The organism is Anaerotruncus sp. AF02-27 (genome assembly GCF_003465835.1).
Taxonomy (GTDB): Bacteria; Bacillota; Clostridia; order Oscillospirales; family Ruminococcaceae; genus Anaerotruncus; species Anaerotruncus rubiinfantis.
The window spans coordinates 1-40,741 of the sequence record NZ_QSBX01000027.1 but is presented as its reverse complement, the minus strand read 5'-3'; the positions used below and the strand labels follow the sequence as shown (position 1 = coordinate 40,741).

Here is a 40,741-nt window from a genome sequence, read left to right as displayed (position 1 = left end):
CGCCGCTGCCGGCGCGACCAAGGTCAACGCCCCAATGCCTGGCAACATCCTCGATGTGAAGGTCAAAGAAGGCGACACCGTTGAGGCAAACCAGCTGCTGCTGGTCCTCGAGGCGATGAAGATGGAGAATGAGATCTTTGCACCTGTCGGCGGCACTGTCGTGAGCGTGCATGTAAAGAAGGGTGACGCAGTCAATTCCAACGATCTGTTAGTCTCCATCGGTTAAGAGGAGGGAAACATCAATGGCTCAAAAGGTTAAAATTTGTGAAACCATCCTGCGCGACGCGCATCAGTCCCTGATCGCGACCCGTATGCGCCTGGATGAGATGCTCCCCATCCTTCCGGCGATGGATGAGGTCGGCTTCTATTCCTGCGAATGCTGGGGCGGCGCGACCTTCGACAGCTGCATCCGCTTTTTGGATGAAGATCCCTGGGAGCGTCTGCGCGTGATCCGCAAGAACATGCCCAACACCAAGCTGCAGATGCTGTTCCGCGGCCAGAATATGCTGGGTTACCGTCATTACGCCGACGACACGGTCGAATATTTCGTCCAGAAGTCGGTCGATAACGGCATCGACATCATCCGCATCTTCGACGCGCTCAACGATATCCGCAATCTCGAAACCGCGATCAAGGCCACGAAGAAGAGCGGCGCCCATATGCAGGCGGCGATCTCCTACACCCTGAGCCCGGTTCACAACATCGAGTATTTCGTCAACTATGCAAAGCAGCTTGAGGACGCGGGCGCGGACTCGATCTGCATCAAGGATATGGCGGCTCTGATCACCCCCTACGCGGCTTCCGAGCTGGTCACCGAACTCAAAAAGGCGGTCAAGATCCCGATCGACCTGCACACCCATTACACCTCGGGACTTGCTTCGATGGCGGAAATCAAAGCGATCGAAGCGGGCGTCGACATCATCGACACCGCAATGAGCCCCTTGGCGATGGGCACTTCGCATCCGGCAACCGAGTCGATGGTCGCCGCGCTGCAGGGCACTCCGTATGACACCGGTCTTGATCTCAAGAAACTGGATATCGTGCGCGCGCATTTTGCGAAACTGCGTGAGAAGTACCTCGCCAGCGGTCTGCTTGACCCGAAGGTCATGGGCGTCGACGCGAACACCCTGATCTATCAGGTACCCGGCGGCATGCTTTCGAACCTTGTTTCCCAGCTCAAACAGGCTGGCAAAGAGGATCAGTTTGAAGATGTGCTTCGCGAAATTCCGGGCGTCCGCAAGGATTCCGGCTATCCGCCGCTGGTCACCCCGACCTCCCAGATCGTCGGCACCCAGGCGGTGTTCAACGTCATCATGGGCGAGCGCTACAAGATGGTCACCAAAGAGTTCCGCGCACTGGTCAAGGGCGAATACGGAAAGACCCCGGCTCCGATTTCCGATGAGTTCCGTAAGAAGATCCTCGGTGATGAAGCGCCGATCGACTGCCGTCCGGCTGATCTCATCCCGCCTGAGCTGGAGAAACTGCGCGCCGAATTCCCGGCCGAGTACCTCGAGCAGGACGAGGATGTCCTCACCATGGCGATGTTCCCACAGGTGGCTCCGAAGTTCTTCGAGTCCCGCAAGAACAAAAAGTACGGCGTGGACGGTCATGCCGACAAGGACAGCAAGGTACATCCCGCATAAAAATGCGATGAAAGGGCCTGTTGCGGTATAACGCAACAGGCCCTTCTTGTTTGCTGGGCGGGGGTCCGCTTTCTCTATCCTGCCAACCTTTAGAACAGCCGGCGGAGTTTTCTGCGCCGCAGGTCCTGAAAGAGGGGAACTCATGAGGGAAGGCCATCGACCGTTTCTCCGTGATGCGCAGCGAGCCCGCACATTCAGTCCCTGACGATCAGGCCGAGCAGTTTTGCGAGATCGGCCGCCTGCGGAGAGGTGACGATGGCTCCTTTGAGTTCCTCGCCCGCGAGCACCAGCCCGTCGATTTCGCTTTTGGTGAAGTCGACGCCCCGAAGCGGCGTTTTGAAGAAATTTGCGCCTGACAGCACGGACTGTGAAAGCTCCAGCGCGGAAATCTTACATTCGGAAAAGCTGCAGAACCGCAGGTCGCTTTCCGCAAAACGGGCCTGCTTGATCTTCGCGCGGTCGAAATTGGCATAGCGGAAATTTACGCCGTCGAGGATAATTTCGAGAAGGCTCGCGTTCTGAATATTTGCCCCCACCGCCTTGCAGCCGGTGAAGGTACAGCGTTTGAAATAACAGTCCTCGAAGTCGCTGTTTGAAAGATCGCAGGAACAAAATTCCACATCGATGAAATCGCATTTGCGAAATGAGCAGCCGGTCAGCCGGCAGTTTTCAAAGGAAACGCCGTGGAAGCTTACTGGATCGGCAGTTTCGCCGGAAATTACAAGCGCCTTAAAAATCCGTGCTTTCACATCCTCGCCGTCCGCATAGGCGGCCGCGCAGAGGGCAAATAGTTCGGAAGTTTCTTCGCGCGCGGCGGGCAGCTGCGGCGGTGTGATTTTCATGCAGACCCCTCCAATCGTAGTACAGCGGAAATTGTAGCACGAACCGCGCGTTCTGGCAAGTGGAGGAAAGGCCGGCAAAGCCGCGGATGCAAATTGACAAAACGGCCGGTTTGGAGTAAAATAACAAGATATAGAAGTATCGCCCGGTGTATATCCCCGGGCAGAAAAACGAGGGGCTGTAACACGGATGATCAAGAGCATGACAGGCTACGGACGTGCCCAACAGACGCTGGACGGACGGGATATCACAGTGGAGGTCAAATCGGTTAACCACCGTTTTTTTGAGTTCTCCGCCCGGGTGCCGCGCGCATACGGATATCTGGAAGAAAAGCTGAAAAGCTATCTGCAGGGGCAGATTTCACGCGGCAAGGTGGAGGTCGGCGTTGCCATCCAAACAGTGGAGGGCGGCAATGTCGATGTGGAAATCAATACCGAGCTGGCCGGCGCTTATGTCAAAGCCCTGCGCGGGCTGGGCGAGCAGTTCTCCCTGACTGACGACCTTTCACTTTCCACTGTTTCCCATTTTTCGGATATTTTTACCGTGCGCAAACCCCTTGAGGACGAGGAAGCTGTCTGGGCGGCGGTCAGGCCGGTTGCGGACGCGGCGGCGGCCCGGTTTGTCGCCATGCGCGCCGCCGAAGGCGAGCGGCTGAAAAACGACCTGCTGGACCGGCTTGAAAGCATCGAACAGCAGGTGGCGCTTGTTGTGGAGCAGTCCCCGCGGACGGTGGAAGCCTACCGCGAACGGCTTACTGCGAAGATCCATGAAGTGCTTGCCGACCGCCAGATCGACGAAAGCCGGATCATCACCGAGGCCGCGATCTTTGCCGACCGTGTTGCGGTGGATGAGGAGACGGTGCGCCTGACAAGCCATATCGCCCAGTTCCGGGAGATCCTGACCCATGAGGAGCCGATCGGCCGGAAGCTGGATTTCCTTGTGCAGGAGATGAACCGCGAAGCCAACACCATCGGTTCCAAGGCGCAGGATGTCGCAATCGCGCAGGTGGTTGTCGACATCAAGAGCAATATCGAAAAAATCCGTGAACAGATCCAGAACATCGAATAAAGGGAGGCAGCAAGCGTGAAACTGATCAACATTGGCTTCGGCAACATGGTGTGTGCGAACCGCCTAGTTGCGATCGTGAGCCCGGAATCGGCCCCTATCAAACGCATCATACAGGACGCGCGCGACCGCGGAACGCTGGTGGACGCCACCTATGGCCGCCGTACCCGCGCGGTGATCATCACCGATTCGGACCATGTGATCCTGTCGGCCGTCCAGCCGGAGACGGTTGCGAACCGCCTGGTGGATGAGGATGACGAGGAAGATGAGGATGAGTAACCGCGGGATGCTGATTGTCTATTCCGGGCCATCCGGCGTGGGCAAGGGGACGCTGCTGGCCCCGTACCTGAAAAGCCATCCTGACGCGGCGCTTTCGGTTTCGGTGACGACGCGCGCGCCGCGCCCGGGGGAGACCGATGGGGTGGAATACAGCTTTATCACACGGGAACGGTTCGAGCAGCTCATCAAAAGCGATGGCCTGCTCGAATATGCCGAATACAGTGGGAACTACTACGGGACCCCGCGCGCGGCGGTGGAGGAAAAGATTGCCGCGGGCAGGGACGTCGTTTTGGAGATCGAGGTACAGGGCGCCATGAAGATCAAAAAGAGCTTCCCGGACGCCGCCTTTATCTTTATCCTGCCGCCCTCCTATGCGGAACTCAAGCGGCGGCTGCAGGGCCGCGGGACCGAACCGCCGCAGGTGGTCGCGCGCAGGCTCGCGGCGGCCCGCCGGGAACTTTCATACGCGGGGGAATACGAATACGCGATTGTCAACGACAGTCTGGAAACCGCGGGTGCGCAGCTTGCGGCTGTGATTGAAGCGTCCCGCTGCCGGACCAAATACATGAAGGATTTCATTAAGCAGATAAGTGAGGTAGAAGAAGTATGAGCATGCTCAGACCATCGATGGCTTCCATTATAAAACCGGGTGAGAATTATTACAGTTTTGTGGTGGCTGTTGCGAAACGTGCCCGTGACATCGCGGAGGAGGACGAGGAGATTCATTCCCTCACCGAAGAGAAACCGGTCAAACGGGCGGTCGAAGAATTTGCCAACGGCAAATGCAAGCTGGGCAGCTCGGTCTGCCATGACCTGATATAAGCCTTTTGCAAAGCAGCCCTGTTTTTCGCAGGGCTTGTTTTGTTTTCTGCGCGTGGATTTTGAAATGGGGGATTTTACAATGAGGCGGACCTGTTTTGGGGGGATTGTGCTGTTGACGGTCCTGCTGCTATTTGGCTGTGAAAGCCGCACGGCGGGAGGTTCGTCCGTACAGATGTCTGTGCCCGAAGCCATTTCACAGGCGGCGCCGGAGGAAGCCGAAGCGAAGGATTCCGAGCAGGAGGAGAGCGGCGCACAGCTGAATTTGTGGTATGCGGGAAATCCATATGGCAGCCAGTGCGGGTGGGAACCGGATGGACAGGCCGTGCAGATTGTCTGCGGCAACACGATGTACCGGGTCGATCTGCAAAACCGGAAAATCAGTTCTGCGCAATGTGGCGGACCCGTGGGGCCGCAGGAGGAAGTTTTCCTCTGGCCGGGTGAAAAATACATTCTGCGCACAGGAACGCTCTCGCGCATTGCGCGCCCGGATGGGCCGGACGGCGCGTGGAAGCTGACCAATGCGCAGCTTTATAGCCTGGACGGGAAGCTGGAGCGGGAATTTCACGAACTCACGCCGGAACAGGCCCAGAATGTCAACGACGTCTATGAGGACTTCTATTCGCTTGAAGTTTACTGGCTCGGGCCGGATACCTTCGCCGTGAATACCGGCGCACTGCTTGCGCTCTGTGATGCCGAAACTGGGAAACTCACAATGGTGGAGGATTTCCGCCTGCTCAAGCGGGCGGGCTATTCAGTCGGGAATTCCGGCTCCTATGGGATCAGCGAATGTCAGGCGCAGGACGGTACGCTCTACTACCGGGCTTCGACTGTCGAAGAGGTCGGGTCCCAGGACACCAGCATCAACACTTCCGCTCTGTTTATGCTCACGGCGTCCGGCGAACGCCGGCAGGTTTTCGAAAAAAACCATTTCTACCGCTTCGAGCCGTTCGGCGATCGGATGCTGCTCTATCGTGACTGGAACAGCGGTTCTGCGCAGAACCCTGACGATTCCGAATGGGGAACCCAGGTCTGGCTTGCAGACCCCGAAACGGGCGAACAGACCGAATTGGTACGGCATAACGAGCTCAAGGTGGACTATCCAACCGACGGCAGCCACTACGATTATACAAGCTGGGTGACCGAGAACGAGATGCTTTTGCCAACCTTTCACCGATACGATCTCGAAAGCGGAAAAGAAACCACTTTCACGCCGGGCGATTACGACGATCGCCGCTGGGACAATTACGACGGCAACTTTGGACTGCGGACCACCAGTCTGACGAAGGACGGCCGGGTGCGGTTCCTCTATACGGTGGAATGGGTTGAACAGGACGCGGACGGCGGCTACTGGACGGGCGAATGCTGGAGCTACACCGACGGCGATGCGCAGCCGGTCAAGCTCGATGTCCCATGGATTGACTGGCAGTGCATCCGCGCGATCAATCCGCAGGGTACCCACGGGCTGTTCGAGACGGAAGTGGAAAACAACTGGTGGAATTACCGGGTGATGCCGCTCGACAGCATTACATGAGGAAACGAATGATGAAACGTGCACTGTGCTGTATTTTGATGTTTGCGCTGCTTTTCAGCGGCTGTGGCGCGAAGCCGGAGGAATCCGCGAAGACGGTGACCAGAGAGCCGTTTGACCTTGCGGATGCGGAAAAGATCCTTTCCGAAACCGAGGAATGCGTCGTCGGCCTGGTGCAGGCGGGCGGGGGCAGCCGAAAAACGAGCCTGCGCCGTTTCGAAAAGTGCTACGGCGGCCAGACGGCGGACAGCGCGCAGGAAAACCTATGGCGGGAGATCTGGCGGGTATTCTTTGACAGCGACGCGGACGGAACCGCTGAAACCTTGCAGATTGTGTCGTCCGGATTCTTTTTCCCGACCGTCTACCACGAGGGAATCGAAGTGGCCGAAGCGGATGTGGAGACCGTTTCCTATGAAAAGCCGGAGGACCGGTGGATGGACAGTGAATTTCTGAGAATTCTGGAACGGTACACCGGAGACGATCCGCTGCTCGAAGGCTTCTGGCGCAGAAGTTTTTACCGAAAGGCGCAGGACTCTTGGGTGTTCGACCATCTGGAAGGTCAGATAAATATTGGCGCGGACGGGCTCAATTTCCAGTACCTTCCCTACAAGGAGCGCTATTTTTCCGCGCCGCGGGAGCTTGGGTTCCCATACACCGTCGGACGAGGAAAGGCCACGCTCATCGACGGGAGCGTGGTGGAGATCGCGCTCGAGATGATTGACGGCGTCTATTACGATGTGCGTTCGCCGGGATTTGTTCCTTCGGCGTTTACGTTTAAAACAAACTATGAGGGGACTTATCAGATCCGCTCCACCAAGGGCCCGCTCACCTTTACCTGCCCAATTTTGGCGGACGGGGATGATGCGAACCCGTCTTGGCGCAGGCTCAATTTCCCCGCTGAATTTGAGCTGCTGGTGGAGGATTTTAACGGCGACGGCAACCCGGATTTCACCATCGGACAGCCGGCCTCCAGCAGCATTTGGAGCTACCTGCTCTTTTCGGTGATGGAGGACGGGCAGGTGGAGCAGGCGGACTGCGGAGAAGGGATCTTCGCTTCGGCGGACGGTGCATTTTCGATTCCGCTGGAGATGACTGGTCCAGAGGAATTTACCGTATCCTATTACCACAACGACGAGGCAGCATATCTGCCGGTGCGTTACAGCTGGGCCGGCAATGTGGTCCGAACAAAAACCGAATGACAGGAGGAAACAGGATGTTTGAAGGAAAAACGATCCTGCTCGGCGTGACCGGAGGGATCGCGGCCTATAAAGCGGCGCAGCTGGCGAGCGACCTTTCAAAGACCGCGGCGGATGTGCATGTGATCATGACAAAGAACGCCACCGCGTTTGTCTCGCCGCTCACCTTTGAAACGCTCACGAATAATCGGGTGTCAGTCGATACCTTCGACCGCAATTTCGAATATAATGTCGAACATGTCGCGCTGGCCAAAAAGGCGGACGTGTTTCTGGTCGCGCCCGCGACGGCCAACTTCATCGCCAAGATGGCGGCGGGCATCGCGGACGACATGCTCTCCACCACCATTTTGGCGGCATCCTGCCCGAAGATTGTCGCGCCTGCCATGAATACCGGCATGTACGATAACCCCATCACCCAACGGAACTTACAGACGCTGCTCGCTTTCGGCGTGGATATCGTCGCCCCGGGCAGCGGGCATCTCGCCTGTGGGGATGTGGGGCGCGGCAGACTGCCGGACCCGGCGGTGCTCTTTGAAGCGGTGCGTCGGGCGCTTACGCCGCAGGATCTGCTCGGCGTGCGGGTGCTTGTCACGGCCGGGCCGACCCGGGAGGCGGTTGACCCGGTGCGGTTCCTCTCGAACCACTCGACCGGCAGGATGGGCTATGCGGTCGCGGCGGCGGCGCGGCGGCGCGGCGCCGAAGTCACACTGGTATCCGGCCCGGTTTCGCTCACGCCGCCCGACGGTGTGGATGTGGTGCCGGTTGTGAGCGCCGCCGAGATGTTCGAAGCCGTAAAGGATGCTTGCGAAGAGGCGGATATCATCATCAAGTGTGCGGCGGTGGCCGATTACCGTCCGGTGAACGCCGCAACGGAAAAAATCAAAAAATCTGAGGGAGGCATGGAGATACCCCTTGAGCGTACGCAGGATATCCTTGCGTGGCTTGGGGAGCATCGCCGCCCCGGACAGGTGCTCTGCGGCTTTTCGATGGAGACGAAGGATCTCATCGAGCATAGCCGTCAGAAGCTGGAGCGCAAAAACGCCGACATGATCGTGGCGAACAGCCTGCGGGAAACGGGCGCGGGCTTTGGGACCGAGACGAATCTGGTGACCATCCTGACGCGCGAAAATACGGAACGCCTGCCGCTGATGGAAAAGGAAATGGTCGCGGACGCGCTGCTCGACCGGCTGCTTGCGATTTACCGGGGATAGCGGGTTTGCCGGCGGGGCCGAAGGCCCGGCCCCGGGCGCATAGCCCGGCGCGGCGGCTGCCGCGGGCAAACCCGCCGTTTGCACGGGGTGTGAAGTGATCGAAAGGAGGGACCGGGATGCCGCTCACCGCGAATGTTGTGGTGGAGAACGCTACGCTGCAATTTGATAAGCCATATAGCTACCTGGTTCCGGAAAAAATGCCGGTGCGGCCCGGCTGTCGAGTGGTCGTGCCGTTTGGCGCGGGCAACCGGACCCGGTTCGGTCTGGTGCTCGAACTCATCGAGCGGGAAAATACCGCGCGGCTTAAAAAGATCGCGTCGCTTATCGATGAAAAACCGCTTTTATCATCTGAAATGGTGCTGCTGGCGCGCTATCTGCGCGACACGACCTTCTGCGGCTATTTTGACGCGGTGCGCGCGCTGCTGCCGCCCGGCATCGGCGTGGCGCTCAAATATACCTATGAGCTGGCGAAGGACGCGTCCATCTCGGAGGACGCGCCGCAGGATGAACGGCAGGTCTTTGATTATCTGTCAGGCCGCGGCAGGCCGGTGCGGGAGGAAACCCTCTGCGCCGCGCTTGGAATCGCGCCGGAAGCGCCTGCGCTGCGTGCGCTCTGCGAGCGGGAGATTGTACTCAAATCGCAGGAGGTCCGGCAGCGCATTCTCGATGAAAAACTGGTGATGGCCCGGCTTGCGGACGGGATCGGGGAACTTTCGGATGTAACTGTGAAGATCACAGCCCGCCAGAAGGCGGTGATTGAACTGCTTTTGCAGGTGGGGCAGGCCTCGGTCAAAGAGATCTGCTATTTTGCCGCTGTGGGAAAGACGGTGATCGACCGGCTGGTCAAGGCCGAAGTTGTGCAGCTTTTTACGCGGGAAATTTACCGCAATCCCTATGCAAACACCGGCATCACCGCTGAGATCGGCAGCATCCGGCTTTCGGAAGAACAGCAGGCCGCCTATGAGGAAATCTGCGCGATGACCACAAAGGATGAAGCCAATACGGCGCTGCTCTATGGCGTGACTGGCAGCGGGAAGACCGAAGTTTTCCTGCGCGCGATCAAAGAAGTGCTGGAATCCGGCCGCGGCGTAATCGTCATGGTGCCGGAAATTTCCCTCACGCCGCAGACGATCGAGCGGTTCCACCGGTATTTCGGCGGGCGGGTCGCGGTATTGCACAGCGGCCTTTCCATGAGCGAGCGGATGGATGAATGGAAACGCATTCGTGACGGCAAAGCCGACATCGTGGTCGGCACCCGCAGCGCGGTCTTTGCGCCGCTTGCAAAAATCGGGCTGATCGTCATGGATGAAGAACAGGAAAGCTCCTATAAATCCGAAAAATCCCCGCGTTTCCACGCGCGCGATGTGGCGCGTGTGCGCGCGGCCTATCATAAATGCCTGTTGCTGCTCGCTTCGGCCACGCCGAGTGTCGAGAGCTTTTACCGGGCCAGGCAGGGGAAATACCGCCTGCTGGCTCTGCGCACCCGTTATGGCGCGGCAAAGCTGCCGGACGTGACCATTCTTGATATGTCCACCCAGCCGCTTGAGGCGGCCTCCTCATCCCTTTCAGGCGAGCTTATCGACCAGCTGCGGTATAATCTCGAATGCGGCGAGCAATCGATCCTGCTTTTAAACCGGCGCGGCTACAATACGCTTGTCAAGTGCGCGGTTTGCGCGACGGTGGCTACCTGTCCGAACTGTTCGGTTGCGATGACCTATCACAGCGCGAACGGCCGGCTGATGTGCCACTACTGCGGGCACATCCAGAAGCCGGACGACCTGTGCCCCAACTGCGGGAGCCGTTTTATGCGTTTTTCGGGCGCGGGAACCCAAAAGGTACAGGAAGAACTGGAAGCGATCTTCCCGGACGCGCGGATTTTGCGGATGGATATGGATACCACCATGTCGCGATTTTCACATGAAAAACATTTTGCAGATTTTTCCGCTGGAAAATATGATATAATAATCGGGACACAGATGGTGGCCAAAGGGCTCGATTTTCCGAATGTGACGCTGGTCGGCGTGCTTTCGGCCGATGCGTCCCTCTATGCGCAGGACTACCGCAGTTTCGAGCGGGCGTTCTCGCTTTTCACCCAGGTGGTGGGCCGCTCGGGACGCGCCGAAAAGGCCGGCCGGGCGTATATCCAGACCTTCACGCCGGAAAACCCGGTGATCGCGCTGGCGGCGGCACAGGATTACGACACATTTTATGAAACCGAGATCGAAAGCCGCCGCATCCATCTCTACCCACCCTACTGCGATATGATTGGCGTGGGTTTCTCGGGCCTTGCCAATCTACAGGTGCGGGACGCGGCGCGGCGCTTTCTCTCAAAGCTGGCTGAGGTGGCGAAGAATGAATACCCGGACCTGCCGCTGCGGGTGCTCGGTCCGTGTGAAAGCCAGATTTTAAAAATTGCAGGCAAATTTCGATGGCGTATGGCGATCAAATGCAGCTGCAACGCCCGCACACGGGAATTTTTGTGGAAGGTGGTCGAATGGTATTATTCCCAGAACGAAAACCGCCAGGTCTCCCTCTCGATCGACCCGCGGTATGAAAACAGCATCTGACGCTTCTGGCGCACAGCGCCATTCGATAAAAGAAATTTGATCATGCTAAGGAGGATTCTTTCTAATGGCACTTCGTAATATTTTAAAAAACGGCGACGAGCGGCTGCGAAAAAAAAGCCGCCCGGTCACCGATTTCAACGAACGGCTCTGGATGCTCTTAGACGACATGGCCGAAACGATGCGTGACAGCGACGGGGTGGGGCTTGCCGCGCCGCAGGTCGGCATCCTGCGCCGGGTTGTGGTGATCGACGTGGGCGACGGGCTTGTCGAGCTTGTAAACCCTGTGATCACCGAAACGGAAGGGGATCAGTACGGCGGCGAGGGCTGCCTTTCGGTGCCGGGCGAGTGGGGCATGGTGCACCGTCCGCAGAAACTGGTCGTCAAAGCACAGGACCGCCATGGCAAAGAGATCAAATTGCCCGCGGAGGACTATTTCGCGGTGGCGGTCTGCCATGAAACCGACCATTTGGATGGAATCCTGTTTATCGACCGTGCCGACCGGATGCTGACTCCGGAGGAAATGGAAGAATCCCAAGAGGAGGAATGACCCCATGCGCATCGTTTTCATGGGAACCCCCGACTTCGCGGTGCCGTGCCTGGCGCGGCTCATCGCGGATGGGCACGAGATTGCGGGCGTCTTTACCCAGCCGGACAAGCCGAAAGGCCGCGGCATGAAGCTCTGCCCGCCGCCGGTCAAAGAGCTGGCGCTCGAGCGAAACCTCCCGGTGTACCAGCCGGAAAAGATGAAGGACGGTACGGCGCTTGCCATCCTCAAGGGATTGGCCCCCGAACTGATCGTCGTGGTGGCGTTCGGACGCATCCTGCCGGTGGACATCCTCGACCTGCCGCCGTACGGCTGCATCAATGTCCACGGCTCGCTGCTGCCCCGTTACCGCGGCGCGGCCCCCATCCAGTGGAGCGTCTTAAACGGGGACGAAACCGCCGGCGTGACCACCATGTATCTGGCCGAAGGGCTTGATACCGGCGACATGATCCTCAAAAAAGAAACCCCGGTCGGCCCGGAAGAAACTTCGGGCGAGCTGTTTGACCGGCTTTCTGTGCTTGGCGCCGAGGCGCTCTCCGAAACGGTGGCGCTTATCGCGGCGGGAAAAGCGAGGCGCACGCCGCAGGACGATTCGCTTTCCTGCTATGCGCCGATGCTCACCAAGCAGGACGCGAAAATCGATTTCACAAAGTCTGCCCGCGAGGTTCATAACCTCGTGCGCGGAATGTCCCCGTGGCCGGTTGCGCACACCACCCTGGACGGCAAAACGCTCAAGGTGCACAGGACGCGAACCGCTGAAGGCAGCGGTGCTCCGGGCGAAGTGCTCGCAGGCGGCAAAGCGCTGGTCGTCGCATGCGGAGAAGGCGCAATCGAGCTTCTCGAAATTCAGGCGGATGGCAGCCGCCGGATGGCGGCGGCGGATTATCTGCGCGGGCACCCGGTCATGAAGGGCGCGAAGCTCGGCTTGTAAACGCACCGGAAAGGAGAAGATTTTTATTTTATGTTTTTTGATTATTACTATCTGATCCTGGTTGTCCCGGCCCTGCTGCTTGCGGCGTGGGCGCAGGCGACGGTCAGCAGCACCTACCGCAAATATTCCCAGGTTCATTCCTCCCGGCGGCTGACCGGCGCGGATGCGGCCCGGCGGATTCTCGATTCCAACGGGCTTTATAATGTGCGCATCGAGCACATCCGCGGGGAGCTGACCGACCATTATGACCCGGGCGCGAATGTTGTGCGCCTTTCGGACAACGTCTATTCGAGCAGCTCGGTGGCTGCGCTCGGCGTGGCGGCGCATGAATGTGGGCACGCGGTGCAGCATGCCACCCATTACACGCCGCTCATCTTCCGAAACGCGATCATCCCGGTCACAAACTTCGGCTCGAAGCTGTCGATCCCGCTCATCATTATTGGGATGCTCCTGTCCTACGGGCCGCTTATTGATATAGGCCTTTTGCTTTTCTCACTGGTGGCGATATTCCAGCTTGTCACCCTGCCGGTCGAGTTCAATGCTTCGTCCCGCGCGCTCGCCACGCTCGAAAACGACCATTTTCTGGAACCGAACGAGCTTCGCGGCTCCAAGAAGGTGTTGCAGGCAGCGGCGCTCACCTATGTGGCGGCGCTGCTCGTGACAATCATGCAGCTCCTGCGGCTGGTGCTGCTTTCCCGCAATCGCCGCGACTAACATGCAGATGGGAACAAACTGATGAAAGATGCACGCTGCACGGCGGCGCAGGCGCTGATGCGCCAGTATTCCGCCAACGCCTACTCAAACCTTGTGATCGAGCCGCTGATTGCCAAAAACAGGCTTTCCCCACGTGACGCGGCCTTTGCTTCGGCGCTTTTCTATACCGCGCTCGAGCGGATGCTCACGCTCGACCACATTCTGCGCAAATACTGCTCCCGTCCGCCCGAAAGGCTCGATCAGACGGTGCGGGCAGCTTTGCAGCTCGGCCTTTGCCAGCTGCTTTACATGGACGGCGTGGACGACTACGCGGCTGTGAATGAGAGCGTCAGCCTGACGAAAGCGCTCGGCGCGGCAAGGGCCTCCGGCATGGTGAACGGCGTGCTGCGTTCCTTCCTGCGCGATGGGAAGGAGATTCCGCCCGTCAGAGGCGGCAAGGCCGAACAGCTCGTGGTGGAATACTCCTGCCCGGCCTGGCTCATCGAACGCTGGCTTTCGGCCTACGGCGAAGAGACCGCGCTGCGCATGCTTGCGGGCTCGCTTGGCCGCCCCCCCATTTACCTGCGCGCCAACACGGTGAAAACCACCGCGCGGGCGCTCGCTGCCCGGCTCGAGGCCGAAGGCGTGCGGGCAATTCCCGAACCGGCGCCGGAAGGATGCCTTCTGGCGGAGGGAAAATTTGCGGTCGAAACGCTCCCGGCCTATCGGGACGGCCTTTTCCATGTGCAGGACAAGGCCTCGCAGTTCACGGCGGCGGCGCTCGGCGCCCTGCCCGGTGAACGGGTGCTTGACCTGTGCGCCGCGCCCGGCGGCAAGACCTTCACGATTGCCGAGCTGATGGGAAACCAGGGGGAAGTCGTCGCGCGCGACCTGCATGAAAAGCGTGCCCGGCTGGTTGCCGGCGGCGCGAAACGGCTCGGCCTCACAATCGTTTCGGCTTCGGCGGGGGACGCGGCTGTTTTTGATGAAACGCTCGGCAGCTTTGACCGGGTGCTCTGTGATGTACCGTGCTCCGGTTTTGGAATTATCCGCCGCAAGCCGGAAATCAAGTATAAACCGATGGAAAGCATCCAGAACCTTCCGGGGATCCAGTATAAAATTCTCCAAACCGCCGCACACTATTTAAAGGCGGGTGGTACGCTCGTTTATTCGACCTGTACGCTGCTCCCCGAAGAAAATGAACGGGTCGTTGCGCTTTTTTGCGGGGAACATCCGGATTTCTCCCTTGAAAACCAGGAAACCTACACCGGGGAAACGGTGGATACTGACGGATTCTTTGTATCCGTCCTCAGAAAACGGTGAAAATGAATGGGTAAACAGGACATCAAATCCTTAACAGGCAAGGAACTTGAAACGGCGGTCTGTGAAATGGGCCTGCCGCGTTTTCGCGCGGGACAGATTTACAGCTGGCTGCACGGGAAACGGGTATCCACATTTGCTGAAATGACCAACCTTTCGGCGGCGCTTCGTGAACAGCTTGATGAAAAATTTTACATAAACGCCATCCGCGTCAAAAAAAGACTTGTTTCCAACCTGGATGGTACGGTAAAATATCTTTATGAGCTGCGTGACCAAAACTGTGTGGAAGCGGTGCTGATGCGTTACCGCCACGGCAATTCGCTCTGCATCTCCACGCAGGTCGGATGCCGGATGGGCTGCAAATTCTGCGCCTCGACCATCGGCGGGCTGGTGAGAAGCCTCACGCCGTCCGAAATGCTCGACGAGGTCTACACAGCGCAGGCCGATTCGGGCGAGCGGGTCGACAGTCTGGTGCTGATGGGCATCGGCGAACCGCTCGACAATTTCGATAATGTGATGGCGTTTTTGGAGATCCTTTCCTCCAGGGAGGGACTGAACCTTAGCCTGCGGCATGTGTCGCTGTCGACCTGCGGGCTGGTCGACAAGATCTATGAGCTCGCCGCGCGCAAATTGCAGCTGACTTTGTCCGTTTCGCTGCACGCGCCAAATGATGCCATCCGCAACCAGTCGATGCCAATTAATAAAAAGTATAGCGTTGAAGAGCTTCTGGAGGCCTGCCGCCGGTATTTTGAAGTCACAGGGCGGCGAGTCTCGTTTGAATATGCACTGATCGCCGGTGTGAACGATGCGCCCGCGCATGCAAAAGAGCTTGCAGAGCGCCTGCGCGGCATGGCGGCGCATGTGAACCTGATCCCGGTCAATCCGGTGAAGGAGACCGGCTATCAGCGCGGGAGCCGCGAGGCGGTCGAACGTTTTCGGGCCGCGCTCGAACGGTACGGGGTGAACGCAACTGTACGCCGGGAGCTTGGCGCGGACATTGCGGCGGCCTGCGGACAGCTGCGCCGCCAGGAAACCCTTTGAATAGGGTTTCCCGGATCTTCTTAAACTTTTGATCCTGCTGCGCCGCAGGGCTGCGGACGCGGCGTTTCCACCGCAACAGCCAACGGGCCCCCAACAGGAAGGGGCACACGGGGGGAGGGTCGCCGACCCTCCGCCCGTGATGCGCGACTGCTTCGGCTTGTCTGAACGGCCCGTCAGTTGTGGACGGGAACCGCAACTGACTCGCGCAAAAAAGGGAGGTTTTCATTTGATACGAATCTTTGCCGGGACCGATAAGGGACGGGTGCGGCCGATCAATCAGGACGCTTTCGTTTATGAAGTGCTGGATGACAACACGGCCTATGCTGTGCTGTGCGATGGCATGGGCGGTGAAAGCGGCGGGCACATCGCCAGTTCGAAGGCAGTCGAGATCATCGGGCAGGCGCTTTCAAGAGGGCTCAATGCCCATCCGCTGGCTTCGTCGGTCAAACCGATGTTGATTTCCGCCGTCACGGCTGCGAACGCCGTGATCTTTGAGATGAGCGAAAACGACAAGAACCTGCGCGGTATGGGCACCACGGTGGTGGCTGCGGTCGTGCGGGACGATCTTTTGTGCATTGCGCACGCGGGAGACAGCCGTGCCTACCTGTTCGCACAGGATACCGGCAAGCTCCGGCGACTCACCCGCGACCACAGCGTGGTGCAGCTTCTGGTGGACAACGGCGAAATCACCGAGGAGGAAGCCAAGAAGCACCCCAAGCGCAACTATATCACCCGGGCGCTCGGCGTGGAGCGGATGATTGAACTGGAATATTCCGAAACCCCCTTTGCCGCCGGACGGCTGCTTCTCTGTTCGGATGGGCTTTATAATTTTGCGCCGCCGGAGGAGCATCTCGACCTGGTGGGTACCTGCGCGAGCGAGCAGGATGTTTTCCTGCTTATTGACGAGGCGAATAAAGCAGGTGGATCTGACAATATTACAGCCGTGATTATTGCGAAATAGGACGCAGGAGGAAACCTTGAATGGATAAATTTTTGGGAAAAAAGCTGGACGGCCGCTACGAGATCATGGAGATCATCGGAATCGGCGGGATGGCGAACGTCTACAAGGCTTACGATGTGATCGAGGACCGCATCGTGGCCGTGAAAATCCTGCGTGAGGAATATATGGACAACGAGGATATGCGCCGCCGGTTCAAAAACGAATCGAAGGCGATGGCAGTCCTCAACCATCCGAATGTCATGCGCGTCTATGACGTCAGCTTTTCCGACCGGATGCAGTCGATTGTTATGGAGTATATTGACGGCATCACCCTCAAGGAGTATATCGAGCAGCAGGGTATCCTCAAATGGAAGGAAGCGGTGCATTTCACTGTGCAGATCCTGCGCGCTTTGCAGCACGCCCATGACAAGGGGATTGTCCACCGGGACATCAAGCCCCAGAACATCATGCTGCTTTCGGACGGCACCATCAAGATCACTGATTTCGGTATCGCCCGCTTTGCGCGCAGCGAAACCCGTACCCTCACCGACAAGGCGATCGGTTCGGTTCATTATATCAGCCCGGAACAGGCGAGCGGCGGCGCGATTGACGCGCGCACCGACATTTATTCGGTGGGCGTCATCCTCTATGAGATGTTGACCGGTAAGGTTCCGTTCGAGGCGGACACGCCGGTTTCGGTCGCGCTCAAACAGATCCAGTCGGCGGCTGTCCCGCCGCGCGAGCTGAACCCATCGATTCCGGAGGGCTTACAGGAGATCACTATGCACGCCATGGAAAAGGATCTGAACAAACGCTACCAGAGCGCGGCGCAGATGCTGCGCGATATCGACGAGTTCAAACGCGACCCGTCTATCTCATTTGAATATAAATATCTGAATATGCCGCATGCGCATGACGAAACAAAATATTCCGATGCGATCCAGGATGTGCGCAAGAGCAAGAAGGACAAGGGCAAGAAATCCAAGAAGGACAAGCCCAAGCGCGCCCCGATCATCCCGGTGCTCGCGGGGGTCACGGCGGCGTTCGTGCTCGTTTCGGGCGCGTTCATCGGCTGGATGGTCTGGCTCAATAATCCGTTTGCGACGGTGGCCGACGCGACCATCCCAACGCTCATCGGGGAAAAGTACGACAATGTCCGCATCTCCCCAAAATATGAGCAGTTCAACATCCAGGTGATCGAAACCGACTACAACAACGAATACGGCAAAGGGATCATCTATGACCAGAGCCCCAAACCGGGTACCACGGTCAAGGTCAATTCTGATATCAAAGTCAAGGTCAGTACCGGAAAACTCACCACCACACTTCCGGATTTCACTGGGCAGGATGCGGCGCAGGTGATTGCGCAGCTGAGCGAGTGGGGCGTGCTTTACGACGAAAAATCCATTTTTGACGACAACATCCCGTCTGGCAGCGTGGTCAAGCTCACCGACGAGAACGGCGCGCTGCTGCCGGAGGGGTCACAGGTTGCGGCGGGCGATTCGGTCGCGATCTATGTCAGCATGGGCCGCGAGGAGAAACTGGTCACAGTGCCGGATCTGACCATCGGCATCAGCCTGGACGACGCAAAGACCCTGCTCGAGAACTTTAAGCTCAAGATCGGCCGGATCACCTATGAGGAGCCGGACGAGGACGAAGATTATCCGGACGGAACGATCATCAAGCAGTCCCCGGCGCCGGATTCACAGGTTTCGCAGAATTCGCTCATCGACGTGACGGTGGTCGGCAGGGATGACGGCACCATCAAGATGACTCTCTTCATCCCGCTGCCAAAGGACGTGAACCGGATTGTCGAGATGTCCGCCACAATGGACGGGCAGCAGGTTGCCAGGGACAATGTCAATCCCTCTGAGATGAAAACCTGGAAACCGCTCTTCCAGGGGGAAGGGAATGTGGAAGTCAATATCTATTTTGACGGGGAGCTGTACCAGATGTACGAGCTCGACTTCGATCTCAAGGGGCACAGGCTGATCAACGACTACTCGGATGAGTTCACCGAATAAGGAAAAACACATGGATTATCAGACAGGACTTATCATCAAAGCGACCGGCGGCTTCTATTATGTAGCCGCCGGTGACGTCATCTATGAATGCCGTGCCCGGGGGCTCTTCCGCAAGGATGGGGTCAGCCCGCTTTGCGGGGACCGGGTGAAGGTGGAGGTGATCTCCGGGACGACCGGCTGCGTCTCGGAGATTTTGCCGCGCAAAAACGCGCTCATCCGCCCGCCGCTTGCAAACCTGGACACGCTGGCGGTTGTGACCTCGGTCTGTGATCCGGCCCCCAATCCGCTCGTGATTGACAAGATGCTGGCGATTGCCTGCCACAAGGGCATCCGGCCAGTCCTGGTCGTCACCAAGGCGGATCTTGGCAGCGCCGGGAAACTCCAGGAGATCTACCGGCTGGCAGGAATCGACCTGTTCACCGTTTCGGACAAGAGCGATGAAGGCATCGCGGAGATCCGTGCGGCGCTCAGCCATGGAATCAGCGCGTTTACCGGCAATACCGGCGTGGGAAAATCGAGCCTTCTGAATCGGATCGACAGCCGCTTGGCGCTGGCCACCGGAGAAACGAGCCAGAAACTTGGCCGTGGAAGGCACACGACCCGTCACGTTGAGCTCTACCGGATCGGGGAGGACGGCTACATCGCGGACACGCCCGGCTTTTCGGCGGTTGAACTCGAACGGTACGAGGTGATCCGCAAGGAAGAACTGGCCGATTGTTTCCCGGAGTTTGCAGAATATACCGGGCGCTGCCAATTCACCGGCTGTTCCCACACGGTGGAAAAAGGCTGTGCGGTCCTCAGCGCACTTGCGGAAGGGAAGATCCACCCCTCGCGGCATGCGAGTTACCGCGCGCTTTACGAGGACGCGAAAAAGATCAAAGAATGGGAATTGAAGGGACGTTAGGCTTTTGAAGGGACGCTGCATTATCCTGGCGGGAGGACCGTCGCGCTGCGGCGGGGTGCCGCTTACTGTTTTGCCGGGCGACTATGTCATCGCATGTGATTCCGGATACCTGCTTGCACAGGAACGCGGGCTTTTGCCCGACCTGGTGGTCGGGGATTTTGACTCCTATGGAGGCGAGATCGATCCGCGGATTCCGGTGCAGGAAGTCCCGGCGCGTAAAAATGATACCGACACGCTGCTTGGCCTGCGCAAAGGGCTAAAACGCGGCTTTCGGGATTTTTTCATTCTGGGCGGTTTTGGCGGGCGGCTCGACCACACGGTTGCGAACCTGCAGTCGCTTGCATTCCTCTGTGAGCAGGGCGCGCGCGGGCAGATCCATACGGACGAAAACCATGCCTGGGCGGTTCGAAACGGGGATGTTACGCTGAAAAAGCTCCCAGGCTGTCATCTTTCGGTATTCGCTTGGGGAGGTCCGGCATATGGAGTGACCCTTTCCGGTGTTTCGTATCCGCTCGAAGAACACACGCTGACCCCAGGTTTCCCGCTCGGTGTAAGCAACGAATTTGCGGGAGATACCGCGTGTATTTCGGTGCGGGAGGGGACCTTGCTCATTGTCGCGTCCCGGGAGGGCGTATGAAGATTTGAAGGAGGAAATACATATGGCAATCACTGTAAAGCCGTTTGGAGAAGGCGCAAGTCTCTACCAGCTCAAGAACAGCCGCGGCGTCACCGTTGAAATCAGCGACCTGGGGGGCGCCCTGGTGCGTGTGTGGACGCCCGGCCGGGATGGAGCGCTTGCGGATATTGTGCTCGGTTACCGGGACGCAGCGGGTTACCGCGCACGCAAGGGCTTTTTTGGACTCCTGATCGGGCGCTGCTGCAACCGGATCGGCAAAGGCCAGTTCACATTGAATGGCAAAGTCTATCAGCTTGCCTGCAACGAGGGCGGCAAAAATCATTTGCACGGCGGGATTTCCGGCTTTGACCAGAAGCTTTGGAAAGCCGAGCCATCCGAACAGCCGGGGATGCAGTCGCTCACCCTCACCACCTTCAGCCCGGACGGAGAAGAAGGTTATCCGGGCGGGCTCGATGTGCGGGTTACCTATACCCTGAACGACGAAAACGAGCTGAAAATCCATTATGAGGCGGACTGCGACGCGGACACGCTCTGCAACCTTACCAACCATGTCTACTGGAACCTCGCGGGGCACGATTCCGGCGGCATTCTGCATCAGGAACTGAAGCTCTATGCTGACGAATTTACCGAAGCGGATGCCGGGAGCATCCCGACTGGGAAAATCCTACCGGTCGCGGGAACGCCCATGGATTTCCGGGATTTTTGCAAGGTGGGCGACCGGATCGGTGACGATTATGAGCAGCTCCGTTTCGGTCATGGCTATGACCATAACTGGGTGCTGCGCAAGGGCGCCGAACGGCTGCACCCGGCGGCGGATCTGTACGATCCGGAAAGCGGGCGGCTGCTTTCTGTGTGGACAACCTGTCCGTGTGTGCAGTTCTACGCGGGCAACAAGCTGGACGGGTCCCAGAAGGGCAAGGACGGATGCACATACTATGCGCATGCGGGCCTCGCGCTGGAGACCCAATTTGCTCCGGACGCTGTCAACCATCCGGAGTTTGAAAGCCCCATCCTGTATAAAGGGGAGCATTACGACCAGATCACCGTCTACCGCTTCAGTGTGAAGGAATGATGTGAAAAACGGGTCCGCGAAAAATTTCGCGGACCCGTTTTGGGTTTTGCGGCATGGCGAAGGACTCAGCCGATATACCTGCCGCGTTTGCTGTATTTGGCACAGGGATTATAAGGCTTGGGCTGTTGGGCGCATCCGCAGGCGGGTTCTACTACAGGGACCGGGGTCACGGTCGGTGCGCATCCGCAGGCAGGGGCTGCAGGCACAGCGGCGCATCCGCAGGCAGGGGCTGCAGGCGCGGCAGCGCATCCGCAGGCAGGGGCTACAGGCGCGGCAGCGCATCCGCAGGCAGGGGCCATGGGCGCAGCGGTACAACCGCAGGAGGATGCTGGGGCAGCTTTACTTGTGCAGGGAGTGGTCGGAACTGTATCGGGCGGGTTGCATTTCTTATCAAAGCTTGGGTTGAAAGCGTAAAAGTTCTTTGCATCGAGATTATCCTGCGTAATACGCAGCGCGTCGCCGAAGCGCTGGAAATGCACGACTTCACGCTCGCGCAGGAACTTAATCGGATCGCGGACGTCAGGATCGTCGATCAGCCGAAGGATATTGTCGTAAGAAAGCCGGGCTTTCTGTTCAGCAGCGAGATCCTCATAAAGATCTGCCAGCGCATCGCCAGTGACCTGCAGGATCGCGGTAGTGAACGGTGTACCCGAGGCAAATTGTGGGAATGCCCCGGTGGTGTGATCGACAAAATAGGTGTCGAATCCGCTCTTCTTGATGTCAGCCATGGACAGGTTCTGGGTGAGCTGATAGAGAATGGCGGAGATCATTTCAACGTGTGCAAGCTCTTCTGTGCCGATGTCGGTCAGCATCCCTTTCACTTGGCCGTACGGCATGCTGTAACGCTGCTGCAGGTAGCGGGTAGCCGCTCCGATTTCTCCGTCAGGTCCGCCGAGTTGGCTGATAATCACCTTGGCAAGCGCGGGATTTGGATTTTTAATTTTCACAGGGTATTCCAGTTTTTTCTCATATAACCACATGGATGTACTTAAGCCTCCTTTTCCCACGGCCACGGATTGTCGGTCCAGGACCATCTGGTTGCATCTGAATTTTGACGGTTGGTAAGCGGGCCAAACTGTTCGTTATAAAGCCGGACTGCTTCTTCATGCAATTGTTTGTGCTTTTGGTAATAAGCGAGCGCTTTCGGACAGTTCGGATGACTGTCCAGGTAGAGGGAAACCTCGGTGAGCGCGAAATCGTAGGTGCGGATCAGATTGAGCAAGCGCTGTCTCTCACACACAGGAACACGCCCCCTCACAGAACGGTTTATCAAGCCCAGGGAAGATGGTGCCGCGTTTGAGACCAACTTCGGCTTCGTAAACCGTGTCCCATTCCTGCCATGGCGAATAGGTCATCGCCAATGCAGGCATTTCGTCGGGACAGAAATCTTCTTCGACGGTAATAAGGACCGCCGGAGCGTCAAGTTTACAATCCATATACGAAAATCTCCTTTATCAAGACTAGGGGTCAGTACCCATCAATTCATTCTATGGCGCTCCTGTAAAAGCGTTCATCGCGTTTTTTTCAGGGAATTTGGCGTTTGTGTCACAAAATATAAAATTGCTGCCATAAGATTCCTGAAAAACAAAATGTGCCTTCCACATAAATCCGATTTTGCCAGTCAATAATAACCTTGCCAAGACAAAGCCAATGGAAGATGGCAAAATAAAAGGAGGAACAATTCTGATGAAAGCCACAGGAATTGTGAGGCGCATTGACGATTAAGTTATAATAGGAGCAAGGTCAGAAAGCCTTGAAAACACTGGTGTTTCGCTGATTTTGTCCGATTTCGCAAGCATTCAGAGCGCAAGCTGTTTGACCGCGGTGAGCTGCAACCGCAATCTCGGAAGGAGGTCGCAGCAAATAACAAAATACGCAACGGGATAGCCCCGGTACTGTACCACGCATGAGTGGAACAATACCGGGGCTATTTTTTATCACAACGGAGGTAACACTTATGATTCCAAATCCACTTCTGGCGTTTGACGCCTTGATGCAGGAAACGCCCTATTCGCATTTTGATAGCGGCTGCGAGGGCATCACGCCGGAATGCCGTACCTGTCGTTTTCATCGTCCGCACTGGAAGTATCAATCCTGTGTCTTTCAGTTCTGCCCATATTCTCCGATTGCGGTTTCCACACGCAAGGAAAAGCTGGGGCGGTGATACCAAATGGCAATTATCCGCGCTGAAAAAACAAAAGGCTTCACGGTCATGTCCAACAGCCACCTGAGAGATCAATCTATTACACTCAAGGCAAAAGGGCTACTGTCACTGATCTTGAGCCTTCCTGATGGCTGGGGCTACTCACTCAAGGGGCTTGCGACACTCAGTTCCGACGGGCTGGATTCCACCAGAGCAGCACTCAACAACCTTGAAGAACACGGCTATATTATCAGGCGACAACTTTACGACAAAAGAGGTCGATTTGCGAAATGCGAGTACACAGTTTATGAGCGTCCGCAGCGGGCTTCTCCACCAACGGATTTACCGTCATTGGATAAGCCGACAACGGATAATCCGTCACCGAAGAATGCGTCATCGGTAAAGCCCACGCTATTAAATACGAATGAAGAAATTATAGAAGGATCAAATACGGACTCTATAAATCATCCATCTATCAATCTTGATAGGATGGATGGGATGGATGAGCGAAGCGAATACGAAGAGCTGATTAAAGAGAACATCAGCTTCGACAACCTTCTCCGGAACTATCACTATGACCATGACAGACTGCAAGAAATTGTAGACATTATCTTGGACGTTGTTTGCTCCTGCGCTCAGACAATCCGTATTAACGGCGAGGACATACCCGTGTCTGTGATTAAATCGCGGTATCTCAAACTAAATGACAGTCACATCGAGTATGTAATCGACTCTATGGCAAAGAATCCCTCCGATATTCGTAACATCAGAGCATATATCCTGACAACACTCTACAACGCACCTGTCACGATAGACAATTACTACTCCGCTCTCGTCAACCATGATCTCTACGGGCAGGACAAGCCCTCAGAATAACACATACATACGATTGCAGCCTCAAAAGCTGTTTGAGCAATGCTCGGAAAGGATAAATATGAGAAGTGCAAAAGAAACCGGTTGTTTTCCGTATAGTTGCGGTCAGGTCTGCTACATGGAGGTCTCGCCTGACGGAGCCGTTACCCAGTTATCCACGGTTGGTGAAAAACGTTCTGCCTACATAAACGCACAGGCTGGCATCAGCAAAATCCTTGCAGTGTGGCCGGGACGTTGGCGCAGCGATCTCTTCATCATTGACGATCTGGACGCTTTTTCCGAAAAGCAAAGTCTGTTCGGAAAATACAGATAACTCGGCGGAAAGGAGGATAGCTCGAATGAAAATCTTCTGTCTCAAGGGTGTGCCGCCTTAGCTGAGGCAGCATCCCCTCAATCATCTCAAGGAAAGGAGGTATCACTGCAATGCAGGATGAAGTCAACACCAAAGTTGTTGCAATCATGATCAAGGGCGGCAAAATCTCTGCCGAGGTACTGAAAAAGGCTCTGGACAAGTTCGTTCAGGAGATCGAGAAGGCGCAGAAGCAGATGCAGCAGCCCAAAACCTATCGCGGCAAGCAGTCCATCAAGCATCTGATGAGCCAGAACGCCGCTATCTCCAACATCGAAGTGACGGACGGTAACATCAAGTCCTTTGAGCGAACAGCCAGTAAATACGGTCTGGACTTTGCACTCAAGAAGGACGTTTCCGTTGAGCCGCCCAGCTATCTTGTCTTCTTCAAGGGACGGGACGTTGATGTCATGACCGCCGCCTTCAAGGAGTTCTCCGCCAAGACGGTCAAGCAGAAGGAACAGCCGTCTATCCGACACAAGCTGGATCAGGAGAAAGCTCAGAGTAAGGCGCAGCACAAGGAGAAGGTCAAGGTCAAAACCAAGGATCGGGGTGTGGAGCTGTGAACAAACCCGATGTGAAGAAGCTCGTTCTTCTGAACCTTCCGTATGTCTTCGCCTTCTACTTTGCAGATAAGATCGCCGCCGTATTTCGTCTCGCCCCCGGCACAGCGTTCATCGACAAGCTGACAAACGGCTTTGCCGTGTTCGGTTCTGCCTTTGCAAATCCGCTGCCCAGCTTTCATCCCATCGATCTGCTCATCGGTATGTCGGCTGGTGTGTTGCTCAAGCTGGCAGTTTACGTCAAGGGTAAGAACCGCAAGAAGTTCCGGCAGGGCGAAGAGTACGGCTCTGCCCGCTGGGGCAAGCCAGAGGACATCAAGCCGTACACGGATCCGGAGTTCTCGAACAACGTCATCTTGACGCAGACGGAGTTCCTGACCATGAACAGCCGCCCGAAGCAGCCGAAATACGCCCGCAACAAAAATATCCTTGTCATCGGCGGTTCCGGCTCAGGTAAGACACGCTTTTTCGTGAAGCCGAACCTGATGCAGATGCACAGCAGCTATGTTGTGACTGACCCGAAGGGTACGGTGCTGGTGGAGTGCGGCAAAATGCTTGAAAAGGGCGGCTACGTCATCAAGTCGCTGAACACCATCAACTTCCGGAAATCCATGCACTACAACCCGTTCAGCTACATCCGCAGCGAGAAGGACATCCTCAAGCTGGTCAATACGATCATCGTCAACACGAAGGGAGATGGTGATAAGTCCGGCGAAGATTTCTGGGTCAAGGCGGAAAAGCTCTACTACACAGCTCTCATCGGCTACATCTGGTATGAGGCACCAGACCACGAGAAAAACTTTACTACCCTGCTCGAAATGATCAATGCCTCAGAAGCCAGAGAGGACGATGAGACCTTCAAGAACCCCGTGGATGTCATGTTCGACGAGCTGGAAGCCCGCGACCCTGACCACTTTGCGGTCAAGCAATACCGCAAATACAAGCTGGCGGCGGGCAAAACCGCCAAGTCGATTTTGATTTCCTGCGGTGCAAGGCTTGCGCCCTTCGACATTGCAGAGCTGCGGGAGCTGATGAGCTACGATGAGATGGAACTGGACACCATCGGAGACCGGAAGACGGCGCTGTTCGTCATTATTTCCGATACCGATGACACCTTCAATTTCGTCGTGGCGATCATGTATTCTCAGCTCTTCAACCTTCTCTGCGACAAAGCAGATGACGTTTACAACGGACGGCTTCCCGTCCATGTTCGCTGTCTGCTGGACGAGTTTGCGAACATCGGTCAAATCCCGAAGTTTGATAAGCTCATCGCAACCATCCGAAGCCGGGAAATCTCGGCGTCAATCATCTTGCAGTCCCAGTCTCAGCTCAAGACCATCTACAAGGATGCGGCTGACACCATCACGGGCAACTGCGACTGCACCCTTTTCCTCGGCGGAAAAGAAAAATCGACCCTCAAGGAAATCAGCGAGGTGCTGGGCAAGGAGACAATCGACCTTTACAACACCTCAGAAACCCGTTCCAACAACAACTCTTATGGCTTGAATTATCAGAAGACCGGCAAGGAACTGATGTCTCAGGACGAGATCGCCGTCATGGACGGAGCTAAGTGTATTTTGCAGCTTCGAGGCGTGAGACCTTTTCTCAGTAACAAATACGACATTACGAAGCATCCAAAGTACCGGCAGCTCTCCGACTATAACAAGCGGAACGCCTTCGACATCGAGAAATACCGGCAGCACAAGCTGGTAGTCAAGCCCGATGACACATTCGACCTCTATGATATGGGCGAGGTCGAAGCGGATTAAAGCCCCGTCGCTGCACTGCGCAGTGGGTAAAGCCTGATGGCTCCCAAAGCAGAACAGCGACGGGGCTTCTTTTTTTATGCCCATTTTCAAAAATACACAACCAATCTTTTTCAAATCAAGGAGGAAAATCTATGGCTTTCATCAATCAGGCTGTCACGGTTCTTCAGACGCTCGTTATCGCCCTCGGTGCCGGTCTCGCAGTGTGGGGTGTTGTTAACCTCATGGAAGGCTACGGCAACGACAACCCCGGCGCCAAGTCTCAGGGCATCAAGCAGTTCATGGCTAATTAAAGGGAACAAAAAGAAAGGAAAAACCAATCCAGACGGTATCAGCGGCAGGCTACAAGAATAAATTGTGATTTCACAAGATTGATGCTATAATAAGAGAAAAGTTCCTGCCGGGGCAGCCGCCCCGGTGGTATGGATAGAAAGGCAGGAAAACAATATGCACATCAGCTATAAACCACTCTGGCACACACTGTTAGAGCGTGATATGAGAAAAGAAGATTTAAGGCTTGCCGCCGGTATGACAACGAATATGATTGCCAACATGAGCAAAGAGGGAAAGCACATCAGCATGGACACATTAGCCCGTATCTGCGAAACGCTGAATTGTGAGATTACCGATGTGATTGAGTTAGTACCAGACGAGCCTGCTTCCACAGGAGGTAAGGAGCATGAGCGAATTGAAACCAAGAATAACGGAAAACGGAATTGATTATATCCTTGTCGGAGATTACTATATCCCAGATTTGAAGCTGCCGGAGGAACACCGCCCTATCGGAAAGTACGGACGGATGCACCGGGAGTATTTAAGAGAAGTCCACCCAGCCAAATTGAACACCTTGACCTTGACAGGGGAGTTATGGACATACCTTGCAGACCTGAACGAACAGGCACAGGAACGGTTAGACACCATCATGGAGCAGATGAAAGATGCCGAGGGCGTGACCGAGGAATTGAAACGAACCCAACAAATGGAATGGGTGCGGCGTTGCAATAACATTCACAACCGGGCAGAAGAAATTATTTTGCAAGAGATGATTTATTCATAACGGTATGGTAGAATGATTATGACAAATAAGAATTTTTTGCTCCATACGCCCTTGACAATAGTCCTTACAATATACTATAATAGTATTTGTAAATACTATTTGTAAGAGGAGGACTTATGGAAAACAATCATTTTAACGTTGCGTGGGCGAAAAGCACTGCGCTATATACAAAAGCAGCTTCAGTACTTGGCGTCGGATACCCGGAAATGATGGTGCTGTATGCGCTGGAATCCATGGGAGAACTGACGCAAAAGCAGATCGCAGAGAATTTCGGTATGCAAAAACAGACGGTTCATACGGTCGTGAGCGCACTTCAAAAGAAGGGCTATTTACTGTTGGAGGCCAGCGAGGGCGATAAACGTGAGAAGCGGATCGTCTTGACTGAAAGCGGACAGGTATACGCCCACAGAATGATTGCGCCTTTACGAAAAGCCGAGGAGAAGGTTTATAGAACAATCGGGAACGAACGGCTCCAAGCCATGTGTGAAATTCTTGACCTTTTCAATCTTCTCTTTGAAAGAGAGCTGAGAGGAGGTCTGGGCAGTGAATAACAAGCGGACTTTCTTTCAGTATGTGATTCCGTCCGTGTTATCCTTTGCGCTTTCCGGGGTGTATGCCATCGTTGACGGTTTCTTTGTAGGCAACTCAATCGGGGATGCCGGACTTTCCGCAATCAACATTGCATATCCCATCACGGCGGTCCTGCAATCCGTAGGGACAGGAATCGGAATGGGTGGTTCAGTCAAATACTCCATTCTGAAAGCAGCAGGAAATGAGAAAAAAGCACGGGAGTTCGTTGCCGGTGCAACATGGCTGATGCTTCTTTTCAGCGCTGTCCTGACTGTCACCGTTTTCTTCACTTCAGAGAAAATCCTTTCTGCCCTTGGTGCATCGGGCGAGTTGCTTACTCTGGGAAATGAGTATATCAAGGTAATTGCCCTTGGAGCGATTTTACAGGTGTTCGGCACCGGACTGGTTCCGTTTATGCGTAATTACGGCGGTTCTTTGTGGGCAATGATCGCTATGATCTGCGGCTTTGCTACCAATGTTGCTCTTGACTATACTTTTGTGTGGGTTCTTGGACGGGGCATGTACGGTGCGGCATTGGCGACCATTATTGGGCAGGGAGTTACCATGGCGGTTGCACTCGTGTATTGCGCCATCAAAAAGAACCTCACTCTGAAAATCGCACCTGTTGATACCCCGAAAACGGCATTTCAGATATTAAAAATCGGACTTGCTCCATTTGGCTTGACCCTTGCCCCAAATATCTCTCTTGTGATCATCAACCGATTTTCGGTTTATTATGGCGGACAGGAGGCTATCGCCACCTATGCCTGTATCTCCTATATCATCTGCATTGTTTATCTTCTTTTGCAGGGTGTCGGTGATGGTAGCCAGCCGCTCATGAGTCAGTTCTACGGAGCAGGCGAAGAAAAATCGCTCAAACAAACCAAAACGCTGGCGTATGAATTTTCCATGGTTTTGGCGGTAATCAGTGCGATTCTGATTTACCTGCTCCGTGGAAAGATTGGACTACTGTTCGGTTCATCTGCCGAGGTAAACGCAGGGGTCATAAAGGTCATGCCGATCTTCCTTGTGTCGGTTCCGTTTGACGCCATCACACGAGTTTCCGCGGCGGCTTTCTACGCAACCGAAAAAAGTGTGCTGTCCTATGTTCTGACCTTTATCGAACCCATCATCATGCTGGTGTTGATGCTGATGCTGCCGCCGGTGTTTGGCGGTCAAATCACGATTTGGTGGAGCGCCGTATTTGCAAAGGTCATTACCGCATCAGTAAGCATTGTGCTGTCCGTTAGATACAGCGCACAAAGAAATCGATAACTTCCAGTTTATCGTTCTGATTTTCAACTGAATAACCACAGTAAAAACCGCTGCTACATGGAAGCTAACAAACCATGCAACAGCGGTTTTTCTTTACCGTTTTTTCCTTTGGCTGATAGGCGTTCCCATTTTCTTTGATTTTTTGAGAATCCGAATGAGCCAGCGAAATTCTTCATCTGACAGATTTTTATAGTTGATACCAAGTTGCTTGCAGTAAAGGACAACCAGCTTTTCATCCCGGCTACCCTTGAAATTTTCGACCGCTTCCAGATTTTCTTTCAGTTCATCGGCAACGGTGGTCTGGGGTGCACTCTCACTGTCCTTTTTGTGGGCTTCCCGAATATCCCGGATAATGAGGTTGAGGTCATCCAGAACCATGTGACTAAAATACTCATCATCGCTGATATGGGCGGCTTGCAGCACTTTCAAATGCGGGTCATCTTCGCCGGGGCGATACCGTTCAATGATTTCATGCCGGACGGTATCGACAAGTGCATTGAGATTTTGAATCTGCATGGTGGCAATCCCGTCCACATAAATCTCAATGTCTGCAAGAAACTTGATAAAATCTTTATGTGTGGCAAGCTCACAGAGCAGACGGTTGTTAATCCGACTGCTTTTCAGAAGTGCTACCATCTCATCATTCAAATGCAGCTCCGTCAATGACGTGTTGATCTGCTCCCTGTTCTCTGTCCGGCACAGTAGATAATCAACGGAAACCCCATAGAAGTCTGCCAGCGTGATAAGGTTGCCATGATTGATTTCCTTAAAATCCTCTTTTTCATAACTTCCGAGAGCAGATTTGGAAATACCCGTCAGCTTTGATAGTTCTTCCAGATTTAAGCCTTTGTCCTTGCGGAGTTCCCAAAGGCGTTCCTGTATGCTTGTTGCTCCTTTCATGGGCGCACACTCCTTTCCGGCGGTTTCATTGCTGCCGCTTAACTGGATTATATCACACTTTCCGCAATCGTGGAAATTTCTGATTTTTACTCCTAATTCCTACTTTGTGGACATACGGCACAGGGCACAAAAATGTTCTATGATACAGGTAGTTCATCGATGGATTATTCCAATCGAATGACCAGCCTGTGTGGGATATGCTTCCCCGGCGATGTAGTGCCATGACTTTTGGCAGGGATGTGGAGGAACCCTGACCGAAACGAGCGTACCAAAGGGAGCGATACGCCGCTGTGAGATTCAGGGGAGGAACGACACCGGGGAGAACTGGCGAACTGACACCGAAATGATACCGAAACACGACAATCTGATAGGGGGATAGTCTACCCTATCGCTGATACTTCGGGAGATTTTAGGCGGCTCTATGGCTGTAATTTTTCCGAAAATCGCCCCGAAACCATACACAAAAACGGGAGGAAGCGCAATATGCCGAGAATGAGCAAAAAGAGGAAACAGGAGCTTTCCTTTTACCTCAATGACCGGGGGCGTGTCACTTACAACGAATTATGCCGGAAATGCCAGCATGGGTGCAAGCAGAGCTTCCGGGCGGTTGTGATTGACTGCCCCCGTTATTTATCCAAACGAGCAAAGAAAAAGGAGGAACACACCGAATGAATTTTGAATTTATGACGATAGACACACCACTGCCGCCCTGTATGCCATTTCCCAGAGCGTTGACAGGATTTCCAGTCAGCAGCACCGCAAAGGTCATGTACTGCCGGATGCTGGACGCTATGCTATCCAAAGGGCAGGAGGACGAGAACGGAATCCTGTTTGTCTGCTTCCCTGTCACAGCCATTGCCGCAGTCCTGTCCCGCAGCTCTATGACGGTCAAGCGTTCTTTGAATGAACTGGAAAACGCCGGACTTATCATGCGGGTGCGTCAGGGCGTTGGAGAACCAAATAGGATTTATGTGCTGATACCGGGAAAGGAGGACGCTGCCCTTGCCTGATACCTCAAAGCTGGAAAAACTCAATCGGGAGATGGAGAAAAGCGAAGAGAAACTGCGGAAAGCCATCAATGATGAAAAGGCATTGAAGCACCAGTTAAAGCAGCTTACCCGAAAGGAACGGACGCACCGGCTCTGTACTCGTGGCGGTATGCTGGAAAGTTTTCTGCAAGAGCCGGAACGCCTGACAGATGATGATGTCATGCTGTTGTTGAAACTCATTTTTCACAGGCAGGACACGCAGGAACTATTGAAAAAACTGCTGGAACGGGAGAAGCCGGAAACCCCTTAGTTTACTAAGGGCGCAATTATACACCACCCAGAGGTTGGTGCATTGCGTTCTCCGAAGGCTCCTCGCCGGAGGGCTGTGATTTTCCGCAGTCATGGTCTGCGCCAAATCAAACAGGGGACGCTACGCTTCCCCTGCGCTGGCTACCGCCAGCTACCCTTTTGTGGACTTGCCATCTGGGGACACCTTGCGTTGCAAGTTGTTCCCAGCCGACAAGTTTTACAAAATCTCTCTATACTTTGACGGTCGAATAAAGTATAATGAAGTCAACGACTAATCGGGATTTAACGAGGAGGTAATGATTATGGGTAGAAATATAAAAGGTGGTTTTTTAACATTAAGTGGTGTTGTTGGTATTGTAGGAATGATAATAGCGGCAATGCAAAATCCAGCAACTGCATGGGTAACGCCACCTGGAAGAATGATTGTAAGTATTTTAGAAAATGGATTATTGATTCCTACGGTTTTATTCCTTGTTCTTTTTATTTATGGATTGTATATTCTCCTAACGGAGAAAAACGATTGAGCAATACCGGTTTGTCGAATTAAGAAAATCGGTAGTTGACAAGGAGTTTTGATAGCGTGAAAAAAACATTTCTTAAAATTGTGATAGGGGTTGTTCTTGTTTGTATTTTATTTGTTTGTTTTCTTTATACGAACAATGAGATCGGCGTGACTTCATCTAAGCTGGAGACAGATATTCGTTCGTCGCAGAAGATTAAGGATGATTGGACGGTCGATGGAAGCGTTTCCAGCACGATGGCTGCATATATTTCTTACCCTCAGGATTTGAGTGACCATTCTTTTTCCGTCTATGTCAACCGCCCTGGTCTTTCCTTTGGATACTTTTTCCGTGGGGGTGGAAAACTTTCGGGGGTTCAAAGAGGAATTGCCGAGTACACTGTAGAAGGATATAATGAGCGAGCATTTATTTCTATGAATCAGCAACAGGTAACACAGCTTGAAATAGATGACGGCAACACAATTCAAGTGCTTGACATTGACAGCAATAAACCTTTTGCGATTGTTTTGCCTATAAATGCGGGAACCATTACATTCTATGATGTGAATGGCAATACTGTGGAATACTGGAACAATTCTCTTTGACAACTTCCAGTTTGCCACCCACACATCGGGTCAACTTGCCCCGAACTTTTACAACTAAATACCCGCCGCCAACAAAGCGGCACACCAAGCAGGAAATCTGAAAAAGGTTGCCTGCTTTTTTTCTGCCCAAAATGAGGTGGTAAAACGCCATCCCATCCATAAATCAAGGAAAGGAGGGACTCGAAATGCCCTGTCCACACAACGAAATTTCTATTGTGCAGCGAAGCCAACAGCAGTCTGCGGTTGCCGCCGCTGCTTACCAGAGCGGCGAAAAGCTGTTCTGTGAATACGATCAGGAAGTGAAGCACTACCCGGAAAAGCGTGGTATCGTCCACAATGAAATCCTGCTCCCGGCAAATGCCCCGCCGGAGTATGCAGACCGCAATACTTTATGGAACGCCGCCGAAGCGGTGGAAAAACAATGGAACTCCCAGCTTGCAAGGCGGTGGGTGCTGACCATCCCCAGAGAGATACCGCCCGACCAGTATGCTGTCCTTGTCCGGGAGTTTTGTGAACAGCAGTTTGTTTCCAAAGGGATGATTGTTGACTTTGCCATCCATGACCCCCACCCGCCGGGACACAATCCCCACGCCCATGTCTTACTCACTATGAGGGCAATGGACGAACATGGGAAATGGCTTCCCAAGAGCCGCAAGGTTTATGACCTTGATGAAAGCGGAGAACGGATAAAACTTCCGTCCGGCAGGTGGAAAAGCCATAAGGAGGATACGGTTGACTGGAACGACCAGAAGTATTGTGAAATCTGGCGGCATGAATGGGAGGTCATCCAGAACCGCTATCTGGAAGCCAATGACCGCCCGGAGCGTGTGGACTTGCGTTCCTATGCCAGACAGGGGCTTGATATTATCCCTACTGTCCATGAGGGGGCTGCTGTCCGGCAGATGGAAAAGCGTGGAATCCAGACGAATATCGGCAACCTGAACCGGGAAATCAGAGCCGCCAACAGTTTGATGAAGTCCATCCGGCAGCTTATCCAAAACCTCAAAGGCTGGATTACCGAGCTGGGCGAAAAACGGAAAGAACTGCTTGCACAAAAGGCGGCGGAGGAAGCGACACTTCTTCCCAATCTGCTGATGAGGTATATGGAGATACGAAAGGAAGAACGGAAGGACTGGACAAGGGCTGGACAGAACCGGGGGACTTCACAGGACTTAAAGGCAGTCAGCGAAGCCCTGTCCTATCTCCGGCAAAAGGGGCTTTCCACTGTGGAGGATTTAGAAGCATTTCTGGAATCTTCCGGGAAATCAGCCGCAGATTACCGCAATCAGATGAAGCCAAAGGAAGCCCGCAGCAAAGTGATTGACGGGATTCTTGCCAGCCGAACAGACTGCAAGGAATGTAAGCCTTTCTATGAGAAGTACCAGAAGATATTTTTCAAGAAAACAAAGGAGAAATTCAAACAGGAACACCCGGAGGTTGCCCGGTATGAGAAAGCCGCTGCCTACCTTGCCAAGCACCCGGACGATAAGGACAGTACCCAAAAGGAGCTGCAAGAGGAGCAGGAAAAACTTCTCAGCGAAATCGCAGAGCTGAAAGTACCGATGACCGAGGTACAGGAGGATTTGAAGAAGCTGCGGGACATCCGCTACTGGGTACGGAAAGCCACACCCGGCACAGAGGAAAGTAAAGAGCCGCCTAAGAAGCAGCCCATCAAGGAAGTCTTGCAGGATAAGGCAGACGAGAAAAAGGCTCAAAGAACCGCCCCGGCACAGGCGAAACACAGACAACAGGATATGGAACTTTAACAGGCACTTGCATTTTCAATCAGAGAATGTCAGGTGCTTTTCTTATTTTCAAGGAGGGATAGATTTGAATGTATTTGAAGCTGTGAAGCAGTCCGTCACAACAAGACAGGCTGCGGAGCATTATGGAATCCATGTAGGTCGGAACGGGATGGCTTGCTGTCCGTTCCATAACGATAAAACCCCAAGCATGAAGCTGGATCGGCGTTACCACTGCTTCGGCTGCGGTGCGGATGGGGATGTGATTGATTTTGCCGCCGCCCTGTATGGGCTGGGAAAGAAGGAAGCCGCCGTACAACTGGCACAGGACTTCGGACTTTCCTATGAGGACTGGAAACCGCCGGGAAAGGAAAAAAAGCCCAAGCCCCGGCAGAAATCCCCGGAGGAACAGTTTCAGGAAGCAAAGAACCGCTGCTTCCGTATCCTTGCCGATTATCTCCATCTGCTTCGGGCATGGAGAAAGGATTATGTCCCGCACTCCCCGGAGGAAGCCTTTCATCCCCGGTTTGTGGAAGCCTTACAGAAGCAAGCCCATGTGGAATATCTGCTGGATGTGCTGCTGTTCGGGGAGACAGCGGAAAAAGCGGCTTTGATTACGGACTACGGAAAGGATGTGATACAGCTTGAACAGCGAATGGCAGAGCTTGCAGCCGCAGACGCAGCAAGAACTAAAAAACACCATGAACGCCATGCAGCCGCCACAGAGCGTTGAGGAAATCAAGGCGGGGCTGGAAACTACCGAGAAAGGCGGTGTCCGTCAGAGCATACGGAACTGCCTGACCGTATTCCAGCGTGACCCTCTGCTTTCCGGGGCTATTGCATACAACATCCTGACCGACCGCAAGGACATCATAAAGCCCATCGGCTTCCACAGAGAAAGCACCGCCCTGAACGATACGGATATGAAGTATCTGCTTCTTTATCTGGAAGAAACCTATGGGCTTACCAATGAGAAAAAGATTGACAATGCCATCGGGATTGTGGCGAATGAAAACAAGTACCATCCCATCCGGGATTATCTCAATACTCTTGTGTGGGACGGGACAGAGCGAATCCGCTTCTGCCTGCGGCACTTTCTGGGGGCTGACGCAGACGATTACACCTATGAAGCGTTGAAGCTGTTCCTGCTGGGTGCAATCTCACGAGCTTTTCAGCCGGGGTGCAAGTTTGAAATCATGCTCTGTCTGGTAGGCGGTCAGGGGGCTGGCAAGTCCACCTTCTTCCGTCTGCTGGCAGTCCGGGACGAGTGGTTCTCCGATGATTTGCGGAAGCTGGACGATGACAATGTGTACCGCAAGCTGCAAGGTCACTGGATTATCGAAATGTCGGAAATGATGGCAACCGCCAATGCCAAGAGCATTGAGGAAATCAAGTCATTTTTAAGCCGGCAGAAAGAGGTTTATAAGATACCCTATGAAACCCACCCGGCAGACCGCCCCCGTCAGTGCGTGTTTGGCGGCACTTCCAATGCCCTTGACTTCCTGCCCCTTGACCGTTCCGGCAACCGCCGCTTTATCCCCGTCATGGTGTACCCAGGGCAAGCCGAGGTTCACATTTTGGAGGACGAAGCTGCTTCCAGAGCCTATATCGAGCAGATGTGGGCGGAAGCGATGGAGATTTACCGAAGCGGCAGGTTCAAGCTGGCTTTCAGCCCCGCCATGCAGCGGTATCTCAAAGAACACCAGCGGGATTTTATGCCGGAGGACACCAAAGCCGGGATGATACAGGCGTATCTTGATAAGTACACCGGGAGCATGGTCTGCTCCAAGCAGCTCTACAAGGAAGCCTTGAACCATGCCTTTGACGAGCCGAAACAATGGGAAATCCGGGAAATCAACGAGATTATGAACCAGTGCATTGACCGCTGGCGGTACTTCCCGAACCCAAGAATGTTTTCAGAATATGGCAGACAAAAGGGCTGGGAGCGTGAAAACCCGGCAACGGACTCCGGCAACCCGTCTGAAAAAACGATGGATGGTTTTGTGGAGGTCACAGAACAGATGGAGCTTCCATTCTGAAAATGACAGCCCGTTGCACCCCCTGTTGCTATCCCGTTGCCGAGCCGGTTGCCGGGGAAAATCCCGAAACTATCGGCTTTTCTCCCCTATGACAACCAAAACAACAGAAAAATAAAAGAAAAGTATAAATAGTAACCATCGCCAGATTGAGATTGTTTGCAAGGTCTTTTGAAGCCCGTTGCCGGACTTCGTTGCCGACATCCTCTGTCTGGCTATTCTCATGTATGGAGGATAACTGCCTATGGCAAAAAACAAAACAGAGATTCATGTTACAACAGTGTTTGACGGGGAGTTGGACGCAACCGATGTGTTCGTCAGCCTGATTTCCCAGAAATACGGTAAGACAAATACAAAAGAATATCTTGCTAAAAAGAAAGAATTGAAGTATAATGAAGATGAGGTTCAAAAGAGCCAGATACCGTCTGGATTGTGTGGGTAAATGGCTATGATGAACGAAATGGAATACAGGACAATCGGTTCGGCACTTGCCGGGGGCTATCGTGCGGCGGTCTATTGCAGGCTGTCAAAGGACGATGACCTGCAAGGCGAAAGTGCCAGTATCGCAAACCAGCGTGATATGCTGGAAAAATACTGCGAAAAGCAGGGATGGGAGGTTGTGGCAGTCTATCAGGATGATGGCTTCACAGGTCTTAACATGGAGCGTCCTGATTTACAGAGAATGTTGAGAGCCATTGAGCGCAGGCAGATCAACCTTGTCATCACGAAAGACCTCAGCCGACTGGGGCGTAACTATCTGCAAACCGGGCATTTGATTGAGGACTTTTTCCCAAGAAACGGTGTCCGCTATATCGCCATGAATGACGGTATCGACACCCTGCGGGATAACAACGATATTGCCCCGTTCAAGAATATCCTGAACGAGATGTACAGCAAGGATATTTCCAAGAAAGTCCATTCCTCTTATCTTCTGAAAGCGCAGAAAGGACAGTTTACCGGGTGTCTTGCCCCCTTTGGGTATCGGAAAGACCCAGAGGACAGAAACCATCTGCTCATTGACGAGGAAACCGCCCCGATTGTGCGGCTGATTTTCGGATATGCCCTAAACGGTCATGGTCCGAACTATATCCGCAGACGGCTGGAGGAAGAAAAAATCCCCTGCCCCACATGGTGGAACCGGGAACGGGGGCTTCGCAATACCCGCACCAAATGGGAAAAGAAAGACCCGGAAAACGGACGGTATATGTGGGACTTCTCCGTTATCAAAGACCTCTTGATGAATCCCGTCTACACCGGGGCGATTGCTTCCCAGAAAAAAGACTACCGTTTCAAAATCGGCACGATTGGAGAAAAGAAGCCGGAGGACTGGATTGTGGTGGAGGGACAGCATGAACCGCTGATTGACCGCATGAGCTTTGACATTGTGCAGAACAAGCTGAAATCCCGCCAGCGTCCAGGGCAGACCAATGAAATCAGCCTGTTTGCCGGATTGATAAAATGCGGCGAGTGTGGTAAGTCACTGACGATACGCTACACAAACGCAAAACATCCCCAGCAGATTTACTCCTGCAAAACCTACAATGCCTTTGGAAAGAACCACTGCACCCAGCACCGGATTGACTATGACACCCTTTACAGCCATGTGCTGCGAAAAATCCGGGAATGTGCCAGAGCTGCCCTGATGGACGGGAAAGCGGTTGCCGACCGCCTGACTAATACCTGTGAAGCCGAGCAGCGGGAACAGCGGGAAGCAATGGAACGCTCCCTTACAAGGGACGAGGAACGGATTGAGGTTCTGGATAAAATGGTCATGCGGCTTTATGAGGATATGATTGCAGGGCGTATCAGTGAGCAGAATTTCAACACCATGCTGGAAAAGACACAGACCGAGCAGACGGAGCTTAAAGCAAAAGTGTCCGAAGGCAGAAAGCGGCTGTCCGATGAAGCCCAGCTTGCCAATGACGCAAAACAATGGGTGGAAGCCATTCAGGAATATGCCAACATCACAGAGCTGGACGCAGCCACCCTTAACCGCTTAATCAAAGAAATCGTCGTGCATGAGCGCATTGACGAAGATAAAACAAGACACATTTCTATCGAAATTCATTTTAATCTCAAACCCATCCCAGAGGTGGAACAGGTCACTGCCTGACCTGTCCCGCCGGGACGGTTCTCTTAAAAACACCATATAGATTTTTTGTACGCCGCCGCCCGCCATCGAGCAGAGTTTTACACCTAATTGGGGATAAAACAGCTCATGGCTGGCGGCGGTGTGGTGCTGATCGGCACGACCCTCATCCCCCTGCTCTCCGGTTTGTTCGGCTAATCCACGGCAAGCCCAGCTTAACCGAAGGGTGGTGAAATATTGGGCAGCATTTTAGAAAAGATCGAACAGGCTCTCAAGGATATGCTGATCGGATGGATCGAGAGCAACCTGACCAATATGTTCACCGATGTCAACGAGAAGGTAGGAACGATTGCCGCCGAAGTTGGGCAAACACCGTCCGGCTGGAACGGCGGCGTGTACCAGATGATCCGGGGACTATCCGAAAACGTGATAGTCCCCATCGCTGGCATCATCATCACCTTCGTTCTGTGCTACGAGCTGATTTCCATGATCACCGAGAAAAACAACCTTCACGACATGGACACTTGGATGTTCTTCAAGTGGTTTTTCAAGGCGGCTGTGGCGATCTATCTCGTGACACACACGTTTGACATCGTGATGGCAGTATTCGACATCGGGCAGAACGTGGTTTCCGGCGCAGCAGGAGTAATTCACGGCAACACCAGTATTGACATTGACGCGACGATTGCGCAGATGCGTACCGGCATGGAGAACATGGGCGTCGGAGAACTGCTCGGACTGTCGATAGAAACGCTCCTGATCAGCCTGTGTCTCAAAATCATGGCGATCCTCATTACGGTTATCCTCTACGGGCGCATGATTGAGATTTACTGCACCGTGAGCATTGCGCCTATTCCCATCGCAACCATGAGCAACCGCGAATGGGGCAGCATCGGCACGAACTATCTGAAAGGCTTGTTCGCTCTGGCATTTCAGGGCTTTCTCATCATGGTCTGCGTCGGCATCTATGCAGTGCTGATCAACGGCATGATCATCGCAGACAACATTCATTCGGCTCTGTTCTCTGTGGCAGCGTATACGGTCATTCTATGCTTCTCGCTGTTCAAGACCGGAAGCCTCGCAAAATCCATTTTCCATGCGCACTAAGGAGGTCGGCAGCATGAAGAAGTACAGCATCATCTACGCCGATCCCCCTTGGGCGTATCGGACTTACTCCAAGAAGGGACAGGGACGGTCGGCGGAAAGCCACTACCCGACAATGTGCATTGAAGACATCAAGGCACTTCCTGTCGGTGAGCTTGCCGCTAAGGACTGCGCTCTGTTTCTCTGGATCACGTTTCCGTGCCTCTGTGAAGCACTCGAAGTGTTGACGGCATGGGGCTTTTCTTATAAGACCGTGGCTTTTGTATGGGTGAAGCAAAACCGCAAGAACGATGACCTCTTCACCGGCATGGGGTATTGGACAAGGGCAAACGCGGAAATCTGCATCCTTGGCACGAAGGGACACCCGAAGCGAGTTGACGCCGGTGTGCGTCAGGTCATCCTCAGCCACATCGAAGAGCATTCCAAAAAGCCGGATGAAGCGAGGGAACGCATTGTTCGGCTCATGGGAGACCTTCCCCGCGTAGAGCTTTTTGCCCGTCAGTCTCCCGAAGGCTGGGACGTTTGGGGCAACGAAGTCGAATGCAGCATTACTCTTGGAAAGACCTGCTAACAAAAGTCAAGTAGAAATTTCAGGTTTTGGGAGCAGCGAAAAA

The 40,741-nt window shown here is 54.3% G+C and carries 45 protein-coding genes and 3 pseudogenes; 43 read left to right on the top strand and 5 right to left on the bottom strand.

All coding sequences use genetic code 11. The features are described 5' to 3' along the window. Positions 1 to 226: biotin/lipoyl-containing protein (locus tag DWV16_RS15570; protein WP_243007340.1), on the top strand; the 226-nt coding region annotated here is incomplete at its 5' end. A 16-nt stretch (positions 227 to 242) separates the two neighbouring features. Further along, positions 243 to 1,643: an oxaloacetate decarboxylase subunit alpha gene (locus tag DWV16_RS15565; protein WP_066452984.1), complete on the top strand. Its 1,401-nt coding sequence runs from the start codon at positions 243 to 245 to the stop codon at positions 1,641 to 1,643. A 194-nt stretch (positions 1,644 to 1,837) separates the two neighbouring features. Here DWV16_RS15565 and DWV16_RS15560 read toward each other — a convergent pair whose 3' ends face one another. Continuing rightward, a complete protein-coding gene (locus DWV16_RS15560; protein ID WP_158572936.1) occupies positions 1,838 to 2,485 on the bottom strand; it encodes a pentapeptide repeat-containing protein in 648 nt (215 codons plus the stop codon). Between the two features lie 187 nt (positions 2,486 to 2,672). Here DWV16_RS15560 and DWV16_RS15555 point away from each other — a divergent pair, with 187 nt between their 5' ends. The 18 genes from DWV16_RS15555 (at position 2,673) to DWV16_RS15470 (ending at position 21,257) form a co-directional block, all read left to right on the top strand. Further along, positions 2,673 to 3,551, top strand: coding sequence for a YicC/YloC family endoribonuclease (locus DWV16_RS15555; RefSeq protein ID WP_066452988.1), 879 nt, complete (start codon positions 2,673 to 2,675; stop codon positions 3,549 to 3,551). 15 nt (positions 3,552 to 3,566) lie between these two features. Continuing rightward, positions 3,567 to 3,827 (top strand): extracellular matrix/biofilm regulator RemA, encoded by a 261-nt coding sequence (gene remA / locus DWV16_RS15550; protein WP_079987995.1) that lies wholly within the window; start codon positions 3,567 to 3,569, stop codon positions 3,825 to 3,827. Next, positions 3,820 to 4,437: a guanylate kinase gene (gmk, locus tag DWV16_RS15545; protein ID WP_066452990.1), complete on the top strand. Its 618-nt coding sequence runs from the start codon at positions 3,820 to 3,822 to the stop codon at positions 4,435 to 4,437. Before remA ends, gmk begins: the two co-directional genes overlap by 8 nt. Continuing rightward, on the top strand, positions 4,434 to 4,649 hold the full coding sequence (gene rpoZ / locus DWV16_RS15540; RefSeq protein ID WP_242863533.1) for a DNA-directed RNA polymerase subunit omega: 216 nt from the start codon (positions 4,434 to 4,436) through the stop codon (positions 4,647 to 4,649). The genes gmk and rpoZ overlap by 4 nt, the downstream gene beginning before the upstream one ends. A gap of 79 nt (positions 4,650 to 4,728) precedes the next feature. Next, entirely contained in the window at positions 4,729 to 6,180 is a 1,452-nt protein-coding gene (locus tag DWV16_RS15535; RefSeq protein WP_118480127.1) for a hypothetical protein, read from the top strand. An 8-nt stretch (positions 6,181 to 6,188) separates the two neighbouring features. Beyond that, positions 6,189 to 7,376, top strand: a complete 1,188-nt coding sequence (locus DWV16_RS15530) for a hypothetical protein (RefSeq protein ID WP_118480125.1) — start codon at positions 6,189 to 6,191, stop codon at positions 7,374 to 7,376. A 14-nt stretch (positions 7,377 to 7,390) separates the two neighbouring features. Further along, positions 7,391 to 8,584 carry a bifunctional phosphopantothenoylcysteine decarboxylase/phosphopantothenate--cysteine ligase CoaBC gene (gene coaBC, locus DWV16_RS15525; protein ID WP_066452999.1) on the top strand — a complete coding sequence of 398 codons (1,194 nt, stop codon included), beginning with the start codon at positions 7,391 to 7,393 and terminating at the stop codon, positions 8,582 to 8,584. Between the two features lie 116 nt (positions 8,585 to 8,700). Continuing rightward, the gene (priA, locus tag DWV16_RS15520; protein WP_118480123.1) at positions 8,701 to 11,151 is read left to right on the top strand and encodes a primosomal protein N'; all 2,451 of its coding nucleotides are present in this window, start codon (positions 8,701 to 8,703) and stop codon (positions 11,149 to 11,151) included. 64 nt (positions 11,152 to 11,215) lie between these two features. Next, a complete protein-coding gene (def, locus tag DWV16_RS15515) occupies positions 11,216 to 11,698 on the top strand; it encodes a peptide deformylase (RefSeq protein WP_118480121.1) in 483 nt (160 codons plus the stop codon). A gap of 4 nt (positions 11,699 to 11,702) precedes the next feature. Continuing rightward, positions 11,703 to 12,626 carry a methionyl-tRNA formyltransferase gene (fmt, locus tag DWV16_RS15510; RefSeq protein ID WP_118480119.1) on the top strand — a complete coding sequence of 308 codons (924 nt, stop codon included), beginning with the start codon at positions 11,703 to 11,705 and terminating at the stop codon, positions 12,624 to 12,626. Positions 12,627 to 12,656: 30 nt separating this feature from the next. Beyond that, positions 12,657 to 13,340 carry a zinc metallopeptidase gene (locus DWV16_RS15505; protein WP_066453006.1) on the top strand — a complete coding sequence of 228 codons (684 nt, stop codon included), beginning with the start codon at positions 12,657 to 12,659 and terminating at the stop codon, positions 13,338 to 13,340. A 21-nt stretch (positions 13,341 to 13,361) separates the two neighbouring features. Then, positions 13,362 to 14,642, top strand: a complete 1,281-nt coding sequence (gene rsmB, locus DWV16_RS15500; RefSeq protein ID WP_066453008.1) for a 16S rRNA (cytosine(967)-C(5))-methyltransferase RsmB — start codon at positions 13,362 to 13,364, stop codon at positions 14,640 to 14,642. Between the two features lie 6 nt (positions 14,643 to 14,648). Beyond that, a complete protein-coding gene (gene rlmN, locus DWV16_RS15495; protein WP_066453010.1) occupies positions 14,649 to 15,680 on the top strand; it encodes a 23S rRNA (adenine(2503)-C(2))-methyltransferase RlmN in 1,032 nt (343 codons plus the stop codon). Positions 15,681 to 15,906: 226 nt separating this feature from the next. Then, a complete protein-coding gene (locus DWV16_RS15490) occupies positions 15,907 to 16,641 on the top strand; it encodes a Stp1/IreP family PP2C-type Ser/Thr phosphatase (protein WP_158572935.1) in 735 nt (244 codons plus the stop codon). Positions 16,642 to 16,661: 20 nt separating this feature from the next. Then, positions 16,662 to 18,644, top strand: a complete 1,983-nt coding sequence (gene pknB, locus DWV16_RS15485) for a Stk1 family PASTA domain-containing Ser/Thr kinase (RefSeq protein ID WP_066453011.1) — start codon at positions 16,662 to 16,664, stop codon at positions 18,642 to 18,644. Positions 18,645 to 18,654: 10 nt separating this feature from the next. Further along, complete coding sequence (rsgA, locus tag DWV16_RS15480; protein ID WP_066453012.1) at positions 18,655 to 19,548, top strand: ribosome small subunit-dependent GTPase A; 894 nt, start codon at positions 18,655 to 18,657, stop codon at positions 19,546 to 19,548. 4 nt (positions 19,549 to 19,552) lie between these two features. Next, entirely contained in the window at positions 19,553 to 20,185 is a 633-nt protein-coding gene (locus DWV16_RS15475) for a thiamine diphosphokinase (RefSeq protein ID WP_118480115.1), read from the top strand. A 22-nt stretch (positions 20,186 to 20,207) separates the two neighbouring features. Continuing rightward, entirely contained in the window at positions 20,208 to 21,257 is a 1,050-nt protein-coding gene (locus DWV16_RS15470; protein WP_118480113.1) for an aldose epimerase family protein, read from the top strand. Between the two features lie 386 nt (positions 21,258 to 21,643). Here the strand turns inward: DWV16_RS15470 and DWV16_RS19675 are convergent. The 3 genes and pseudogenes from DWV16_RS19675 to DWV16_RS15455 form a co-directional block, all read right to left on the bottom strand. After that, positions 21,644 to 22,237, bottom strand: a pseudogene (locus DWV16_RS19675) (manganese catalase family protein); the annotation flags it as partial. A gap of 8 nt (positions 22,238 to 22,245) precedes the next feature. Next, positions 22,246 to 22,497, bottom strand: a complete 252-nt coding sequence (locus DWV16_RS15460; RefSeq protein ID WP_066453016.1) for a spore coat protein CotJB — start codon at positions 22,495 to 22,497, stop codon at positions 22,246 to 22,248. Beyond that, entirely contained in the window at positions 22,490 to 22,693 is a 204-nt protein-coding gene (locus DWV16_RS15455) for a spore coat associated protein CotJA (RefSeq protein ID WP_066453018.1), read from the bottom strand. Before DWV16_RS15455 ends, DWV16_RS15460 begins: the two co-directional genes overlap by 8 nt. Before the next feature lie 521 nt (positions 22,694 to 23,214). On the opposite strand from DWV16_RS15455, the gene DWV16_RS15450 reads away from it, so the two are divergent. From DWV16_RS15450 to DWV16_RS15405, 10 genes and pseudogenes are all read left to right on the top strand, one after another. After that, positions 23,215 to 23,421 (top strand): hypothetical protein, encoded by a 207-nt coding sequence (locus tag DWV16_RS15450; protein ID WP_118480111.1) that lies wholly within the window; start codon positions 23,215 to 23,217, stop codon positions 23,419 to 23,421. Between the two features lie 6 nt (positions 23,422 to 23,427). Further along, a complete protein-coding gene (locus DWV16_RS15445) occupies positions 23,428 to 24,276 on the top strand; it encodes a DUF6017 domain-containing protein (protein ID WP_118480108.1) in 849 nt (282 codons plus the stop codon). Between the two features lie 58 nt (positions 24,277 to 24,334). Continuing rightward, entirely contained in the window at positions 24,335 to 24,586 is a 252-nt protein-coding gene (locus DWV16_RS15440) for a hypothetical protein (protein ID WP_118480106.1), read from the top strand. 110 nt (positions 24,587 to 24,696) lie between these two features. Beyond that, the gene (locus tag DWV16_RS15435; RefSeq protein WP_005934796.1) at positions 24,697 to 25,188 is read left to right on the top strand and encodes a PcfB family protein; all 492 of its coding nucleotides are present in this window, start codon (positions 24,697 to 24,699) and stop codon (positions 25,186 to 25,188) included. Beyond that, positions 25,185 to 26,954 carry a VirD4-like conjugal transfer protein, CD1115 family gene (locus DWV16_RS15430; protein WP_118480104.1) on the top strand — a complete coding sequence of 590 codons (1,770 nt, stop codon included), beginning with the start codon at positions 25,185 to 25,187 and terminating at the stop codon, positions 26,952 to 26,954. Before DWV16_RS15435 ends, DWV16_RS15430 begins: the two co-directional genes overlap by 4 nt. A gap of 131 nt (positions 26,955 to 27,085) precedes the next feature. Beyond that, positions 27,086 to 27,238 (top strand): annotated as a pseudogene (locus DWV16_RS15425) (Maff2 family mobile element protein); the annotation flags it as partial. Positions 27,239 to 27,398: 160 nt separating this feature from the next. Beyond that, positions 27,399 to 27,671, top strand: coding sequence for a helix-turn-helix transcriptional regulator (locus DWV16_RS15420; RefSeq protein WP_002593556.1), 273 nt, complete (start codon positions 27,399 to 27,401; stop codon positions 27,669 to 27,671). After that, entirely contained in the window at positions 27,631 to 28,008 is a 378-nt protein-coding gene (locus tag DWV16_RS15415) for a TnpV protein (protein ID WP_009274452.1), read from the top strand. Before DWV16_RS15420 ends, DWV16_RS15415 begins: the two co-directional genes overlap by 41 nt. 116 nt (positions 28,009 to 28,124) lie before the next feature. Further along, positions 28,125 to 28,559, top strand: coding sequence for a MarR family winged helix-turn-helix transcriptional regulator (locus DWV16_RS15410; protein ID WP_003020286.1), 435 nt, complete (start codon positions 28,125 to 28,127; stop codon positions 28,557 to 28,559). Further along, a complete protein-coding gene (locus DWV16_RS15405; RefSeq protein WP_003020289.1) occupies positions 28,552 to 29,853 on the top strand; it encodes an MATE family efflux transporter in 1,302 nt (433 codons plus the stop codon). The genes DWV16_RS15410 and DWV16_RS15405 overlap by 8 nt, the downstream gene beginning before the upstream one ends. A 93-nt stretch (positions 29,854 to 29,946) precedes the next feature. Here the strand turns inward: DWV16_RS15405 and DWV16_RS15400 are convergent, their stop codons facing one another. Beyond that, positions 29,947 to 30,753 (bottom strand): helix-turn-helix domain-containing protein, encoded by an 807-nt coding sequence (locus tag DWV16_RS15400; protein WP_117534455.1) that lies wholly within the window; start codon positions 30,751 to 30,753, stop codon positions 29,947 to 29,949. 483 nt (positions 30,754 to 31,236) lie between these two features. Between DWV16_RS15400 and DWV16_RS15390 the strand changes: the two genes are divergently transcribed. From DWV16_RS15390 to DWV16_RS15325, 13 genes and pseudogenes are all read left to right on the top strand, one after another. Then, entirely contained in the window at positions 31,237 to 31,425 is a 189-nt protein-coding gene (locus DWV16_RS15390; RefSeq protein ID WP_003020302.1) for a hypothetical protein, read from the top strand. Beyond that, positions 31,422 to 31,763 (top strand): DeoR family transcriptional regulator, encoded by a 342-nt coding sequence (locus tag DWV16_RS15385; RefSeq protein ID WP_006060472.1) that lies wholly within the window; start codon positions 31,422 to 31,424, stop codon positions 31,761 to 31,763. Before DWV16_RS15390 ends, DWV16_RS15385 begins: the two co-directional genes overlap by 4 nt. Then, entirely contained in the window at positions 31,756 to 32,052 is a 297-nt protein-coding gene (locus DWV16_RS15380) for a DUF3847 domain-containing protein (RefSeq protein ID WP_118480102.1), read from the top strand. The genes DWV16_RS15385 and DWV16_RS15380 overlap by 8 nt, the downstream gene beginning before the upstream one ends. A gap of 301 nt (positions 32,053 to 32,353) precedes the next feature. Continuing rightward, positions 32,354 to 32,575, top strand: a complete 222-nt coding sequence (locus DWV16_RS15375) for a peptidase M50 (RefSeq protein ID WP_118480100.1) — start codon at positions 32,354 to 32,356, stop codon at positions 32,573 to 32,575. 56 nt (positions 32,576 to 32,631) lie between these two features. Next, complete coding sequence (locus tag DWV16_RS15370; RefSeq protein ID WP_118480098.1) at positions 32,632 to 33,156, top strand: hypothetical protein; 525 nt, start codon at positions 32,632 to 32,634, stop codon at positions 33,154 to 33,156. Positions 33,157 to 33,341: 185 nt separating this feature from the next. Beyond that, positions 33,342 to 34,922 carry a MobQ family relaxase gene (gene mobQ / locus DWV16_RS15365; RefSeq protein WP_118480096.1) on the top strand — a complete coding sequence of 527 codons (1,581 nt, stop codon included), beginning with the start codon at positions 33,342 to 33,344 and terminating at the stop codon, positions 34,920 to 34,922. 64 nt (positions 34,923 to 34,986) lie between these two features. Then, a complete protein-coding gene (locus tag DWV16_RS15360) occupies positions 34,987 to 35,631 on the top strand; it encodes a CHC2 zinc finger domain-containing protein (protein ID WP_118480094.1) in 645 nt (214 codons plus the stop codon). After that, a complete protein-coding gene (locus tag DWV16_RS15355) occupies positions 35,600 to 36,937 on the top strand; it encodes a virulence-associated E family protein (protein WP_118480092.1) in 1,338 nt (445 codons plus the stop codon). The genes DWV16_RS15360 and DWV16_RS15355 overlap by 32 nt, the downstream gene beginning before the upstream one ends. 241 nt (positions 36,938 to 37,178) lie before the next feature. Beyond that, positions 37,179 to 37,376 (top strand): hypothetical protein, encoded by a 198-nt coding sequence (locus DWV16_RS15345; protein WP_117522850.1) that lies wholly within the window; start codon positions 37,179 to 37,181, stop codon positions 37,374 to 37,376. Then, complete coding sequence (locus tag DWV16_RS15340; RefSeq protein ID WP_097786101.1) at positions 37,377 to 39,047, top strand: recombinase family protein; 1,671 nt, start codon at positions 37,377 to 37,379, stop codon at positions 39,045 to 39,047. Positions 39,048 to 39,137: 90 nt separating this feature from the next. Next, positions 39,138 to 39,221, top strand: a pseudogene (locus DWV16_RS15335) (Maff2 family mobile element protein); the annotation flags it as partial. Positions 39,222 to 39,260: 39 nt separating this feature from the next. After that, positions 39,261 to 40,130, top strand: coding sequence for a VirB6/TrbL-like conjugal transfer protein, CD1112 family (locus tag DWV16_RS15330; protein WP_005934793.1), 870 nt, complete (start codon positions 39,261 to 39,263; stop codon positions 40,128 to 40,130). Positions 40,131 to 40,143: 13 nt separating this feature from the next. After that, the gene (locus tag DWV16_RS15325) at positions 40,144 to 40,698 is read left to right on the top strand and encodes an MT-A70 family methyltransferase (RefSeq protein WP_199719796.1); all 555 of its coding nucleotides are present in this window, start codon (positions 40,144 to 40,146) and stop codon (positions 40,696 to 40,698) included. Positions 40,699 to 40,741 lie beyond the last annotated feature (43 nt).

Excerpts from the sequence above, each read along its gene's own strand:
- DWV16_RS15470 (WP_118480113.1), top strand. The coding sequence starts at position 20,208 with ATGGCAATCACTGTAAAGCCGTTTGGAGAAGGCGCAAGTCTCTACCAG.
- DWV16_RS15435 (WP_005934796.1), top strand. The coding sequence starts at position 24,697 with ATGCAGGATGAAGTCAACACCAAAGTTGTTGCAATCATGATCAAGGGC.
- DWV16_RS15340 (WP_097786101.1), top strand. The coding sequence starts at position 37,377 with ATGGCTATGATGAACGAAATGGAATACAGGACAATCGGTTCGGCACTT.
- DWV16_RS15420 (WP_002593556.1), top strand. The coding sequence starts at position 27,399 with ATGCACATCAGCTATAAACCACTCTGGCACACACTGTTAGAGCGTGAT.
- def (WP_118480121.1), top strand. The coding sequence starts at position 11,216 with ATGGCACTTCGTAATATTTTAAAAAACGGCGACGAGCGGCTGCGAAAA.
- DWV16_RS15325 (WP_199719796.1), top strand. The coding sequence starts at position 40,144 with ATGAAGAAGTACAGCATCATCTACGCCGATCCCCCTTGGGCGTATCGG.
- DWV16_RS15385 (WP_006060472.1), top strand. The coding sequence starts at position 31,422 with ATGAATTTTGAATTTATGACGATAGACACACCACTGCCGCCCTGTATG.
- DWV16_RS15390 (WP_003020302.1), top strand. The coding sequence starts at position 31,237 with ATGCCGAGAATGAGCAAAAAGAGGAAACAGGAGCTTTCCTTTTACCTC.
- DWV16_RS15455 (WP_066453018.1), bottom strand. The coding sequence starts at position 22,693 with ATGGATTGTAAACTTGACGCTCCGGCGGTCCTTATTACCGTCGAAGAA.
- priA (WP_118480123.1), top strand. The coding sequence starts at position 8,701 with ATGCCGCTCACCGCGAATGTTGTGGTGGAGAACGCTACGCTGCAATTT.
- coaBC (WP_066452999.1), top strand. The coding sequence starts at position 7,391 with ATGTTTGAAGGAAAAACGATCCTGCTCGGCGTGACCGGAGGGATCGCG.
- DWV16_RS15555 (WP_066452988.1), top strand. The coding sequence starts at position 2,673 with ATGATCAAGAGCATGACAGGCTACGGACGTGCCCAACAGACGCTGGAC.
- DWV16_RS15345 (WP_117522850.1), top strand. The coding sequence starts at position 37,179 with ATGGCAAAAAACAAAACAGAGATTCATGTTACAACAGTGTTTGACGGG.
- pknB (WP_066453011.1), top strand. The coding sequence starts at position 16,662 with ATGGATAAATTTTTGGGAAAAAAGCTGGACGGCCGCTACGAGATCATG.
- fmt (WP_118480119.1), top strand. The coding sequence starts at position 11,703 with ATGCGCATCGTTTTCATGGGAACCCCCGACTTCGCGGTGCCGTGCCTG.
- DWV16_RS15440 (WP_118480106.1), top strand. The coding sequence starts at position 24,335 with ATGAGAAGTGCAAAAGAAACCGGTTGTTTTCCGTATAGTTGCGGTCAG.
- gmk (WP_066452990.1), top strand. The coding sequence starts at position 3,820 with ATGAGTAACCGCGGGATGCTGATTGTCTATTCCGGGCCATCCGGCGTG.
- rpoZ (WP_242863533.1), top strand. The coding sequence starts at position 4,434 with ATGAGCATGCTCAGACCATCGATGGCTTCCATTATAAAACCGGGTGAG.
- DWV16_RS15375 (WP_118480100.1), top strand. The coding sequence starts at position 32,354 with ATGGGTAGAAATATAAAAGGTGGTTTTTTAACATTAAGTGGTGTTGTT.
- DWV16_RS15565 (WP_066452984.1), top strand. The coding sequence starts at position 243 with ATGGCTCAAAAGGTTAAAATTTGTGAAACCATCCTGCGCGACGCGCAT.
- mobQ (WP_118480096.1), top strand. The coding sequence starts at position 33,342 with ATGCCCTGTCCACACAACGAAATTTCTATTGTGCAGCGAAGCCAACAG.
- DWV16_RS15415 (WP_009274452.1), top strand. The coding sequence starts at position 27,631 with ATGAGCGAATTGAAACCAAGAATAACGGAAAACGGAATTGATTATATC.
- DWV16_RS15400 (WP_117534455.1), bottom strand. The coding sequence starts at position 30,753 with ATGAAAGGAGCAACAAGCATACAGGAACGCCTTTGGGAACTCCGCAAG.
- DWV16_RS15530 (WP_118480125.1), top strand. The coding sequence starts at position 6,189 with ATGATGAAACGTGCACTGTGCTGTATTTTGATGTTTGCGCTGCTTTTC.
- DWV16_RS15450 (WP_118480111.1), top strand. The coding sequence starts at position 23,215 with ATGATTCCAAATCCACTTCTGGCGTTTGACGCCTTGATGCAGGAAACG.
- rsmB (WP_066453008.1), top strand. The coding sequence starts at position 13,362 with ATGAAAGATGCACGCTGCACGGCGGCGCAGGCGCTGATGCGCCAGTAT.
- rlmN (WP_066453010.1), top strand. The coding sequence starts at position 14,649 with ATGGGTAAACAGGACATCAAATCCTTAACAGGCAAGGAACTTGAAACG.
- DWV16_RS15535 (WP_118480127.1), top strand. The coding sequence starts at position 4,729 with ATGAGGCGGACCTGTTTTGGGGGGATTGTGCTGTTGACGGTCCTGCTG.
- DWV16_RS15505 (WP_066453006.1), top strand. The coding sequence starts at position 12,657 with ATGTTTTTTGATTATTACTATCTGATCCTGGTTGTCCCGGCCCTGCTG.
- DWV16_RS15355 (WP_118480092.1), top strand. The coding sequence starts at position 35,600 with ATGAACGCCATGCAGCCGCCACAGAGCGTTGAGGAAATCAAGGCGGGG.
- DWV16_RS15560 (WP_158572936.1), bottom strand. The coding sequence starts at position 2,485 with ATGAAAATCACACCGCCGCAGCTGCCCGCCGCGCGCGAAGAAACTTCC.
- rsgA (WP_066453012.1), top strand. The coding sequence starts at position 18,655 with ATGGATTATCAGACAGGACTTATCATCAAAGCGACCGGCGGCTTCTAT.
- DWV16_RS15410 (WP_003020286.1), top strand. The coding sequence starts at position 28,125 with ATGGAAAACAATCATTTTAACGTTGCGTGGGCGAAAAGCACTGCGCTA.
- DWV16_RS15445 (WP_118480108.1), top strand. The coding sequence starts at position 23,428 with ATGGCAATTATCCGCGCTGAAAAAACAAAAGGCTTCACGGTCATGTCC.